Here is a 57417-nt window from a genome sequence, read left to right on the forward strand (position 1 = left end):
TTGGTGATTGCCTCCATAGCGTACTCTTGCCGGGGAGGCGGGGGCGACCATCCCATTAACACAGTCCTATGCCTACCCGTTAGTTTAAGCGGGAGACTGTGTCCGGCGATTCAGGGGGCCGCTCCAAAATCCCCACCAACACATTGTGAGCGAAACCTTAATAAACCCAGCACGTTAACCGACCGCAAAAAAATTCTCCCAGGCTCCGCGACTCTGTCCGCTTGCGCTCCCAAGGGTTATCGATTCCGCAGCCCATTGATCCGTAAACGAACTTCGAAGTTATCCACAGCGAACAGCCCCGCTTGTTAACTATTACTACGTATACATATACAAAGAATATAAAAACCAGAACCCGCGTTAACGACCCGCACAACGTATACGCACACAACACCGGCAGCAACGAAGGAACTCAAAAGCAATCACAACGCGGCCGGTTAACCTAACGGCAAACAAATCTCCGTCACCAACTCCGCGGGCGCAGTCCCCTTTGGACTATTCAAATACTCCTCAAACGCCGGCGCATCCGCCGCCGCCCTACCAGATTGCACGAGCCACGTCCCATACAACCACTCATAAGTCGCCCGCATATCGCTATACGGCCCGACATGCCGCAACACCGCATACTCTCCACCACGTATACGCGTCACCGAAACTCCATCACTCATAGCAACAGACGCGGCAACTTCGGTTATCACCGGCCCCGGCAACAACACTCCCGCCTTCGACAGCAGCTTCTGTTCCTCGACCACGCCCGGGTCATCGAAGAAAAGCCCGACCATCCGCATCTCTCCCGCAAGCAGATTGTGTTTCCCAAGCCAGCCGAACAAAGCATCAAAAGCCTTGCCGATCTGCATTAAGGCCCGACATGATCGACCGACAGAATCTCCATCGGCTCTACACTACGAATTACGACCTCACGCTTCATCGTCATTTGATCGTCTCCTTGCGAATTTCACGCGGGCCGCGCGAAGCGGAACGCGGATTAAGCACTTGCTGATTGCACCACGTTTTCGAATCGTGGCAGCGGTAGTCGTAGCCCGTAAACAAACGTCAAAGCCTCAACCAAACAGCCTACGTAAACGAAAGCCGGAAAGCCACATCAACAAGCAGCACCAACAATCAACCCCCGTAAACCGCATCGACGAACAGCACAGCAGCCCCAAACCCAAACCTGCAAACGTGACGCTGCCTTCATTTGGCGCTATCGTGTAACGAGAGCACCACCAGAAGCACGCAGCATGCCACCGCCGTTCCCATTCCCGCCCGCGTTCGCGCGAAGCGATGGAGCCGCAAACATGAGCTACACCGAGTCGATCGGCAGTCGCACGTACCGTTTCGCCGACCTGAAGACCCTGCTCGCCAAAGCAAGTCCGCAGCGCTCGGGCGACCAGCTCGCGGGTATCGCGGCCGCGAGCGAGGAAGAGCGGGTCGCCGCCAAAATGGCGCTGGCCCAGGTGCCGCTGCGCACGTTCCTGAACGAACCGCTGATCCCCTACGAAACCGACGAGGTCACGCGCCTGATCGTCGACGATCACTCGCCTCAAGCCTTCACCGACATCTCTCATCTGACAGTCGGCGACTTCCGCAACTGGCTGCTCAGCACCACCACCGATACCGACGCACTGACCCGCATCACCGAAGGCCTCACCCCGGAAATGCTCGCCGCAGTCTCGAAGCTGATGCGCAACCAGGACCTCATCGCTGTCGCTCGTAAACGCCCTGTCGTCACGCGCTTTCGCAATACCGTCGGCTTACCGGGCCATCTGTCCGTACGCCTGCAACCGAACCACCCGACCGACGACGTCAAAGGCATCGCCGCCTCGATGCTCGATGGCCTGATGTACGGCTGCGGAGACGCGCTGATCGGCATCAACCCCGCGAGCGACAACCTCGCGGCGATCACGACGCTGCTGCTGATGATCGACGATTTCCGCCAGCGCTATCAGGTGCCGACGCAATCGTGCGTACTCACGCACGTAACGAGTACGATTGCCGCGATCGAACAAGGCGCGCCGGTCGATCTCGTGTTCCAGTCGATCGCGGGCACCGAGAAAGCGAACGCGAGCTTCGGCATTTCGCTTGCGCTGCTGCGGGAAGCGTACGAGGCGGGGTTGTCGCTCAAACGCGGCACGGTCGGTAGCAATTTGATGTACTTCGAAACGGGGCAGGGCAGCGCGTTGTCGGCGGATGCGCATTTCGGCGTCGATCAGCAGACCTGCGAGGCGCGCGCGTATGCGGTGGCGTGCAAGTTCGAGCCGTTTCTGGTGAACACGGTGGTCGGCTTCATCGGCCCGGAGTATCTGTACGACGGCAAGCAGATCACGCGCGCGGGTCTCGAAGATCACTTCTGCGGCAAGCTGCTCGGTGTGCCGATGGGTTGCGACATCTGCTACACGAATCACGCCGAAGCGGATCAGGACGACATGGACAATCTGCTGACGCTGCTCGGTGTTGCGGGCGTCAATTTCATCATGGGCGTGCCGGGCGCGGACGACGTGATGCTCAACTATCAGAGCACGTCTTTCCACGATGCGCTGTACGTGCGCGACGTGCTCGGTTTGCGGCGCGCGCCTGAATTCGAGGCATGGCTGGAGTCGATGCTGATTATCGACGCACACGGCGCATTGCTCGGCGCATCGGCGCGGCAGCCGCTGCTCGAAGGCGCGCGCGACTGGATGGGGATCACATGAGCGAGAACGGGAGCGGGAACGAAAGCGACGCACTCGACAGGGACCCGTGGAGCGTACTGCGCCAGTTTACGCAGGCACGCATCGCGTTAGGCCGCGCGGGCAACGGCGTGCCGACCGCGCCGCTGCTCGCGTTCAATCTCGCGCATGCGCAGGCGCGCGACGCCGTGCATCATCCGCTCGACGTCAACGCGCTGCACGAAACACTACAAGCGCTAGGATTCGACACGCTGGACGTGCATAGCGCCGCGCCGGATCGCGAGCATTATTTGCGGCGTCCCGATCTCGGGCGGCGTCTGTCGGACGAGAGCCGCGCGGCGCTTGCGCAACGGCCGGCACAAACGAGCGATGTGCTGTTCGTGATCGGCGATGGTCTATCGGCATTTGCCGCGTCGAAGCAGGCTGTGCCGCTGCTGCAAGCCGTGCGCCCCAAATTCGCGGACTGGCGCATCGGCCCTGTGGTGATCGCGCGTCAGGCGCGCGTCGCGCTTGGCGACGAGATCGGCGCATTGCTCGGCGCGAAGATCGTCGTGATGTTGATCGGCGAGCGGCCCGGTTTGAGTTCGCCGGATAGTCTCGGCATCTACATCACGTACGCGCCGCAAACGGGCTGCACCGACGCGCAACGCAACTGCATTTCGAACGTGCGCCCCGAAGGGCTCGACTATCCGCAAGCGGCGCACAAGCTGCACTATCTGCTCACGCAGGCGAGGAAGCTCGGGCTGACGGGCGTCGGTTTGAAAGACGAGAGCGAGGCGTTGCCGGCGAGCGTGCCCGCAACGCCCGGAGCCGTGAGCCGCGATTCGGGTTCGGGTTCGGGGTCAACCTCAATCTCAAGCTGAACCGCGTGGTCAACGCGAATCGCATAGCCGACACGCGGCAAAACATCAGCGCGCAGGCGACCGGACACCACACTGCTCCCGATACCCGCCGTATACGCCGCTCCCAGCCAGTCCCCCGAGCGCGTTTACTTCCGCAACAACCTCAACCCATTCCCCACCACCAGCAAGCTCGCGCCGACATCGGCGAACACTGCCATCCACATCGTGCCGAGGCCCATCAGCGTCAGCACGAGAAACACGCTCTTGATGCCCAGCGCGAGCGCGATGTTCTGTACCAGCACCGCATGCGTTGCCTTCGACAGCCGGATAAACGCCGGAATCTTGCGCAGGTCGTCGTCCATCAGCGCGACGTCGGCGGTTTCGATCGCGGTGTCGGTGCCCATTGCGCCCATCGCGAAGCCGATGTCGGCGCGCGCGAGCGCGGGCGCATCGTTGATGCCGTCGCCGACCATGCCGACCGTCGCACCCGCGGCCGACCATTGCGCGACCGCGTCGAGCTTGTCTTCGGGCAACTGGTCGCCGCGCGCTTCGTCGACGCCGACCTGCTGCGCGATCGCCGCGGCCGTGTGGCGGTTGTCGCCGGTCAGCATCGCGGTGCCGACGCCGAGCCGCCGCAATTCGGCGACGGCGGCGCGGCTCGTGTCCTTCACCGTGTCCGCGACCGCGAACAGCGCGAGCACGCGTTGGGCGTCGGCGAGCATCACGACGGTTTGGCCTTGCGCTTCGAGTGCTTCGAGGCGCGCTTCGAGTGGCGGCGAGCAGCGGCCCAACGCTTCGATCAGGCGATGATTGCCGAGCCAGTACGTTGCACCATCGATCTCGCCGCGCACGCCGCGTCCGGCGAGCGCTTCGAAGGTATCGACGGGCAGGTGGGCGATGCCGTCGTCGTGCGCGGCCCTGGCAATGGCCATCGACACGGGATGATCGGAGCGGCCCGCGAGGCTGGCCGCGAGCGTGCGGTATTGAGTCGCGCGGGCATCGGCATGAGCGTCACCGGCGCCCACATCGCCAACACCCGCGCCAACACCAACTTCATCCCCCACCACCTCGAACCCGGTCAACACCGGCTTGCCATGGGTCAGCGTCCCGGTCTTGTCCAGCGCCAGCCGGCTCAGCTTGCGCCCCTGTTCGAGATACACCCCGCCCTTGATGAGAATCCCCTTGCGCGCCGCGGCCGCGAGCCCGCTGACGATCGTCACCGGCGTCGAGATCACGAGCGCGCACGGACACGCGATCACGAGCAGCACCAGTGCCTTGTAGGTCCACGCATGCCAGGCCCCGCCGAACAGCAACGGCGGCACGACCGCCACGGCGAGCGCGATCGCGAACACGATCGGCGTATAGACGCGCGCGAATTGATCGACGAAACGCTGCGTCGGCGCCTTCGTGCCCTGTGCTTCTTCGACCGCATGGATGATGCGCGCGAGCGTCGTGTTGCCGGCCGCCGCCGTCACGCGATAGTCGAACGAGCCCGCCTGGTTGATCGTGCCGGCGAATACGGCGTCGCCGGTGGTCTTGTCGACCGGCAGGCTCTCGCCGGTGATCGGCGCCTGATCGACGCTCGAGCGGCCCGCGACGATCTCGCCGTCGAGCGCGATCCGCTCGCCCGGCTTCACGCGCACCAGCGCGCCGGGCGCGATCGCGTCGACGCGCATGGGCTGCCACGCGCCGTCGGGCTGCTGCACGCTGGCTTCTTCGGGCGCGAGCCGCATGAGTCCCTCGATCGCATTGCGCGCGCGGTCGAGCGAGCGCGCTTCGATCAGCTCGGCGATCGTGAACAGCACCATCACCATCGCGGCCTCGGGCCATTGACCGAGCAGTGCCGCGCCGGTCACGGCGATGCTCATCAGCGCGTTGATGTTCAGATTGCCGTTGCGCAGCGCGAGCCAGCCCTTGCGATACGTCGTGAGCCCGCAGGAGACGATCGCGACGAGTGCGAGGCCCGCCACCATCCAGACGGGCGCGCCAAGCCAGCCAGCGGCCTCTGAGCCGGCCGCGACGACTCCGGCGAGCACGAGGGGCCACCAGGGCTTCGGCGTAGCGCTGCCGGGGGCCGTGGGGGTTGCGTTGGGGTTGTCGCCCGCGAGTTCGGGGGTGAAATCGAGCGAGCGCAGCGCGGCGAGGATCGGTTCGAGTGCATCCGGCGCGTGGACGACCGTCAGCACGCGCTGGATCAGGTTGAAGTCCATGCTGCGAACGGCCGGCAGACGGCCGAGTTTCTTGCGGATCAGCGCTTCCTCGGTCGGGCAGTCCATCTGCATGATGCGGATGGCGGTGCGCAGGTCGTCGCCGACAGCTTCGGAACGCGGCAGGCGCAGTGGCGTCGGCGCGAGCGCGGCGGGGGCGCAGCAGGCGCCGTCGGCGTGATCGTGGGAGTGAGCCGAGGCCTGGCCGCGCTTGCGGTCGTGCCCGTCCGCGTGATCGTGGCCATGCTCATGGCCGTCGCGGTGAGTGTGCCCCTCATGCCGTTCAGCGCGGTTTCCATGCGGGTGCTGGGCGTGCGCATGCGCGTGGCCATGTCCATGAGCATCATGCCCACAGCCGCCGCCCGCGCCGCTTTCGTGACCGCTTTCATGACCATGAGCGTGGCCGTACTGCTGCGTGTCCGCCTGCCCGTGGCGCCCATGCGCACAGGCCTCGTCCGTTTCAGGACGATCGGCGGCAAAACGGCTGATTTCAGGCATGGTGGCTTCCTCGTGCGATTTGTGGTCTAGTAAACACCTTGAAGCCACTACAAGGTCAAGGCCGCGTAGCAGGAGGGTCCATGAAAATCGGCGAACTGGCGAAAATCGCCCATTGCACGACGGAAACGATCCGTTTCTACGAAAAGGAGCGCCTGCTGCCCGAGGCGGAGCGCACCGAAGCCAATTACCGCAGTTACACGGCGAAGCACGTCGAGCGTCTGCGTTTCATCCGCAACTGCCGCGCGCTCGACATGACCCATGACGAAATCCGCGCCTTGCTGCGTCTGACCGACGCGCCGGCCGGCGGCTGCGGCAGCATGCATACGCTGATCGACGAGCACGTCGCGCACGTCGACACCCGTATCGAAGAGCTCCAGCAGCTGAAGGCGCAATTGGCCACGCTGCGCGAGCAGTGCCATGGCGAGCATCCGGTCGAGGACTGCGGCATCGTGCATGGCCTGACCGAAATGGACGTGAGCGTGCCGCGCACGCGGCATACGCATCTGGGCTGACGTGCTGAATCTGAACTGAAGTGCACCGGCTGGCACGTCGCGTGCCGGCGCATTGCCGTGGCAAGCAATCCCATGCAAGGCCAGGCCGTTCGCGCGGCCTGGCCGACCGATCATCGAAACATCGAATCCAGTTGGAGAATCAACGTGTTTACCTGTAGAAACCAGTCCTGCGGCGCGCAGTGGGAGCAGTCCGACGTCGTTATCAAGAACGAGGGGCAGGGGCTGCTGTTCCGCTGCCCGCTGTGCGGCGCGCGCAATTACGTCGAGCGTTTCGACGGCGACGACGGCAAAGTGCTGTATGAACAACTGCCGGGCCGTCCCGATCCGGGGCCGATGGCCGAGTAATCGCGCGTCGTTCGCCCTGTCGTTAGCGTCAGTCCCAGCTTCAGCCCAATCCAGGACCTTATGAACCGTCCCACTCCCGCCGGTGCCGCATTCAGCGAATTGCCGCTGCCGCCCGCGACGCTCGCGAACCTCACGCAACTCGGCTACGTCGAAATGACGCCGATCCAGGCCGCGAGCCTGCCGATCGCGCTCGCCGGCCACGATCTGATCGCCCAGGCCAAAACCGGCAGCGGCAAGACCGCGGCGTTTTCGCTCGCGCTGCTCGCGCGGCTCGACGCGCGCCAGTTCGACACGCAGGCGATGGTGCTCTGCCCGACCCGCGAACTTGCCGATCAGGTCACGCAGGAAATCCGCCGCCTCGCACGCGCGGAAGAAAACATCAAGGTGCTGACCTTGTGCGGCGGCACGCCGATGCGTCCGCAGACGGCGAGCCTCGAACACGGTGCGCACATCGTGGTCGGCACGCCGGGCCGCATCATGGATCACCTCGAACGCGGCAGCCTCGCGTTGCAGTCGCTCAACACGCTCGTGCTCGACGAGGCCGACCGCATGCTCGACATGGGCTTCTTCGACGACATCGCGAAGGTCGCCAGACAATGCCCGAAAGAGCGTCAAACGCTGCTGTTTTCGGCGACGTACCCCGAGGGCATCGCGAAGCTGAGCCAGCAATTCCTGCGCAATCCGAAGGAAGTCAAGCTCGCCGAGCGGCACGACGACAGCAAGATCCGTCAGCGCTTCTATGAAGTGACCGAGGACGAGCGTCTGCACTCGGTCGGGCTGCTCCTGAACCACTATCGCCCGGTCAGCACGATCGCGTTCTGCAACACCAAGCAGCAGTGCCGCGATCTGCTCGACGTGCTGCGCGCACAGGGCTTTCATGCGCTCGCGCTGCATGGCGAGCTCGATCAGCGCGAGCGCGATCAGGTGCTGATCCAGTTCGCGAACCGTAGCTGCTCGGTGCTGGTCGCAACCGACGTCGCCGCGCGCGGGCTCGACATCGCGCAGCTCGAAGCGGTGATCAACGTCGACGTGACGCCGGACCCTGAAGTGCACACGCACCGCATCGGCCGCACGGGCCGCGCCGATCAGGACGGCTGGGCGTTGAGTCTCGCGAGCATGGACGAGATGGGGCGCGTCGGCGGTATCGAGCAGGCGCAAAAGCGCGACGTCGAATGGCACAAGCTGGCGGACCTGAAGCCGGCTGGCGACGGGCCGCTGCTGCCGCCGATGGAAACGCTGCAGATTCTCGGCGGCCGCAAGGAAAAGATTCGTCCCGGCGACGTGCTCGGCGCGCTGACCGGCGAGGCCGGTTTCGAAGGCTCGCAGATCGGCAAGATCAACGTGACCGATATGTCGACCTATGTCGCGGTGGAGCGCAGCATCGCGCGCGAGGCGGTGCGCCGGCTCAGCGCGGGCAAGCTGAAGGGGCGCAAGGTGAGGGTCCGGTTGATGGACGGCGAGTGACGGTATCGGCTCCGGGGCCGCAATCGAGCGATTCCCTTTGCGGCTCCCGCTAGCGAACCAGGAATCACGCCACCTCGTGGACGCCGAGCGAGGTAACGAGCGAAGGGTAAAAATCCGGCATCATGCTCGCGTTGAACACGTCGAATTTTGCCGCGCCGTAAAGCGTGTGGCCGGCCGGACCGACGTATTCGTCGGTGCCGTTCGACATCGCCCGCGCGCTTTGCATGAAGCTCAGGAAGCCGACGGCGTTGCCGGTGTTCTGCGTCAGGTCGATTTTTGCGCCGTTCGGGGCGTAGTAGGCGCCATCATTGAACATCCCTTTCGCGCCTGCGGTGCCGAGCTGATGGAATAGCTGCATGAAGCTCACCATGCCGTCCGCTTTTTTGCTGACGGCCTGGGATTGCGCATCGGTCAGCGGCGTGCCGTCCGCTTCCGCCCAGGCCGCGTAGCCGCCTACTGCATCGCTGTGAAAGGTGTTGACGGCCTGCACCAGCGCACTGTTGCTATTGAGCAGGTTCTGGAGCCAGCTCTTGTCGCTGTCGCTCAGGCTGTCGGACGTGACCTTGATCGAACCGTCGTCGGACTGGAAATCGAATTGGGCGTTGGCGAGATCGGGACGTTGCAGGATCAACGCCTGCATCGATGAAACGAGGGCATTGGCTACGCCTTCGGCATCTTTGCCCGTTCTGAAATTGATGCTCATGGCGTCCAGATATTTGGCGACCCGGGCGCTGGTGACCGGTGGATCGACGGCCGTTATCGAGGTCACCGCGGAAGCCGCGGCATCCGCGGTCGCGGAACGCTGGGTCAATGCCACGGAATTGAGATTCGAATCGGAAGCTTGTACGGGTACGGTCGCCGCGGTTGTCGGCGCGATAGAGAGATCCATGCTTCTGCTCCAGTAACGGATGGCAATATCCGTTGTATCGGCATGGAGTCGCGAAGCTTGAGCGCTGGATGGTTTGATGGCCGGGGCAGAGTCGGCCATGTCCCGTCATTCAGGCCGCCGACGCTTATCCTCAGTCCCGTAGAACCGCATAAAGACGTCGATTCCGTGATCGACTTTTTTGCGCAGTTGAGCCTCGCTGAACGGCGTGCGGGCACCCAGTTTCACTTCAAGATTGGAGAAGCCGATCCAGAGTCCGGCGAGGTCATCGGCCGCCTGGGTCGCGTCGCAATCCCTCAACGTTCCCTTTTCTATCGCCGCCTGAATCAACGAGGCGAGAATCGCTTGCCCGCGTCCGGGGCCACTCGAGAAAAACCGCTTCGGAAGCTCCGGGCTTCTTTTCGCCGCTGTCGCGATGAGCCGATCCCATCCGGCCAACTCGCGCTCGTTGATGAACCGTGTAAAGCGAATGCCGAACTTGCGAAGCGCCGGCACGATATCCATCGCCAGGCCTTCGGCGAGCTCGGCGTCCGTCGCCGTGCGGTCGGACTCGCGGCGTATCACCGCATCGATCAATTCGTCCTTGTCGCTGAAATGCGCAAACAGGGTCGCTTTCGCCACGCCCGCGCGTGCGGCGATGGCGCTGGTCGTCACGTCCGCACCGTGCTCCAGAAGCAGGTCGCGTGCGGCATCGAGAAGCGCTTGCTGCTTCACCAGGTCCTTGGGCCGGCCACGTGGAAGTGAGGTCATGTGAAATACGATCATCTCAGGGTCAAAATCGCGGCCATCAGCATACCTCCCGCGACCGAAATATGCTCCAGCGCAATGTGAAGTTCTTCCGTTCGACGCGGTTCGGGGAAAGTCCAGAACGCGTGCCCGTAGGGAATCGTGAGTAGCGTGAACAGGCCGAGCGCGCCCGCGCCCAACCATCCCAGGCCGTTGAAATTCCCGATCAGCAGCACGGAGCCCATCAGCTGAATGGCGATGGTCGCCACCGCGAAGCCCACGGGCGCCGGCAGGTTGACCGCCTTCATCTCCGAGACGATCACGGAAAAGTTAAACAGTCCGAAGATACCCGCGCTCCAGAAGAGCGTCGTCAGCAGTATCCGGCCGAACACCAGCGTAATCGGACTTTCCAGAACCAGAGCGATAAATGAGGGCATGCCGTGCCTCGGTGGTTGACTTGGGCGCAGTATATATTGAACTCATCAGTCTGGTAAATGGATGGCCACACGCTTCGTGCGGTTGCCGGGGCGCAGCGCTCATCAGGCGAAGAGGAAGGAATGCGGGAACCCGGATGGGTTCTCGCAGGGAGAGGCCGTGCACTACTCGCGGGCGTTTGCAGTGCAGTGCCGGGACGGAAGGACCGAGGCAGTGCCCCGGCTCACGCTTTTCAGGCCGAGCCGCTGCGCAGGCGCCTGACCTCGGGGCATGGAGCGAGCGCCTGTACTTCTTCGACAATGCCGTTGCGCAGCGCTAGCGCGGCCGGGCTGGGCGACTTGTCCTCGGGTTCCACGATGCCGACCAGTCGCTCCACGCGTGGAGATTCGAGCGGGATGAACCTGAGCGACTCGCCGTTGTGCTGGTTCGAGAGGAAGGGCAGGACCGTAACGCCGACGCCGTTCTCCACCGCAGCAAGCAGCGTCGTGGTATTGGGGATGAACAGCGATTCCGGCTGGCCGATCGCCGCCCGGACATCGGGCGACAGCGCCTGCATGATGCCGTTGCCGATGATCCGGCTGGCGGCCAGCTGTGGCCACTTCAGCTTTTTTCTTTTGAACAGCGGGTGACCCGCCGGGACGACCGCGCAGAGTGCATCCGCGAGGAGCGGCGAAAACCTGAGGCCGGAGCTGCTGTCCGGTTCGCTCGCGATGCCGAAGTCGACCGTTCCCGATTTCACCCGCTCATGCACGTAGATCGTCGAGCCGTCTTCGACATGCAGATTGACGGTCGGATACGAGCGTACGAAGCGGCTGATGGCGCGGGGCAGGATTTCGTGCGCAATGGACGGCACGGCGGCGATCTTGACCCGCCCGAGGCGAACCTGGGCAACGTCGATCGCCGCCTGGATGGCCCGGTCGTAGTGTTCGACGAGCGATTTCGCTTCCCGATAGAACAGCGTGCCGAACGCGGTGAGCATCACCCGGTTGCCGCGTTCGAGCAGCCGGGCGCCCAAGGTGGTTTCGAGCTCGCGGATCGAAAGCGAGAGCGCCGGCTGGCTGCGAAATACCGCGGCGGCGGCGGCCTTGAATCCGCCATGCTCCACGACCGAGACGAAGTGCCGGATCTGCGTCATCTTGACATCGGGAAGTTGCTCGGCCATATAAGTAAAGTAAATCGAAAGATTAAAAAATTAAACTTTTTTTATTCTACTCCGCACCTTACGATCATCCCAATTTCTCTGTATGGGAACGCTGGGGATGGAGAGGGCCGCGTGGCCGGAGCCGGCCAGGGATATCCCTCGCACAGGAGCGTGGTGCATTGCGCGCCGCAACGGTGCCTGTAGAACACGCTGCAGCCGATGAGTCCGGTCGCGGCACCCGCAATCTCGCAGTGAGCAGTGGAAGTGTACGGAACGAGCCGACGGATGCGCGGGCTTTGTTCGTCGTAGGAATCAACAGGGAATCAACCAATCCAGGTCCTGCAATCCATGTCGATAATGTCCCCAAGATCAACCAAACATCCTACCTATGACGCCATCGTGATCGGCGGCGGCCATAACGGCCTCGTCAGTGCTTTCTATCTGGCGCGCGCGGGACGGCGCGTGCTGGTTCTGGAGCGTCGTCGCGCGCTCGGCGGCCCGTGCGGCACGGTCGAGTACTTTCCGGGGCATCGTTCTTCGATTACCAATTCGACGGGCTCGCTCGAACAGACGATTGCCGCCGACATGCAGCTGGAGCGTCATGGGCTCCGCTTCATTTCCACCGACCCCACGTTGTTCACGCGGTTCGACACGGGACGTTACTTTGTCGGCTGGCGCGATCAGAACCGCGTGCGGGAGCAGCTTGCCAGCTTTGCGAAAGGAGACGAGGAGCGCTTCTTCGGTCTGCTGGCGTACGTCGACCGGTTCGCCCAGGCACTCGGCGTCTCGCCGTTCGAGCCGCCGCCTTCGTTGCGCGACATGCTGGCAAAGATCGATTCGCCGGAACTGGAGGACGCGTTCGGCAAGTTTTTCTTCGGCAGTATCCGGGACCTCGCGGAAGAGTGGCTGCAGTCGGAAGAGGCGAGGGCACTGATCGCGATCCGCGGCTGCGTGGCCGTTCAGGCGGGGCCAAGTACGCCGGGCACCGCGGTCCCCATGCTGATCCGCCCGCTTTCGCTCGCGGCACGTAAGCCGACCTCGCCCGACGATCCACGGCTGATGCCGCTGCGGGGTTCGACCGGTTTTCCGAAGGGCGGCATGGGCGCGATCATCGCGGCGATGGCTCGCGCGGTCGTCGAGGCCGGCGGGGAGATCCGGACCGACGTCGCGGTGCGGCGGATTCTCGTCGAGAACGGCGCGGCCGTTGGCGTGGAAACGGCGAGTGGCGAGTGCTTCCGGGCTCCCGTCGTCGTCTCGAATGCCAATCCCAAGACCACGCTGCTCGATCTGCTGCCCGCCGGTGCGATTCGCGCCAACACGCTGGAGCGCGTGCGCCGGATTCCGATGAAAGGGTCCGCGTTCAAGATCGCGCTGTCGCTCGATCGACCGCCGCATGTCGCCGATGGCGCGACGGACGAGGAAACCCGCCAGATCGCCAGTTGCCAGTTCCGGATTGCGCCCAGCGTCGAATACATGGACCGCGCCTTCGACCAGGCGAAGCATGGCGTGCCGTCCGAGCGGCCGCTCATGTGGGGGCTCTGTCCGTCGATGATCGATCCCGACCTCGCGCCCCCGGGGCGCCATCTGCTCAGTATCAACGTTTGGCACGCGCCCTATGCACTGAAGGACGGCGTATGGGATGCCGCCACTCGCGACGCGTTCGGCGACCGGTGCATCAAGGTGCTCGACGAATACATGCCGGGCATCAAGGACAGCATCGTCGATCACCGCTACATGAGCCCGCTCGATCTCGAGAACGAGTACGGGCTGCTGGAAGGCAACGTGATCCAGGGCGACAACCTGGCCGGGCAGATGTTCTCGTTGCGGCCGATGGCCGGCATGTCCGATTACCGCGCGCCGGTCGACGGACTCTACTTCTGCGGCACCGGCACCTGGCCGGCCGGATTCGTCTCGGGCATTCCGGGGCACAACGCCGCGCACCAGATTCTCAGCGATACCGCGAGACGTAACGCGGACTGCGAGATGACCACCGAAAGCGAACTATCGAGGCAGGCAGGCTGACATGACAGATCAACACGAGATTCCCACACCCTTGAGCGCGGCACGGCTTGTCGAGGTTCTGCGACAGGCGCGTATTTCGCACGTGGTCATCGTACCCGACACGTATCAGGAAACCTTCATCGCGGCGATCGAAGCCGCGCCCGACCTGCAGACCGTCTATGCATGCAGCGAGGACGAAGCGATCGGCATCAATGCCGGGCTGTATGCGATGGGCCACAGGCCGCTGCTGACGATTCAGAACAACGGCTTCTATGCGTGCCTCAACACGATTCGCGGCATCTCGCTCGACGCCGGCGTGCCGACCGTCATGCTGATCGGCCAGTACGGCAACAAGGCGGCGACGCCGATGGAGCAGCACCCGCAGCGCATGGTGCGGCTGCTCGAACCGACGCTCGACATGTGGGGCGTGCCGTCGCTGCGGCTGTGGCATGACGCCGATCTCGGGAAGATTCCCGACGTGTACGAGCAGGCATTGCAGCAGCAGTCCCCCTGGGCACTCGTTGTCCCCATTCCTACCGGAGTCTGAGCATATGTTGCGAGAGGAAGTCATCCGGATTCTGGCGGACGTGTGCCGCAAGAACCAGTATCTGTCGGTTGCCACCATGCAGGCCACGCCTGTATGGCATGCGCTCGATCCCGAGGCACCGTTGCATATCGACATGCTCGGCTGCATGGGCAGCGCCTCGTCGCTGGGTCTCGGCATGGCGCTCGGTGCGCCGGACAAACGTGTCGTGACCGTCGACGGCGACGGTTGCGTGACGATGCAACTGGCCACGCTGGTGACGATCGGCGAAGCGCGTGCGCGCAATTACACGCTGATCGTGATGAACAACGGCCTTTACGAAACGTCCGGCAACCAGCCGATTCCCGGTGCCGCCACGGCCGATTTCGTTGCGCTCGCGCAGGCCTCGGGCTTCAGGAACAGCACGCGCATCGACGACGTCGACGATCTGCGCGCGCGCATCGCCACGCTGATCGAGGCCGAAGGACCGAATTTCATTGCACTTAACATAGACAGGGCAAGCGCATGCAAAAGTTGGCCGACATTGTCGATGCGAGACCAGATCCAGGCCATGCGCCGGACGTTCGGCGGCGCTCATGGCGGTTCGGAGCAGTCGGCTGGCGCGTAATGCGTGTCCTGCTGCGACGGGTCGCGTTCGGGATCGGCACGCTCGTGTTCGTCTCGCTGCTCATCTTCGCGGGTACGCATCTGTTGCCGGGAGACGTGGCGGAGGTGGTGCTCGGGCAGGACGCCACGCCGCAGACGCTCACGGCGTTTCGCCATGACGCGGGCCTCGACAGGCCGCTCTACACGCAATATCTGACGTGGGTGTCGGGCGCGCTGCACGGCAATCTCGGCAAGTCCTATGCAAGCGGCCGCAGCGTGTCGGCGCTCATTGCGTCGCGCTTGCCGGCCACGTTGCTGCTCGGTGGCCTGACGGCTCTCGTGGCCCTGCCTTTGGCGGTGGCGCTGGGTCTTTACGCAGCGGCGCGAGCCGGAACCTGGCCCGACCGGCTGATTACGAACACCAGCCTGATTACCGCGTCGGGACCGGAGTTCATGTTCGCCGCGTTTCTGATTCTCGTGTTCTCGGTGCAGTTGGGCTGGTTGCCCGCGACCTCCTACATGTTCGGCGAGGTGACGCTGGGTTCGCATCTGCGGCGCCTCGCGCTGCCGGTGATGACGCTGGTCATTTCGGTCTTTGCGCCGACGACGCGCATGACGCGCAGCTCCATCCTCAACGTGCTCGGCTCGCCGTATGTGGAGATGGCGTTGCTCAAGGGCGTGCCCCGTTCGAGGATTCTCGTGCGCCACGCGTTGCCGAACGCGATCGGGCCGATCGCCAACGTGATCGGTATCAGTCTCGGCTACCTCGTCAGCGGGGTCGTGGTGGTGGAGGTGATCTTCTCCTATGCGGGCATGGGCAAGCTGATGATCGACAGCGTGGCGGTGCGGGATCTTCCTTTGGTACAGGGCTGTGCGATGGTGTTCGGGACGATCTACGTCGGCCTGAACATGGCGACGGATCTGCTGGCACTGGCGGGCAGTCCGAGACTGCGGAGCAGGACATGAATATCGCGCGCATTTTCCATGGCGGACGGACGGGGAGCGTGCCGAAACTGCCGCTGATCGTGATCGTGCTCTGGATACTGGTTGCCCTCGCCGCGCCATGGATCGCACCGTGGTCGCAGCGCGAGATCATCGGGGATCCTTACGGTGTGCCGCAGCATGGGGCGATCCTCGGGATGGACTATTTCGGCCGCGACATGCTTTCGCGGATCATCTTCGGTTCGCGCACGACCATCGTGCTCGCGGTTGCCGCGAACCTGATCGCTTCCGGCGTCGGTATCACGATCGGCTTTTTTTCGGCCTATGCGAAGGGCTGGATCGACGAGGCCATCGGGCGTGTGATGGACGGGCTGATGGCACTGCCGACGATCATGTTTGCGCTGGTTTGCGTCTCCGCGCTCGGGTCGTCCGAAATGGTGCTGGTCTGCACCGTCGGCCTGATCGAATCCGTACGCGTGTATCGCGTGGCCCGGGCCGTGGGGTTGGACAACCTGGCACGCGACTACGTCGATCTCGCGCATTTGCGCGGAGAAAGCGTCTTCTGGATTCTGTTCCGCGAGGCACTCCCGAATGCCTACCCGCCGCTGCTGACCGACTTCGGCGTGCGCTTCGCCGCGACGGTCATGTTGTTGAGTGCCGTCAGCTTCCTGGGATTGGGCGTACAGCCGCCAGCCGCGGACTGGGGAATGATGGTGCGCGAGAACCTGGCCGGATTGCGCCTGGGGTCGATTGCGGCGGTGTTTCCCGCACTCGCGATTTTCTCGGTCACGTTTTCGGCCAACAAACTGGTGGACTGGTTTCTGCGGCGCTCGCAGCGCGATATTTCCACGGAGTTCCTGGCATGAGCGAATTGATGCGTTTCGAAAACCTCAACGTATCGGTGTCGTCGGGTACGCTCGTGAATGACTTCAGCCTGTCGGTACAACAGGGCGAGGTGGTGGCGCTGATCGGCGAATCGGGCGCCGGGAAGTCGACTATTGGGCTCGCGGCGCTAGGCTATGCCCGCGCGGGATGCCGTCTTGCCAGCGGACGGATCATGTTCCGCGGCAGCGATCTTGCACGGATAGGACAGCGAGGGGCACGTCTCGTGCGCGGCGCCAAGGTGGCGTATATCGCGCAGAGCGCGGCCACCGCCTTCAATCCGGCTATCCGGATCGTCGACCAGATCATGGAGGCGACCGCCGTTCACGGCAAGGGCAATCGCAGGGTCGCGTACGGGCGAGCGTTGGAGCTGGCGAGAAGCATGGGACTCGGTGCGGCGGACGAGATGATGCGCCGGTTTCCTCATGAACTGAGCGGCGGTCAGTTGCAGCGCCTGATGACCGTCATGGCGCTGATGTGCCGGCCGGAGTTGCTGGTTCTGGACGAGCCGACGACGGCGATCGACGTGACCACGCAGTTGGGCGTGCTCGCTTCGCTCAAGCGCATCATCCAGCAGGAAAAGGTGGCGTGCCTGTATATCAGCCACGATCTGGCGGTCGTTGCCCAAATGGCAGACCGGATCGTCGTGCTGCGTCATGGCGGGAAGGTCGAGGAAGGCGAGGCGCGGCAACTGCTGACGTCACCGCAGTGCGACTATACGCGCGAGCTGATTGCGGCGGCGAGTGCGGGGCTGTCGAACAGGACAGCCGAGGCGCCGGTGGCTTCCAGTGAGCCCGATGTGCCCGGTGTGCCCGGCGCGCCCGTACTCGAAATCCGCCACGCAGTCGCGAGGTATGGCCGCGGCAAGCCGACGCTGAACGATGTGTCGCTGACCGTTCGCCGGGGTGAATTCGTTGCGATCGTCGGTGAATCGGGGTCCGGCAAAAGTACGCTCGCGAGAGTGGCGACCGGGTTGCTGCCTATCGCGAGCGGCGAGTTGCTGCTGAATGGCAGGCCGCTTGCCCCGTCGCTTCGGCGGCGCGGCATGGAGGAACTGCGAGGCGTGCAACTGGTGCTGCAGCATCCGGACCTTGCATTGAATCCGCGCATTACCGTTGGGGCTGCAATCGGGCGGCCGCTGGAACGGTATTTCGGGTTGAAGGGCGCGGCTCGCGAGAAGCGGGTTGCCGAATTGCTGCGGCTCGTCGAACTGCCCGAGGAGATGGCGCAGCGCCTGCCTTCGCAATTGTCCGGCGGGCAGAAGCAGCGTGCCAACCTGGCGCGCGCGCTGGCGGCCGAGCCTGACCTGCTGGTTTGTGACGAGGTGACGGCGGCACTCGATTCGATCGTCAGCTCGCGCATTCTGGCGTTGTTGTCGACTCTGCGGAGGCAACTCGGCACGGCCTGCATTTTCATTACTCACGATGTTTCGAAAGCCTCGAAACTCGCCGACCAGATCTACGTGATGCATCAGGGGCAGGTGGTGGAGTCCGGTCAGTCGCCGGAGGTGGTCGCGCATCCGCAGCACCCGTACACGCAGGCGCTATTTAACGCGATACCGGAACTCAGGACCGACTGGCTGAAAGAGCGCATGCCGGGCCTGGCGGCATGACGGACGAACGCGAGCCGTCCCGGCCACTATCTCGAACGGAGAACAGAAGACGCATGAACGGCGAATGGGCTCACGATGGAAAAATGTCGCGGCGCGGGTTCCTGGGGGCGGCGGCCGCCGGTGTTGCCGTGGCGCTCGGCGGTGGGCTGACCTATGCCGATGCGGCAGCGGCTTCCGTGCCGCGGCGCGGCGGCCGTCTGCGCATCGCGTGGTCGCAGCAGAGCATCAACGACACCCTCAATCCCTTGAGGATGAACCAGAACCTCGACTTTCTGCGCGTCTATTCGCTGATGAGTCCGCTCGTGAAGTGGGACAGGCAGTTCCAGGCATCGCCCGATCTTGCCGTCGAGTGGAACCCGAATGCCGACATGTCGGTCTGGTCGTTCCGGTTGAGACAAGGCGTGGTGTTCCAGAACGGCAAGCCGCTGGTTCCGGAGGACGTGGTCTATTCGCTCAATCTTCATCGGCAGCCGGGTTCCGTGTCGATGGTGCGCTCGTATTTCTCGGACGTCACCGATATCCGCAAGGACGGAGTGGATCGGGTCGTCGTGACGCTGAAGGCGCCTAACGCCGACTTTCCCGTGCTGCTCGGTGATCCGCATACGGTCATCGTTCCCGAGGGATTTGCCAACTGGGATCGTCCGGTCGGCACCGGCCCGTTCGAACTCGTCGAGTTCAGACCCGGTATCGGCATGGTGGCGCGCCGGTTTGCCAATCACTACAAGGCCGATACCGTTTATGTGGACGAGGTCGAAACGTTCGGCATTTCGGATACCGGCGCCCGCATGGACGCGCTGATTTCGGGGGACGCGCATTACATCAACCGGGTTGACGCACGTACCGCCACGTTGCTCGACCGGAACCCTCGCGCAAAGCTGGTCGATTCCAAGGCATCGCGAAAGCTCTGCATCAACACGATGGCCAATGGCGCGCCGTTCGACGATATCAATCTGCGCACCGCGATCAAGTATGCGGTCGATCGCGCGGAGATGGTCAAGCGCGTACTGAACGGATACGGGCAGGTTGCCAATGATCTTCCGATCGGACCCAGGGACCGATATTACGACCATGATCTGCCGCAACGCGAGTTCGATCTGGACAAGGCCCGGTTCTACTACAGAAAGTCGGGATTTAGCGGGCAGCTCAACCTGTTCACGTCGGACGTCAATTACGGCGCGCCCGCGACGGATTTTGCGCTGGAACTGCAGGAAACCGCGGGCCGGGTCGGGATACCGATCAACCTCACGCGCTTGCCGGCGGAAGGCTATTACGCACAGGTCAGCGGAAAGAAGGCGTTTAACGTGACCAACTGGTTTCCGCGTGCAACGCTGGATCTGGAACTACGCAGTGTCAGCCTGTCGAATTCGCCGCAGCCGGAGACCGGCTACCGGAATCCGAAACTGGATGCCCTGGCGCTGGAGGCACGGCGCACGCCGGATGGACCCAAACGGGCCGAACTGTATGCGCAGGTGCAGAAGATTCTGTGGGACGCGGACGGCAGAACCATTCCGGTATTCGTGGATTTTCTCGACGGACGCGCCGCGAACGTGCAAGGCGTCGTTCCCCATCCTTTTTCGGAAGCCGCCGGGTTGCGACTGTGCGAAGAAGTATGGCTTGCCTAGGAGACCGATGGATTTCCGCCTTTTCCGCATCGCTCTGTAAAGGGCGATGGCCGTACGCACATGAACCTTGGGGATGAGCATGGCCTTTCTTGTCATTGTCGATCATTTCTGTCATCCGGGCCGCGAGGCCGATGCCGTCGAGCGCATCGAGCGCAACGGCAAGTTGATGGCGCAGGTCGATGGATTCCTGTTCCGCTACCGGACATCGGACCCGAAAGATGCGTCGGCGATCACGACGGTGACGGGCTGGGAAACGGAGTCGGCCTATCGGGCCTGGCTTGAGTTGAAGCCCGGCGATGCCGCCACGCCGTCGCCTTACCGGCACTTCGTCAGCCGCGGGCTTTTCGTGGAATCGGCCTGCATCGCCGGGAACGGTCGCAGTACCTGATTCGGCTCGGCATTGCATTCATGCACCTATTTATTTGCGCTCATTAAATCGTATTACTAAATGATTTGGCTGGATGAAATCCGGTCGAACTACAACGATGAGGGGAAGATGAAGAAAATCATGTTCGGAACCGCGCTCGCATGCCTGCTCTCGCAGCATGCTTACGCACAAAGTACCGTCACGCTGTATGGCCTTATCGAAACCGGCATCGATTATGTGAACAACAGTGGTGGCAAATCTCTCGTCGCCATGCGCGACGGCGTGTCGACGGGGATTTCCGGAAGCCGGTGGGGGCTCATCGGCAGCGAGGATCTGGGCGGTGGCCTGAAGACGATCTTCAAGCTGGAAAGCGGATTCAACGTTACCAACGGAACCTTGGGGCAGGGCGGCCTTGCTTTTGGCCGAACCGCCTATGTCGGGATCACCAGCAATCGCTTTGGCACCGTCACGCTCGGGCGACAGTATGATTCGATCGTCGATTACCTGCAGTTCGCCGGCGACGGAAACCAGTGGGGCGGAATGGCGACGCACGGTAGCGGCGACATGGACAATATCGGCAACACGGTACGAACGAATAACAGCATCAAATACGCGAGCGGTGACGTTTATGGATTCAGGTTCGGCGGCGTGTACGGATTCAGTTCGCCCACCGCATATGACCAGGTCGGCACGACAGGCGTTTTGAGCGCGGGCGTGAACTACATTTATGGTCCGCTCAAACTCGGCGTGGCCTACTTCCATGCAAAAGATCCGGCGGACCAGTTCGCCGATGGGCATTACGTTGCCAACACGACGGGTTCGGCCATCGGTGCTACCGGCCCATGGAGCTACGTGGGACATCCGAAAGACGTGCAAACGTATGGGGCCGGTGCGACCTACCAGGTGGGTAATGGTGTCATCGGGGTGCTTTATACGCGCATCCTGTTTAGTCAGGCAAACGGCACCAAAAGCGATGTGAGCTTCGAGTTTTACAACGTGTCGTATACGTACTTCGTCAGGCCCGCGTTGAAGCTGGGCGCGGGGTATCTCTACACGATCGGGCACGTGGATTATTCGGGCGCAGTGCCGAAGTACCATCGCGTCATTGTCGGTGCGGACTACAGTTTGTCGAAGCGCACGGAAGTGTACGGGGTCGTCGCATTGCAGCTGGCGAGCGGCGATGCGAAGGGCGCGGACCTTTATCAGGGCGTGGTCGGCAATATGTCGACTACGAACCGGCAATTAGCTGCGCGTGTGGCGATTATTCATCGATTCTAGGTGGAGGGCGCGTTCGGCTCTACGATATGGCAGGCCGGAGATGGCGGTCAGGGGTGCGAACCGCCGTCGTTTTCCGCACCCGACCGATCCGCCTACCCAACCGTCTGATTTTCCGCAACCACCTTTGATTTCGCGCCCCCCGGTTTCCTGTCGATCCAGTTTGCCAGCCTGTCGAACCAGAGGTGGACGACCGGCGTGGTGAAGAGCGTCAGCATTTGCGAGAATACCAGGCCGCCGACGATCGCAATCCCCAGGGGGACGCGCAATTCGGCACCCGCACCCTGTCCCAGCGCCAGCGGCAAGGCGCCGAACAGGGCCGCCAGCGTCGTCATCATGATGGGGCGAAAACGCTGCACGCAGGCCTGGCGGATCGCGGCCGTGGGCGGCAGGCCTTGTTCCCGCTCGGCCACCAGTGCAAAGTCGATCATCATGATCGCGTTCTTCTTGACGATGCCGATCAGCAAAACGATGCCCACCATCGCCATGATCGAGAGATCCTGGCCGCACAACATCAGCGTGCACAGCGCCCCCACGCCGGCGGACGGCAGCGTCGAGATGATGGTCAAGGGGTGGATCGCGCTTTCGTAAAGTATGCCCAGCACCAGATATACGACAACCAGCGCCCCCAGGATCAGATACGGCTCGCTATGCAGCGATGCCTGGAAAGCCTGGGCCGTCCCCTGGAAGGTTCCGATAACGGCATCGGGCTTGTGCACGGCAACCTCGGCGCGGCGGATGGCCGTGATGGCGGCACCCAGAGCCTGCCCGGGCGCCAGATTGAACGAAATGGTCACTGCCGGGGACAAGCCTTGATGGTTCACGGAAACAGGCGATACGCCGTTGGCGAGCGTCACCAGTGTGTTCAACGGCACCAGTTGGCTGGTCAGGGGCGAGCGCACGTAAAGGTGGGCCAGCGCTTCCGTCGTCAACTGGAATTTCGGGTCGACTTCCTCGATGACGTGATACTGGTCCGATTGCGTATAGAGCGTCGCAATCTGGCGCTGGCCGAACGCGTCGTACAGCGTATCGTCGATGGCCTGCGCGGTAATGCCGAAGCGCGAGGCCGTGTCACGATCGATGACCAGCGTGGCACTGGTGGCCGAAGCCTGTTGATCGGACGTGACGTCGGCCAGTTCCGGCAGGGTGGAGAGGCGCTGGGTCAGCACCTGCGACCAGTGGTTCAATTCATTGACGTCGGGACATTGCAAGGTGTACTGATATTGTGCCGCGCTTGCGCGGGCGCCAACCTGAATGTCTTGCCGAACCCGCATCGTGACCGAAACACCGATCACCGTCGCGAGTTTGGGCTTGAGCCGGCGCAGCACCTGGGCGGCGGTGACCGTGCGCTGATTGACGGGTTTCAGGTTGATCATCATGTGGCCTTCGCTCACCGTAGGATCCGCCGAGATCCAGTAGTAGACGTTATCGACCGCCGGGTCGGCTTCGATGATATGGCCGAGTTGCTGGATCTTGACGGCCATCGCCTGCGGCGAGATGTCCGTCGCGGCTTCCGGTGTCGCCTGGATCAGGCCCGAATCTTCCTCGGGAAAGAACCCCTTCGGGATCAGCACGAACAACGCCCCGGTCGCGATCACGGTCGCAATCGTCACGCCGAGCATCGTTTTCTGGTGCCGCAAGACCCAGTCGAGTCCGCGCTCATAGCGCCGCTCCATCGCGACGAAGGCGATTTCCAGCCCCCGCACGAGCCGGCTCTCGCGAAGCCGATCGCCGTTGGGCTTGCGAATCAGCCAGCCGCACAACATGGGGGTGACGGTGAGCGATACGAAGCACGACATGACGACCGCGGCACTGATCGTAATCGCGAATTCGCGGAACAGACGCCCGACGATGCCGCCCATCAGCAGAATCGGGATGAATACCGCAATCAGCGAAATGGTCATCGAGATGACGGTAAAGCGCACCTCGCGCACCCCGAGCAGCGCGGCACGCATGCGCGGCACGCCGGCTTCGATATGCCGCATTACGTTCTCGATCACCACGATCGCATCGTCGACCACAAAGCCCACGGCAATCGTGAGCCCCATCAGCGACAGGTTGTTCAGGCTAAAGCCCAGCAGATACATCAAGGCAAAGGTGGCAACCAGCGACAGCGGAATCGTCAGGCTCGGAATCACGGTCGCCCACAGATTGCGCACGAACGCGAAAATCACCATGACGACCAGGGCGACCGTCAACATCAGCGTGAATTGCACGTCGTGCAGCGAGGTCGTGATCGTCTGCGTGCGGTCCCCGACGACATGGACATGGGCCGCCGTGGGGAGCGAGGCTTCCAGCGCCGGCAAATGAGACTCGATGTTGCGGATGGTGTCGACGACGTTGTAGCCGGGCTGCTTATGGATATCGATGATGATGGCGCGCTCGTGCTGCAACCACGCGGCCTGGTGCGTGTCCTCGGAGGCGTCGATCACGGTGCCGAGGTCCTCGAGGCGCACGGGCGCGCCGTTCTTGTAGGCGACGACGAGGCCGCGATACTCGGCCGCCGTCGTGAGCTGATCGGTGGCGTTGAACACGACCGAGCGGTCCGGGCCGTTCAGGCTGCCTTTGGGCGCGTTGACGGTTTGCACGCCGACAATCGAGCGCACGTCCTCGAGCGTCAGGCCGCGTGCGGCGAGCTTGTCGGGATCGACACGGATGCGCACCGCGGGGCGTTGTTGTCCGTTGAAATCGACGAGACCGACACCCGGCATCTGCGAGATTTGCTGGGCAAGAAAGTCTTCCGCGTAGCGGTCGAGTTCGGTGAGCGGGAGCGACGGCGAGGTCACCGCCAGCGAGAGCAGCGTGAAATTGGCGGGATTGACCTTCTCGTAAGTCGGCGGGTTGGGCAGGTTCTTGGGCAGTACGCCGCCCGCTGCATTGATGGCGGTTTGCACGTCCTGCGCGGCACCGTCGATATTGCGCGACAGGTCGAACTGGACCGTGATCGACGTCGTCCCCAGCGAACTGGACGAGGTCATTTCGGTGATGCCCGCAATATTCGACAATTGCCATTCGAGCGGCGAGGCGACCGAACTCGCCATGGTCTCCGCGCTCGCGCCGGGCAGTTGGGCGGAAATCTGGATCGTCGGAAAATCGATCTGGGGCAGTGACGCGACAGGCAGCAGCCAATAGGCGACGACGCCCGCCAGCAGCACGCCGAGCGCCAGGAAGCCGGTGGCGATGCGCCGTTGGATGAAAAATTCGAGCAGGCTCATGAGGCGCTGTCTTATTGAATGGAGGTGACAGAGGGGACGGCTGCGGGCTGCGCAGTCGTCGCGACGATGTTGGCAGCCGCCTGCGTGCCGGGATCGAGCCGGCTTTGTCCGTCGAACACGATCAGATCGGCGGTGTCGATACCGGCGTCGATCTCGGTCATGCCGTCGACGCTGTTGCCGGTTTTCACCGGTCTCAGTTGCGCCCGGCCGTTCTTATCGAGGACATAAAGCTGCGTGCCGGACTGACTGTTGACGATCGCGCGGTCCGGTACCGCAACACGCTGGCGGTCGGTGTGCAACAGGATCTGTGCATTCACCAGTTCGCCGGGCCACAGCTTGCGGTCCTGGTTGGTGAACGATGCCTTCAGCCTGATCTGGCCCGTCGTCGGATCGACGTGGCTGTCGATGAAGACCAGCGAGCCTTGCGCCAGAACGGCGTCGCCGGTACGCGGCGTGACGTTGACCGGCAACGCGCTGCCGGCCTGTTTCGCGAGCAGCTCGGGAAGCACGTCCTGCGGGACCGAGAACGCCACCGTGATCGGTTCCATCTGGGTGACCGTCGCAATGCCGTTGGCATCGGTCGGATGGACCACCTGGCCGATGTCGGCTTCGCGCACACCGACACGCCCCGCGAACGGTGCGCGCAGCGTCGTGAAACCGAGCTGCAGCTGGTCGCTTTGCACCAGCGCCGCGTCGGCCGCGACCGTCGCGGCGAGCGATTCGACCTGGGCACGCGCGGTATCGACGCCTTGCGAGGTCGCCGCACCCATGCCGACAAGCTTGCTGTAGCGTTCGAGGTCGAGCCGCGCATTGTTCAGGCTCGCCTGGTCTTTGCGCTGCGCCGCTTCGGCCTGGTGGAGTTGCGCCGTCAGCGGCCCCTGGTCGAGTTGTGCGAGAAGCTGGCCGGCGCGGACGTCCTGGCCTTCGTTAAAGGCAATGCGCTGCACCTGCCCGTCGACACGGACCTTGACATCGACCGTGTTGAGCGCCTCGACCGTACCGACCGATGCGACCCTGATCGGGAAATCCATCAGCACCGCATGGCCGGCATCGACGGGCACCGCCGCAGCCGCGGCACTGGCCGCGTGTTTCGGCCACACCCACCAGGCCAGTACCAGCGCCAGCGCGACGCCACCGGTCCAGGCGAACAAAGGGCGGCGCGTGCGCCGCTGCGGCGACGCCAAGAAATCTTCCCGGAGGTTCATTAGGGGTTCGAAATTCAATGAGAGATGGAGGATGAAATTGCAGCCACAGGCGTGGGCGTATCGGTGGTCATTCCGGCACCGCCGCCGAAGGCCCGAAATACGCTCACCGATGCCTGCAAACGTTGCAGGAGTGCCTGCGCGAGCGCGTCCTGGGCTTGATAACGGGTCCGTTGTGCATCGAGCACGCTCAGGAAGTCGATCGTGCCGCCCCGGAATTGCGCCTCGGCGAGTGCCGCCGCTTGGGTCGCCGCGTCGGCGGCGGCGCGTTCCGCCGTTTCCGCCAAGGCGCCTTGCTGCTGCGCCGTCAGAGAATCCTCGACATCCTGCAAGGCGGAGACGACGGTCTGACGATAGTCGGCGGTCGCTTTCGCGAACCCGGCCTGATTCGCGTGCAACTGCCCGCGCAATGCGCCGCCATCCAGAAGCGGTGCAGCGAGCGTTGCCGCGAGACTGCTGAACGGGCTCGAGAGAAAACGCGTGAGCGTATTGCTGCTCAGGCCACCGTCCGCGGTCAGCACCAGATTCGGCAGGAAGGCCGCGCGCGCCGCGCCCACGCTGTAGTTTTGCGACTGCAACTGGGCTTCCTTCGAGCGGATATCCGGGCGCGTTTCGAGCAAGGTCGCCGGCAAATTCGGGAGCGGCTGCGGAATCGGAATATCGTCGATCTGTGCCGCGCCGAGCATGAACTGCTCGGGTGCCACGCCTTCCAGCGTGGCAAGCAGATGCATGCTTTGCTCGAGTTGCTGCAGCAGCGCGGGTATCGCGGCCTGGAACGTCGCCAGCGCATTGCGCTGCTGCTCGACCTGAAGTTGCGTTGCGACGCCGGCCTGCTGTTGGGCCAGCAGCAAGTCGAGAATATGCCTGGCATTACTCTCGATGGCATGCGCCAGGCTCAGCCGCTGCCGCAAGCTCTGGATCTGGAAATAGGTATCGGTAACCGACGCGGTCAACGTCAATGCCACGGTGTCGCGATCAAATTCGGAGGCCCGCGCGAGCAGCCGTGCGGCGTCGGCATTGGCCGAATTGAGTCCCCAGAAGTCGATCTCGTAGCTGGCTTCGGCAAACAGGCTCTGGCCATTGTTCGACGAATTCGGACTGGTGGGGCCGGAGGCGTTGGTGCGCTGGTGAGTACGAGCGAACGTGCCGCCTGCCGAGAGGGTCGGGTAGAGCGGCGCACCGGCCCTCTCGGCGTTGGCGCGGGCCAGGTTCACGCTCGCCACGGCCGAGGCGAGCGAAAAATTGTTCTGCAGGCTGCGTTCGACCAACTCGTTGAGTTGCGGGTCCTGATAGTTTCGCCACCATGCGCTCCTGACCGTGACCGCATCGGCAAGCGATGACCGGGCCGCGCCGTCCCAGCTTTGCGCCATCGGCGTGTCGGGACGCCGATAGGTCGGCACGAGCGTGCAAGCCGTCAGCAAACCCAGCAACAGCGGCGCCAAGGCATAGGCGGAAGACGCACGAATCCATCCCGGAAGGGAGCGGCGATGGGTACCACCAATGGGCACAACGGGGTGTTGCTCGGACATATCGATGCGTCTTCTGCTAACTGAATGTCGCGCGCGGAGTGAGCCGGTTCTGGCTGGTCTTTTGCGCAATGATAAAAATAGCCGCGGCGCCAGCGATGTGATGGCGAATATGAGCACGCAGTGGATTGACTACGCTGCGATCAAGGCTCAACTCGAATGGCAGGGGCGAGCTTTCGTTCGCTCATGTGAGCGGCAACAGATAGTGAGCCTGGGATGTGAATCTGTCGGGACTCGAAAATTACAAGATTGACAGAGCCGTTCTTCTGGAACAGGGGAGCAGTGAACGATCTGGTTAGTATGAAGAAAGCACTGAAGAAAGCGATGTGTCTGATCTTAACCACATAGGGCTTCTGATTAATTAGTTAGCCTGAAATTTCCTCTTTTTGGTTCCGGATCCCCATGCGAGCCACCGCGCCTGAAGTGTGGCGCGATGACCGGCGGCCGCCGTCATCCGGCGTCGGGGCACGGCACCCTTGCCCCGGTCTTTGCAAAAGAGTTCCGTCGAACTTGTAATTTTCGAGTCCCGACAGATTCACATGCAAAGCTCATGATCTGCCACGGTTATGTGAACGGACGGAAGTCGGCTCCTGGCGATTGCGTTGCGCTGCCGAACGCCTCATCGGTATTTAAAGCCGATCCAGAGCACTTCACGACGGGCACATTTTCAATCGGGATGCGGATACCGCGACAGGGCATGCCACGTCGGGATCCGTAAAACATTGCGCCGCGGCAGTCGACGATTCTGTCGCCCGTTGTGCGGCAGACAGATACGTTGCGAGATTAGTAAATTGAAACTCAATCAGGCTCTCAGTGGCACCGCAGTCGCGCTTACCTTCTTGTTGGGACCGGCAGTCCATGCCGCGACGCCTGACGAGCCGGTCAAGCTGATCAAGACTATTCCGCTGCCCGACATCAACGACGGCGATTTCGACCATTTTGCCGTCGACCTCAAGCGCAACCGCCTCTACGTCTCGGTGGAAAACCACCATTCGATCGACGTGTTCAACCTCAAGACCGGTGAGCATCTGATGAGCGGCGGCCCGGTCACCACGCCTCATTCGCTCGCTCTTAACGTCGAGAAAAACGAGCTGTTCGTGGCCGACGGCGGTGACAAGGCGGTCAAGGTTCTCGACGGGTCGGATCTGCACCTGATCAAGCGGATCGATATCGACGGCACACCGGATTCCGCCGGCTATGACCCGAAGACCCGGGATTTCTATCTCGTTGCCAGCGAGCCGGGCGAGCACCCTACTCATTCGACGATTCACATTATCTCGACCGAAGACCTCAAGACCAAGGGTGAGATCCCCATCGAGTCGGGCAGTCTCCATTCGCTGACGATCGACCAGGCCACCCGCCGCATGTTCGTGAATATCCGCGACAAGTCCACGATCGGCATCATCGATATGAACAGGAATGCCCTCGTGCAAACCTGGTCGGTACCGGGCCTCACGCTGAACACGCCGATGGCATTCGACGCCAAAAACCACCGGTTGTTCGTGGCCGACAAGAAGCCGGGCAAGCTGTTCGTTCTCAACTCCGACACCGGCGCGACGATCGCGACCTACGGCTGCGCGGAAGGGGGCGACGACATGACTTACGACGCACGGACAAAGCGCATCTATGTGAGCGCGGCCCAAGGCCTGACGGCCTATCAGCAGGACGACGCCGACCACTACCACGAAATTGCGCGGATCGATACGCATGGCGGCAAGACCTCGGTTCTCGTCCCGAGCCTGGATCAGCTTTATGTTCCGCATACCCGGACCTCGGCTCCCGAGGCCGGTCTCGAGATATACAAAGTCAAGGGTTGATCTCCCGTAACGCCTCAGTGCATCAAAGAGGCAGAAGGCGGGGGGGGGTTCCTCCCGCCGATCAGGATAGCTAAATTCATACGAATACCTGTCACCTGCGAATAATGCGTGGTTTTTAACATGGCACCCTCAATCAATTTCGGACCCCGATTCAGTACTGGAAAGCAAGGGCATAACAAGATGCAACAGCTACTTTCGCCGTTCCGCATGAAACCGTTGACGCAGTGCGTTCTGGCCGCACTGTGCATGTCCGGTATCCAGTTCGCTCATGCGCAGGAGGCGGGCGATCTCGGCTCCGTGCAGAGCACCGCCACATCGTCGTCGCCGGCCAATGCGCCGACCGGCTCGAAAAACGTGCAGACCGCGCCCGCGCAAGCGCCGACGCAAGGCTCGCTCACGGCCACCGAGCCGCAGTCGACGATCAGCCATCACTACATCCAGAACAGCACCGCGCCGACCGAGAACTACAGCGACATCATGAACATCGCGCCGAGCGTCTCGAGCATCTCGCCGAACGGTCCCGGCTTGATGGAGTCGCCCACCATGTCTATCCGCGGTTTTCAGGACGGGCAGTACAACGTGACGTTCGACGGGATACCGTTTGGCGATGCGAACAACTTCACGCATCACTCGACGTCGTTTTTCTCGTCGCAGGCGATTAACCGCCTCACCGTCGATCGTGGCCCGGGCGACGCTTCGCAAATCGGCTTCGCCACGTTCGGCGGCACGATCGCGATGGAGTCGTTGATCCCGTCGATGACCCCGTCGGCCGCTCTGCTCGGCACGTATGGCAGCTACAACACCTGGCTCGCCGGCGCCGAGCTCAACACGGGCGATCTGCAGCAGCTGGGCGACGCGCGCGCGACGTTCGGCTACACGCAAAGCAGCAGCGACGGTTATCTGACCGGCGCCTCCCAGCGTCGCGAGAACGCCTACTTCAAATTCGAGAAGCCGCTTGGCGACTCGACGGTGCTCACCCTGTTCGGCACCTATAACAAGATTCATCAGAACACGCCGTATGGCTCCTCCGCGGCCCAGATTGCGGAGTTCGGCCCTAACTATGGCCTCTCCAGCAACCCGCTGAGCCAGGCGTATTCGGGCTATAACTACGACCTGGTCAATACGGACTTCGAGTACATCGGCGTCCAGACGAAGGTCGCGCAGTGGGCGATCGACAACAAGCTTTATACCTACGGGTACTACCACACCGGCTTCCAGGGTGTGTCGCCGAACAGCAGCTTGCCGTACAACGCATTTTCGACGAAGGGCCCGTACCTCCCCGCCGGCAACGTTGCCGGCCAGGAGCAGGAAAGCGACTACCGGGCCTGGGGCGACGTGGTGCGCGCGCAAAGAGACATCGGCCCCGGTTCGCTCGAGTTCGGCGCCTGGTTCGCTTACCAGACCAACTTCCGCGACCGGGTCGAAGCCAACGCCACCCAGAACTTCGCGTTCGTGGCGCCGATGTTTTCGATGACCAACACGCTGACCACTTTCCAGCCGTACATCCAGTACGCCTGGAAGCTGCCGTACGGCTTCACGGTCACCCCCGGCGTGAAATACGCGCTGTTCCGCCGCGACCTCTATTCGGCCATGAACCAGGGCTCGGGCCTGCCGGCCGACTACGGCCAGACCTGGACGAAGGTGCTGCCCTCGCTGCAGATCCACGAGAAGATCAATTCGAACTGGAGCGCCTACGCCCAGTATGCACAAGGCTTTCTCGCGCCCAATCTGAATACGTTCAACATTCCTAACCTGACGGCCAACAGCCAGCCTGACCCCCAGCGAACGGACAACTATCAGATCGGCACCACCTATAAGACCGACCGCCTGACGGCTTCCGTCGACCTGTACTACATCAAGTTCGCCAATGAAATCACGAGCGTGAACATCGGCGGCAACACGTTCTACTCGAATGCCGGCGCGGCGACCTACAAGGGCATCGAAACGGAAGCGACGTACTACGCGGGGCTCGGCTTCAGCCTGTACGGAAACCTGACGTTCAACTCGGCGAAGCAGCACAGCGACAACTCCTGGATGCCGTTCACGCCGAACAGGACGGCCGCAGCAGGCCTGCTCTATGAACGCGGACCGCTGACCGGCTCGTTGATCACGAAGTTCATCGGCCGGCAGTACGGCACCACGGGCAACCAGATCCCGATCGGCGGCTTTGCCCAGACCGATCTCTCCGTGGGCTACACGTTCAAGCCCGCCACATCGATGGTCCACGACGTGCGCGTGGGCCTGCAACTCGACAACCTCTTTAACCGCACGGGTATCAACGGGTTCTTCGGTTTCGGCGCAGACGCTGCCAAGACCCCGCTCTACTGGACGCAGGCCGGACGCTCGGTGTTCGGCACGGTTCAGGTCGATTTCTAATTTCAGGCGAACATATCCATGAACATCACTCAATTCACTCACTTCGCGAACGATTCGGGCGGCGTACTTTACGTCATCGTCTTCATGTTGTTCGTTGCACTGACCGTCATCATCGAGCGGCTGTCGTTCCTGCACCGCGCGATGGGCAGCACCCGGGCGGCGCTCGAGCGCATCGACACCCTGGGCGCGCTCGATACGTCGAAGCTCACGACTTGCGCGGCGCAATTCTCCGGTCTGCCGGTCGAACGCGTGCTGACTACCGCGGCCCACCTCGCGAACCGTGCGTCGCGCGAAGACCTCGACGCGTCACTCGAAGAGACGATCATGCGCGAAGCACCGCGCGTCGACCGCTTCCTGTGGGTGCTCGACACCGTCGTCACGCTGGCGCCGCTGCTCGGCCTGTTCGGCACCATCGTCGGCATGTTCAACGCGTTCCAGGTGCTGTCGAACCCGGGCAATGCGCCGACCCAGGTCACGGGCGGCGTCGCCGAGGCGTTGGTGGCGACGGCTTCGGGCCTGTTCGTGGCGATGATCGGCCTGGTGTTCTTCAATGGTCTGGAGAAACGCGTGCGCACGCTGATGCATCAACTCGAAACGCTGAAGGCCGCGCTGGTTAACCGGCTTACAGGCGTGCCGCGCGAGGTGCAGAAGGAAGTGCGCGAAGTGCCGGATGCCGGTGTCGTTAAACTCGCACCCCAAAGGACGTGATGATGAAGTACTTCGAAGCCCGCAAGGCGCGCATCGAGATCATCCCGATGATCGACATCATGTTCTTTCTACTGGTGTTCTTCATCATGATTACGCTGCACATGATTCCGAACGCAGGGCTGCGCACGCAGTTACCCGCAAGTTCGAGCACGCAGGAACTGCCGCCGGCGAAAGTGACGGTGACGTTGGCCGAAGACGGCACGCTATCGGTCGATGGCCGCGCGATGGCGCTGGGCGAACTGACCGCCATGCTGCAGGCACGCCCCGATGCAGCGCACACGGCCGTGACGATCGTCGGTGCGAAGGGTGCCCGGATTCAGCAGCTCGTTTCGTTGATGGATGCCTGCCGCGCGGCCGGCATCTCGCAGATTTCCATGGCCACGCAACCCGCGTCGAAGTGATATGGCGACCGTACCCGAACTGAGCGTAACGTCGAGCAAGGCGCCTCGTGCGCACCTCAACCTCCATCGCGCCGCCCCCCTCGCGCTCCTCGTCGAGGCGTTAGTGCTGGCAGGCGCATTCGGACTGCTTGCGAAAAAGGCTCCACCACCGCCGCCGCCGCCCGCCGTCACGTTGCTGGCGCTCGCGCCGGTAGCGGCACCGGTGGCGCCGCCCGCGCCGGCACCCAAGCCGCCCGAGCCCGTGCCTGTCGCGAAGCCGATTGCGCCTCCACGGCACTCGCCCGTGCCCGTGCATCACGCTGCCCCGTTGCAGCCGGCGACTCCGGCTACCCCGCCGGCCCCGCCGCCGACTGCTCAGCCCAGCGAACCGGCTACCGATCCGGCTCCTCCAGCGCCGCCGCCACCACCGCCCGCACCGTCCGCGGGCGCGGTGAATCCGAGCTTCGATGCCGCGTTGCGGGCCGCGGTCCAATCCGCGTTGCGCTACCCGGAGTCTGCTCGCATGGCCGGCGTGAGCGGCCGCACGCGCGTGGCTTTTACCTATCGCGATGGAGCGGTGTCGGATGTGCGGGTCGTCGTATCGAGCGGCGTCGGCCAGCTCGACCGCGCCGCGCTCGCGGCGGTACACGACGCCGCGTACCCCAAACCCGCACCTGAGCTCGCCGGCAAGACACTGTCGAAGCAACTGTGGGTGACGTTCGCTCTGGACGACGCGCAGTGAAATTGACTTGTTCGGTCGTTAGAATCACCCGGACATTTGCCCACGATTGTGACGAAAGCGGGCATCCGCGACGGTACGCCTTTCATGAATCCTGCTGCCAATAACCTATCTGGCCCCCATGTGCACGCGTCGCACATACTTGTTATCGAAGACGACAAGCCGACTTCCGACCAGATTACGCGCGCGCTCGAAGACTACGGCTTCTCGGTCGAACAGGCACTGACCGGCTGGCAAGGTCTGTCGCGGGCGCTCGCGCGGCGCTTCGATGCCATCGTGCTCGACATCATGCTGCCGGAAGTCGATGGTTTTTCCGTGTTGTCGACCTTGCGCAACCTCGGCCAACGTGTCCCGATCCTGCTGTTGAGCGCACTCGACGCGGTCGACACACGCGTGAAGGGTCTGCATGCCGGCGCGGACGATTATCTCGTGAAGCCATTTTATTTCGACGAACTGACGGCGCGTCTCAACGTGCTGCTACGCGGCCAGGCGGGCGGGCGCGACGACTCGACCCTGACGTTCGGCGACCTGACGCTCGATACGTTGACGGGCCACGCAACGCGGCGCGGCACCGTCATCAACCTCAAGCCGCGTGAAAGCAAGCTGCTCGCCTTTCTGATCCGGAATGCAGGCAACGTCGTCACGCGCAACATGCTGTTCGAGGCGGGCTGGAATTATCACGCGGATGTACAGAGCGACGTGATCGCCATCCATCTGACGCGCTTGCGTCGCAAGATCAGCCTCGACGGAAAGTTGCCGCAGCTGATTCACAACGTGCACGGCGCCGGGTGGGTTCTGCATGTATAAGCTGCGTTTGCTGTTTCGCCAGCCTTCGCCCTGGCTGTTGTTCTGCCTGCAGGTCGTGATTGCGATCGGCCTCTTTTCGCTCCTGTGCTGGGTCACCATTCGGCATTCGATTGGCGAGATCGATGAGCATCTCTTTCTGAAAGTGGAGCAAATCCAGCATTTGCCGACGAACGAGATCCCGGCGCGTATTGCGATGTACACGTCGGAAGACCCGGAGAACAGACGGCCATTCGGCTATTTCGGCCCACACGGCGAGCATCTCGTCGGCGCCTTCGAGACGTTGCCGGGCGAGGTCGACGGCAAGCCGTTCGATTACATTGCGACCCTCGGGCACCATGCCGGCGCGGTGCAACGCCACTATCGCGGCGTCGTGGTGCGTTTGCCGTCCGGCGGCATTTTTGTCACCGCACGATCGACTGATGGAGAGCGGCACTTCGACAAGGTGTTGCTGCTGATCGCGGGGGGCAGTCTTGTCTTTACACTCGTCATCGGCATGGTCAGCGGTACGCTTCTGAACGCCGTGGCAGCCCGCCGCTTGCGCGATGTACGCCGGGCGACCCAGCGGATCGCGTCGGGCCGGCTCGATCATCGCCTGCCGCTGTCAGGCAGTGGGGACGACATCGACAAGATTACGGCCGTAGTGAATTCGATGCTCGACGAAGTCGAACGTCTGATTAGAGACATACAAGGCATCTGCGCCGGTATCGCACACGAAGTGCGCACGCCGATGACGCGCATGCGAGGCACTCTCGAAAGCACGCGCCGGCGCATCATGAGCGTCACCGAATACGAGCAGGTGATCGACACCGCACTCCAGCAGTCCGACATTGTCATGACGCGCTTCTCCGCTCTCCTGCGAATGGCGCAGATAGGCGAAGCAGCGGGCCTTGCCAGGAAGGGCCCGCTGAACTTGCAAGATGTCCTGAATGATGTCATCGACTTCTACGAAGCTCCCGCCGAGGACCTTTCAATTACGCTTGAGCTGTTGCCGTGCGTGCCGGTGATCGTCAACGGCGAGGCAGACCTGCTGTTTAGCGCATTCGGCAACCTGGTCGAGAACGCGCTGAAATTCACGCCGCCGGGCGGAGCTATCACCGTGGCGCTGCATCAGCGAGATGGCAAGGTAACCATCGAAGTCAGGGATACGGGCCCCGGCATTCCGGTTGCCGAACGAGACCTGGTGTTCCAGCCGTTCTATCGCGCTGAGCACCAGACCGGTACGACAACCGCCGGCAGTGGGATCGGACTGAGCCTCGTTGCGGCGATTGCGCGGCTGCATAACGCGCACGTCAGCGTTCGCGAGGGCGGCCCTGGGTGTTGTATCGCGATAGTGTTTGAGTCTGAGATGCCTGTTCGTCCGACGGGCGCATCGCGTGAGCAGGTCGATTCCGTGAAGCCGCGCTTCGCGTGACTTGGCAGGTCGCGTTCATTCGCGGACGTTGGTGGGGTGATGGAGGAGAGGGTGGCGCGAGAGCGGGCGATGGACGCCTGACGGATGGCGAAATTCAGTCTGCGCTAATCCACAATATCTCGCGGCAAATACCCATGAAGAAATGAAAAAGCCCGGTCAGCTTTCGCTGACCGGGCTTCGTAATTCTTGGTGGGGCGTGAGTGACTCGAACACTCGACCTACGGATTAAGAGTCCGAGCGACATCATATTCCTTCATGTGGATTGATATCCGTGTAGGCACTCTGGATCCTTTGTGGGTAAGGGTTTTGGCGATATTCTACGGATTTTTTTGTTGACTCATGCAGACTGATTTCCCTAGTATTTGCCTACATGGTGCCTACACGGGGAATGAGTGAGCAAACAGAACTTCACTGCGGCTCGGGTCGATAGCCGTCGGCGAACGACTGATTGTGCGGCGTGCTCATGCGAGGATTGCCCCTCACGCCACCGCTGCAAAGGACGAGGCGGGAGCCGCACCACCTGACCAGTCGGCGCTCAAGATGGCGGGCTCGGAGCGGCCAACGCGCACATGACAACGGGGCCTCGCGGCCCGTTTCTGTGTTGCTCTAAGCGTTCGCTAACCCGGCGAGCCACCGTCGTATCCGAACCTGTTCGACGGCACGGGCTCGGGCAGTCCCATGGCCTTCCGAAGCCGCAAGAGGTTGGCGGCGACCGCCGCTTTACTGCTACCGACAGTCGGTGTTTTGTGCAGCTCGCGCCATTTTTCGGTCACCTGGTCGGACGGCACGTCGAAGCGCTTCAGCCAAGCTTCGGTCGCCACCGTGGTGTTCAGTAGCGGGGCGGTACTGTCGAGCGTTCCGCGCTGGAGAATGTCCATGTCCTCAGCGATGATCGGGCGCAGCGCTGCGTTGAGCAGGACGTACGCGGGTGGCGGCAGCGGCGACTTGCCAGGTCCGTCCGAAATGCCGGATTGGGGCGCGGCACCTGCTTGGATGATCAAACCATCAGTGCCCAACGGTTGACGAACGAACCAGTCGGGAGGCAACGTCCATGAGGTCGGTCCGCCGGCCGCGCGCACGAGGTCCGCATTCAGGGCAACAATCCAATCCACGGTTTTGATCTTGCTGACCAATCTCACCGTGCTGTAACCCATGGGATCGCCGACGTCGATTCCCGGGCCGTACCGACGAGCGAAGAAATACTCCGTCGCCTCGTTTGCTTCCTGCTCCATTGGCGGCAGGTTCACCCCAAAACCGGCATGCCCGTAAACCGTCGGGAGGGCTTCACAGAACGCAGCAAACAACGCTTGGAATACCCCCGGCCGATGCTCGAGGAAAGCCCGGGGGAAAGTGAAGTCAAGCACGTCCAGATTGCCGGAGAGAGTGGCTTTCCAATCAGCTACCGTGAACACGCCGAAATCGTAGAAACCCGTCGCAAGCTTGTGGTCGGCGCTCGTCATTTGCACGACCAACGCCTCGTCCGCGGGCACTGTCGTCGCCAGGGTGTCCAGTCTCGGAGCCTTGTCGATCGGCATCGGCTGCTCGCCTTCCGAATAGAACCAGCGCAGCGGGCCATCATTCGGCGGCTTTTCCTGGAGAGCACGGGCCAGCGCTTGGGTGTATTCGGTGATTGTTGCGTTGTACTGCTCAAAGCACTTCACGACCGCAGCACGCACGGCAGGCGTGTGTCCTTCGCGAAAGTAGACGACGCCGCGCACCACGAGCGCCGCGCCGGTGATTCCCTTGCGATAGGCCGGTTCGTAAAAGCCGAACGGCAGCGTATCAGCGCGATTCGGATCGGCGACCCAGGCTTTCATCTGCTCTTCATTCATGTCTCATCGTTCCATCACGCCGTCAGGGCAACATGCTAGGAGGGAGCCTTCCCAGGGGCGGTAGCGGAAGACTGCCGCCACTTGGGCGGGAGCTGCCGCCGTTTCCGCCGTTTCCGCCGCTTTGGCCGGCAAGGTCGTCCAGGTCGGACGTCGATGACTTTGACCGACGCTGGGTCGATTCTTGACCATCCTGGTCGTCATCACCGCATCCGCACTCTGCAGGACCAAGTCTCATGAACTTCGAATCTGAACCCGCTATGTCGATGTAGTCTTGCCGCTGACCGCGAGAGAAATCGTCCGGTGGAAACTTATACTCGACCACCATTTTAATATTGGCTTGGACAGGCGGCTGCGTGGGGTCGTTGACAATCACAACATCAGGCCGGCGAAGGTTGCCGTCCCCCGCTTTGTATTTCTTGCGACCACCCGGCCAGAAGTCCTCGATCCATTGGCGAATGTCCGAGTGAGGTCGCAACGGATCGTCCGGGTCCGTCACCGGCTCCGGTGGGGCCGTTTTCATGTTGTATGTCTGCTCAGGGCGGTATTCCGTCGGCGCACCGGTCTCAATCCGCGACATCTCGTTCGCGAAATCCAACCGCTGCTGAACGCATCGTTGGCGCTGGATTCGACCATTTCGGGTGGCCACGCCGATGTTTTTGCACTTGCAGAGCACAGAACACAGCACCGCGCGGTCTTTCGGCGAAAGACGACCGCTGACCCCTACTGGGGTCGTTTGACCTTCGGGCGAGACCCCACCGGTCATGGAGCCCGGACCGTAGCCGCTCATGCTCCCTCGCTCCCGGGATGGCTGAACATCAGCGACGAAGCGTCATGCCCCTCAAGCCATTCTGTGAACCCGTTCCCGTCCGTTTTGCCTTGGATCACGCGACCGTCCGACGACCTGACCGTGTACGGGTGTCCCGCGACGGGCTTGCGCGTGATGTCATCGAGTACCTGAAAGCGCCCGCGATAAGGCATTTGCGGGTTCGTCTCGGATAGGACGCTTTTCCCGCCGCCTATCGAACCACCGCTAGTTGGTTCGGCCGTTGTATTGTTTTGCGAGGCGATGAGCGTGGCCCCACATGCTGTCGTGTCGCCTTCGGAGGCGACGGGCCGACCGTCGAACGTCACGCCGAGATTCTTGACCCCGACGATCGGATAGACCCCACCACACTTTGGACACGACACCTTGTCGCCCAAGAGCGCGAGGGCGACGCCGTCCGATTTGTTCTCCGGCGAACACACAAGCACGCGACCGCCGTGCGAGGTCGTGTCGCCCTCGCGAATGAACGCAAAACCCATAATGCATGCCCTCTCTCTTTTTGTCGGAGGAATGTAGCACATCGGGTTTTCCCGGGGCCACCCTGTCAACGTTGGCAGTTTCAACATGCCGCATCCGGGGGGGGGGGGCGCTGCGCTTGACGGAATTGTGGAAGGTGCCAGGTCGAAGGCGCTCAAACGGCGCGAGACACTATGCAAGCGTGATGGTGGTGGTCCAGGCAACCGCCAAAGTGGCGGGACGCATTGCGTGAGTGCGGCGCGCACCTCGCGACAGGAAGGAACGCAGCGTTTGCCCCATGAGCGCCTAGGTAGAGGACTGCTCAGCCTGCACCATGCCGAGGCCGGAGCAATGCGAGGAGGATTCCAGCGTCAATACGAGACCACTGCCTCGACCCGTCGAGGTGGATCGATGACTGATGTGGGCCCAAAATGCCTACACGGACCCAGAAAGCAAAAAGCCCAGCCGATTAAGGCTGGGCTAAGTGCTTGATATCTTTGGTGGGGCGTGAGTGACTCGAACACTCGACCTACGGATTAAGAGTCCGCTGCTCTACCAACTGAGCTAACGCCCCAAACAGAAGCGAGATTATGCAGTAACTTTTTGAGATTGCCAAGCCCTTTTCGCAAATTTATTAAGAAATCACATCGCGTGGGCTGGAGTCTTCCCTCGACAAAGCCGCTGCCTTGAAAACATCGTGGCGTCGGGTCGTCCCGGTATCATGTCGCGGACACCTCGCCGCGCGATGCGTCGTGCGGCTTTCGACCGGGGATTGCCATGAATGAGAAAGAGATTGCCGAGCTGCTCGACCGGGTCCTCGCGCCTTGGGTCCGCGCGCTGACGCTGACGCCAGTCAAGGCCGACGAGGAAAGTGCGACGCTGCGTCTGCCGTTTTCCGGTGAATGGCGTCACTCGGGCGGCATTATCAGCGGCCAGGTGTTCATGGCAGCCGCCGATACCGCGATGATCGTCGCGATTACCGCCGCGCTCGGCGGCTTCAGGCCGATGACCACGGTGTCGCTGAACATCAGCTTCATGCGCGCGGTTCGCAAAGGCGACGTGCTGATCGAGGCGCGCGTGCTTCGTATGGGCCGCAATCTCGTGTTCGGCGAAGTCGAGCTGTTCGACGAAAGCGGCAATATGGCCGTCCACGCGACCACGACTTACGCGTTGCTCGACTGAAAGCCCGGACGAAGCGCGTCACTCCTCGCCGTACATAAACGGGCAGCAGAAATAGCAGAAACAGCAAGGAAAAGCAGGATGTTCGATCAGGTCGTATTCGCCGGCGGCGGCAACCGCTGCTGGTGGCAGGCGGGTTTCTGGGATGTCGTGCAGCCGCAGTTCGACATTCGTCCGCGCGTGATCGCCGGCATTTCGGCCGGCGCCGCCACCGCCTGCATGCTTTACACGCGCGACGATTCCGAGTGGGTCATGCGCTATTACGAAGACGCGCTGCGCCACAACACGCGCAATGCGCACTGGGGCAATCTGCTGCGCGGCGAGTCGGTGTTTCCGCATTACCGCATCTACCGCCAGGCGCTGCTCGATATCTGCGGCGAAAAATTTTCGAAGCTCGCGCATGCGCCGGAGATTCGCATCGGCGTGTCGCATCTGCCGCGCTGGCTCGGTGCGAGGAGCGCAGTCGCCGCGGGACTGATCGCGTACAACATCGAGAAATACGTGCGCAAGACCTTGCATCCCACGTTGGGACAGACGCTCGGCTTTCATCCGGAATTCGTGCGCGCGCAGGATTGCGCGAGCGTCGAGGATCTCGCGGATCTGATCCTGCAATCATCGAGTACGCCGCCGTTCACGCCGGTTCTGCGCCGCAACGGCCGGCCGGTGCTGGACGGCGGCATGGTCGACAACGTGCCGGTCGGCGCGCTCGACGCCGATGTGCCGGGCAACGTGCTCGTGATGGTCACGCGTCTTTATCCGCGGCCGCAGATGTTCGTCGTGCCGCATGGCGTGCAGCAGCGGCTCTATGTGCAGCCGTCGCGCAAGGTGCCGATTTCGAGCTGGGATTACACGAGTCCTTCGCAGATGGTCCACGCGTACAACCTCGGGCGCGCCGATGGCGAGGTCTTCCTCGAACGCATGCCTGCCTTGATGGAAGCGGGGGCGCACGAAGTGCGCTGAGCGAGGCGGGCGCCGCGCCCGCAAGTCGCGCGCTTCCGGCCGCGCGCGGCGCATGAGCCGGACGCCGAGCCGTGGCCCGGCATCCGCACTTATACGGCTACCTGCCTCGCTTACCGTCGACGCCCGCCCTGCAGCGCTTCAGGATTCGCCACGTTCGCGGTATCGCCGGAATCGAACGCGAGAATGTTCTTGAACGCGGCGCCGAAATACAGCTCGTAGCTCTCGCGCTCCACATACCCGATGTGCGGCGTGCAGATCACGTTTTCCATGCGCAGCAGGCTGTAGCCCTGCAGGATCGGCTCGCTTTCGTACACGTCGATCGCGACCATGCCCGGACGGTTGTGCGACAGCGCGCTCAGGAGCGCGTTTTCCTCGAGCAGTTCGGCCCGGCTCGTGTTGACGAGCAGCGCGGTCGGCTTCATGCGCATCAGGTCGTCCTGCTTGACGATGCCGCGCGTGTCGTCGTGCAGGCGCAGATGCAGTGACAGCACGTCGCTATTCTCGAACAGCGCCTCGCGGTTTTCGGCGACGCCGTAGCCGTCGGCGCGCGCGGCTTCGCGCGAATGATCGCGGCCCCAGACCAGCACGTTCATGCCGAATGCCTTGCCGTAACCGGCGACCAGCCGGCCGATCTTGCCGTAGCCCCAGATGCCGAGCGTCTGCCCGCGCAGCACCTGACCGAGACCGAAGTTCGGCGGCAGCGCGGACGTCTTCAGCCCCGACTGCTGCCAGGCGCCCTGCTTAAGGTTTGCTACGTATTGCGGAATACGGCGCTGGGCGGCCATGATGAGTGCCCACGTCAGTTCGGCCGGCGCGTACGGCGAGCCGCTGCCCTCGAGTACGGCGATGCCGCGCTCGGTACAGGCCGCGAGGTCGATGTGGCCCGCTACCTTGCCGGTTTGGCTGATCATGCGCAAACGCGGCAATTTGTCGAGCAGTTGCGAGGTGATGCGGGTGCGTTCGCGAATCAGGACGAGCGCGTCGACTTCGGTGAGCCGGCTCGCCAGCTGACCGAGACCGCGTACCGTGTTGTTGAAAACTTTGACTTCGTGATCGGCCAGCAATTGAAAGCAGTCGAGCTTGCGGACGGCGTCCTGATAATCGTCGAGGATGGCAATCTTCATGGTATGTAATTTGCTGCGCACCTCGTTGGTGCGAATGGAGTGTTATGCTGACTGCCCCGGCGTGTGAGTTAGGTCACATGCCGGTCTGGCTGGATGCCTTACCGTAGAAATCGCCGCGAAAAGAACGGCTACGCTACGCGAAGGCGAATTGAGAACGTTTTTACAGTTTGTTGCGTGTTGAGGCAAGCCGCTTTACACAAGGTTGCAGAAGCCTTGTCGGCAAGGTGTCTCCGCCTGGCAAGCTGTGTGGCCCAGGACGATCTGCGCAATCTTGCGCCGGGAGTGCAATCGATACACACCGGCGCGATGAGTTAAATGCCTCTCGCATGCAGCGTCGCCGGGCTTGTACCGTTTTTCTATTGCTTTCAAAACGGAGACAGGTCGATGAATCATCCCTCGTTCGAAGGGCTGCCCACTATCGAGGCACCCACATGGGTCAAGCACCGCAAGCTGATCGACTGGGTTCAGCGGATCGCCGCGCTGACCAAACCCGAGAAGATCGTCTGGTGCGACGGCTCGCAGGAAGAATATGACCGGCTGTGCGCGCAGATGGTCGAAGCCGGCACCCTCAGGAAGCTCAATCCCGCCAAACGTCCCAATTCCTATCTGGCGTGTTCCGATCCGTCCGACGTCGCGCGCGTCGAGGATCGCACCTTCATCTGCTCGCAGCGCGCCGAAGACGCCGGCCCCACCAACAACTGGATTGCCCCGGCCGAGATGCGCTCGACGCTCGACGGCCTGTTCGACGGCTCGATGCGCGGCCGTACGATGTACGTGGTGCCGTTCTCGATGGGCCCGCTCGGCTCGCCGATCGCGCACATCGGCGTCGAACTGAGCGACAGCCCATATGTCGTGACCAACATGCGCATCATGACGCGCATGGGCCGCAAGGTGTACGACGTGCTCGGCGAGGACGGCGAGTTCGTGCCGTGCGTGCATTCGGTCGGCGCGCCGCTCGCGACGGGCGGGCAGGACGTGCCGTGGCCGTGCAACAAGACCAAGTACATCGTGCATTTCCCCGAATCGCGCGAAATCTGGAGTTTCGGTTCGGGCTACGGCGGCAACGCGCTGCTCGGCAAGAAGTGCTTCGCGCTGCGCATCGCGTCGACGATGGGCCGCGACGAGGGCTGGCTCGCGGAACACATGCTGATTCTCGGCGTGACGTCGCCGGAAGGGCGCAAGCATCACGTCGCGGCGGCGTTCCCGTCGGCGTGCGGCAAGACCAACTTTGCGATGCTGATTCCGCCGGCTGGCCTGAACGGCTGGAAAATCTCCACGATCGGCGACGATATTGCCTGGATCAAGCCGGGTAAGGACGGCCGTCTCTACGCGATCAACCCGGAAGCCGGCTACTTCGGCGTGGCGCCGGGCACGAGCGAGAAGACCAACTACAACGCGCTCGCCACGCTGAAGGAAAACGTGATCTTCACGAACGTCGCACTGACCGACGACGGCGACGTCTGGTGGGAAGGCATGACCGACGAGCCGCCCGCGCATCTGATCGACTGGCAGGGCAAGGACTGGACGCCGGCCGAGGCGAAGGAAACCGGCCGCAAGGCCGCGCATCCGAACGCGCGCTTCACGGCGCCGGCGTCGCAGTGTCCGTCGATCGATGCCGATTGGGAAAACCCGGCCGGCGTCGCGATCGACGCGTTCATCTTCGGCGGCCGCCGTTCGACCACCGTGCCGCTCGTCACCGAAGCGCGCAACTGGGTCGAGGGCGTCTACATGGCGGCGACGATGGGCTCCGAAACGACCGCCGCCGCGGCCGGCCAGCAGGGCGTGGTGCGGCGCGATCCGTTCGCGATGCTGCCGTTCTGCGGCTACAACATGAGCGACTATTTCGGTCACTGGCTGAAGACCGGCGAGCGTTTGCAGCAGTTGAGCGCGAAGCTGCCGAAAATCTTCTGCGTGAACTGGTTCCGCAAAGGTGCGGACGGCAAGTTCGTCTGGCCGGGCTTCGGCGAGAACATGCGCGTGCTGAGCTGGATGGTCGGCCGCATCGAAGGCACGGCGCAGGGTGAGGAGCACGCGTTCGGCGTGTCGCCGCACTACGAGGACATCGACTGGAGCGGTCTGAACTTCAGCCGCGAACAGTTCGAACAGGTGATTTCCGTCGACGACGCAGCCTGGCGCGACGAACTCGCACTGCATGCCGAGCTCTTTGACACGCTGCAGCAAGGTCTGCCGCCGGCTCTGGCGGAAGCCAAGCGCGCACTCGAAGAAAAGCTCACCACCTGATCATGTGAGTGTTCACTTCGCATGGAAGGCCGCCTTCGGGCGGCTTTTCTTTTTTGGGGCGCCCTTATCTCCATATTTTCGAATTCAGCAATGCCGGGATGACCTTTGCGTCTGTTCGAACAAAAAAGACAGTGCAAGCTGCGGCGCAGCAGATTGTTTCAGTTTTCAGAATAGTTTGCGACCGAGCCCTGCTTTAGAGGGTATGGTCGTACCAAAATTGACAATATTTCGAGTTCCGACAGCAACTTCTGCACGAATTTGCGAGTCGTAGGAGAATTCCAAGTTCGCTTCACTGGTTTTCACTAATTGTCAGGAAGCAGTAACACGGTAGGAGTTGTCTTATGGACCATTTGCAGTCGATGCGAGTTTTCGTCAAGGTGGCGGATCTCGGCAGTTTTGCCCGCGCTGCGAGCGCAATGGATATTTCCAACGCGGTCGCCACCCGTCACGTTGCCGACCTCGAAGGCCGGCTCGGTACACGGCTGCTCAATCGCACAACCCGCAGCTTGTCGCTGACCGAATCCGGTCAGGTCTATCTCGAGCGCGCCCGTCAGATCCTCGACGAACTGGAAGACGTCGAACAGATGGTGGTGGCGCGCAATCACGAACCCGTCGGCACGCTACGCATCGTCGCGCCGGTCGTGTTCGGGCTGCATAACCTCGCGCCCGTGCTGCAAACGTACGCGGAGCGCTACCCGAAAGTGATTCCCGATGTCACGCTGGTCGACCGTCAGGTCGATCTCGTCGAAGAAGGCTTCGACGTCGGCGTCGTGATCGCGCGGCAGATGCGCAGCGCGAGCATCGTCACGCGGCGCCTCACCACGGGCTGTATGACCGTCTGCGCGACGCCGGCCTATCTGGAGAAACACGGCATGCCGACGCGGCCCGAGCATCTGCTCGAGCATCCGTGCCTGAGCTTGCCGTCCGAATATTGGGGCGACGAACGCGTGTTTACCGGACCGGACGGTGAGGTCCGCGTGCGCCCGTCCAACGTGATCGTCGCGAACAACACGGAAATGCTGCGGCAGTTTGCGCTGCTCGGCATGGGCATCGCGATTCTGCCGAGCTATCTGATCGGCCGCGACATGACGCGCGGCAGGCTCGTGCGTCTGCTCGGAGACTACCGCCTGCCGCAGGTCGAAATCAACATTGCGTATCCGAGCCGCCGCCATTTGCCGGCCAAGGTGCGTACGTTCATCGACCATCTGGTCGAGCATTTCAGCCAGACGCCGAATAGCGTGCTCGGCGAGCAGTGGATCAAGGATGGCCAGGAGCAGCCTGCGACATCGGCAATGTTCGATTCCACCGAGCCTCGCGCACCGGAAGCATTTGATGGTGCCGAGCCGCTTTCGCGGCTGCTCGATAGCGAGTTGTCGCCGGTGGCAAAAACGCTGACGAAGACGACCAGCCGAGCCCGGCCGACGGCATTGTCGCCGCTGTAAGCAGAAGTTAGCGGCAACGCGGGCCGCGCATTAAAAAGGCGCAGTCACTTTACGTGACTGCGCCTTTTTTTATCGACGGCGGCGGATGAAGCCGATGCTGGCAAGCGATGCGCCATCCTGCTGCGAATGACACCTGCCAGCCAGGCTGGGCCTGCCTTACGAGCCGGTTTTCCGCGCTGCGGCCTTCTTTGCCGGCGCTTTCTTTGCCGCCGCGGTCCTGGTGGCCGGAGTCTTTCTGGCCGCCACCTTCTTCGCCGCCGGCTCTGCCTTCACGACCACGGCCGTATCGCCTTCGTCCGCTTCCGGTGCCGCTTTCGCCGCCGACCTGGCCGCCGTGGTCTTGGCCGCCGCGGTTTTCCCTGCAGCCGGTTCCTTCTTCTCGAATTCGAAGCCGATCTTGCCGTCGCTCTGCTTGACGAGGAACGCCTTGAAGTTACGGCCCGTACGCGACGACTTGAAGTTCGTCAGCAGGTCCGTGCGACCTTCTTCGAGGAGCTTGGCCATCTGCTCGCGGGCAATTTCCTGTTGCAGGATGACCTTGCCGGAGCGGAAATCGCACGTTTTCGGATTGGCGACCGAGTTCTCGCAGACGTAGCTCATACCGTGTTCGAACACGCGCCCGCTGCACTTCGGACACGCGCCGACCGACTGCTGATCGGAGAAGTCAGGCGGTTCGCCGTCTTCGCCGGCCGCATCCTGGCCGAAATCGAATTCGAGCTTGTAGTTCTTGATCTCGTCGTCGAGTGTCAGTTTCAGGATTGCCGAGAACGGCCGGCCCATCTTGCTGCGGAAACCCGACAGCGGCCCGATCGTCTTGTTCTGCAGCAACTCCTCGACTTCCACGATTTCGAACTGGCGCCCACCCGGAATCTTCGAGATCGAGAACTCGCACTTCGAGCACGCGAAACGCCGGTAGTTTTCCTTCACCAGGCCGCCGCAATTCGGGCAAGGTGTCTGCAACGTCGCGTAATCACCCGGGATCGTGTCGGAATCGTATTCCTTCGCGCGCTTGACGATGGTTTGCGTCATGCGCGCGATTTCCTGCATGAACGCGTCGCGCGGCAGGTTGCCGCGCTCCATTTGCGAGAGCTTGTATTCCCATTCGCCGGTCAGTTCCGGCGCGGTCAGTTCCTTCACACCGAGGCCACGCAGCAGCGTCATCAGCTGGAAGGCCTTGGCGGCCGGAATCAGATCGCGGCCTTCGCGGATCAGGTATTTCTCGGTCAGTAGACCTTCGATGATCGCCGCGCGCGTCGCCGGCGTGCCGAGACCCTTGGCCGCCATCGCTTCGCGCAGTTCGTCGTCTTCGACGAGCTTGCCCGCGCCTTCCATCGCCGAGAGCAGCGTCGCTTCGTTGTAGCGTGCGGGCGGCTTCGTGACCAGTTGCTGCGCGGCGATCTTGTCGGTCTTGACCTTCTCGTCCTTTTGCACCGGCACGAGGTTCGCGTCGTCGCCGCTGGTTTCACGGCCGTAGATTTGCAGCCAGCCCGGCTCGACGAGCACCTTGCCTTCGGTCTTGAAATGATGACCGACCACTTCGGTGATACGCGTCGTGACCCGATACTCGGCGGCCGGGAAGAACACGGAGAGGAAGCGCTTCACGACGAGGTCGTAGAGCTTCTGCTCCGGCTCGGACAGGTTCTTCGGTGCCTGCAGCGTCGGGATGATGGCGAAGTGATCGCTGATCTTCGAGTTGTCGAAGATGCGCTTGTTCGGCTTCACCCAGCCCTTGTCGAGCACCTGTTTTGCGAACGGCAGGTAGTTGTTGCCCTCCTTGAGCATGCCGAGCGTCTGCTTGACCGTATCCAGATAGTCTTCCGGCAGCGCGCGCGCGTCGGTTCGCGGGTAGGTCAGCACCTTGTGCTTTTCGTACAGCGCCTGAGCGAGCCCCAGCGTGTTCTTTGCCGAAAAGCCGAAACGGCCGTTGGCTTCGCGCTGCAGGCTGGTCAGGTCGAAGAGGGCGGGCGAGAGCTGGGTGGACGGCTTCGACTCCTCGGTCACCGTGCCGAGCTGGCCGCGACAGGCCGCGACGATCGTCTCGGCCGCGGGCAGCGCCCAGAGGCGCGAATCGCGCTTTTCGGGGTCGAATTCGTCGCGCTTGAATTTCGGATCGAACCAGCGGCCTTCGTAGAAGCCGGCCGCGCAGACGAACTCCGCCTTCACTTCCCAGTAATCGCGCGGCACGAAGCGGCGAATCTTCTCTTCGCGCTCGACCACGATCGACAGCGTCGGCGTCTGCACGCGCCCGACCGTGGTCAGGAAGAAGCCGCCGCCCTTGCTGTTGAACGCGGTCATCGCGCGCGTGCCGTTGATGCCGACGAGCCAGTCCGCCTCCGAGCGGCAACGCGCGGCGTCGGCGAGCGGCTGCATCTCTTCGTCGCTGCGCAGACGCGCGAAGCCGTCGCGAATCGAGCCGGCCGTCATCGATTGCAGCCACAGCCGTTGCACCGGCTGCCTGGCTTTCGCGTGTTGCGCGATCAGGCGGAAAATCAGCTCGCCCTCGCGCCCCGCGTCGCATGCGTTGATCAGACGGTCGACGTCCTTGCGCTTCATCAGCTTGGTCAGCACCTTCAGGCGCGATTCGCTTTTTGCGATCGGATTCAGATCGAAATGCGGGGGAATGACGGGCAGATTGGCGAAACTCCACTTGCCGCGCTTGACCTCGTATTCGTCGGGCGCGGCGATTTCCAGCAGGTGGCCCACTGCCGAGGAAAGGACGTAGTCGTCGCTTTCGTAGTACTCGTCATGCTTGGTAAAGCCGCCCAAAGCGCGCGCGATGTCGTTCGCGACAGAAGGTTTTTCGGCGATGATCAGTGCTTTGGACATGACTCGATGTGAGGTTGGTAGATCCGGGTTGGTGGCCTTGAGCGCGCCAAATTAGCGCGCGACGCTCGTCTGTGCCCTTTTGCGACCCATTAACGACCGCTTTATAGCACAAGGCGCGAACCCGGCGTGTCAAGTGCCATGAAAGCGCGCCATCATAATTGCGCGCCTTGCGATTGGGCAAGCCGCGGCGAACGCCGGGTGTTCACTGCGGCTGCGGCGCGTCGGCGGCGCGGCGCAACGCCCGCGCCATCGGTTTTGGCGGCCTTTGCGCCGCCCTGTCGCGCGGCGCAAAACTGCTCAGGCGACTGCCAGCGCGGGCCGCAGCTTGGGGGCGCCGGTCACGCCGGGCAGCGCCGTCAGGTCCGACAGCATCCGCTCGACGATCGATACCTGTGGCAAAACCGTACCGAAGAAGCGCGTCGTAACCGAGTCTTCGATCAGAATGGTCGGAAAATTTTCGACGTCCAGATCGTCGAAGCGATCCGCATGGGTTTCGATGTCGATCCAGGCGAAACAGACTTCCGGGTGCCGCTCGGCCAACTGGTTGAAAGCGTCCCGGTACTCGCGACACGTTCCGCACCACTCCGCGCAGAGGCAGGCAACGAACAGCGTGTCGGGTTCGTTGACGCGCTCGGCAATCCGGTCCTGGTCGGTGTCGAGGTTCAGCGCGGGCATGAGGTGGTTTCCTTGGCGTTAGATCGGGTGCTTTGGCGCGAATGTAGCATGGCCGCTCCCAAAGGGTGGGCCGCGCCGCTCGGCGCAAGGCCTGTTGCGGGTCAGCCACGATGGGCACGCATGAAGCGGCCGCCGGGCAGCAGCGTTACCTCGCCGGCGAGTTCGAGTTGCAACAGGGTGGTTTGCAAGGCGGCGTCTCCCATCTCGGTGCGGGCGGCAAGAATTTCAAGCGTGGTCGGCGCATGGCCGAGCGCGGCGAGCAGGCGTTGGGCTTCGGGGGCGAGCGGCTTCGGCGAGGGAGCGGGCGCAAGCGGGTTCGCAAAGGCGACCGTGGCGGATGCGGTCGTGCCCGCCGGTTTGGCCGTTACGGATTCCTGCGGGAGTTTGACGGCAGAGGCTGTCTCAGCGGATATCGTCGCCGCCGCATGGCCTTGCGTCGTTGCGAGCGCGCGCCGACTATCGCGTTCGCCTGCGTAAGCAGACTCCGGCGCTGATGAAACGCACGAACCGGCATCGCGGTCGAGCGAAACGGTTTGCCTCGCTGGCCGGCCAGCCCGCACTTCCGGGCGCCGGACAAACCCCAGTTCCTCCAGCACTTCGTCCGGCGTTTCGACCAGCCTCGCGCCCTGCTTGATGATCCGGTGACAGCCGCGCGACAGCGGCGCGTGAATCGATCCGGGCAACGCGAAGATGTCGCGTCCCATTTCATTGGCGAGCCGCGCGGTGATCAACGAACCGGAGCGCATCGCCGCCTCGACGATCACGACCCCGCTGACGAGCCCCGCGATCAGGCGATTGCGTTGCGGAAAGTTAGCGGCGCGCGCCGGCGTGCCGAGCGGCCATTCCGAAACGATCACGCCCTGCACCGCAATCTGGCGCGCGAGCGCATGGTGTGCGGCCGGATACACGAGGTCCGCTCCGGTGCCGATCACCGCGACCGTTCCGCCGATGCCTTCGAGGCCGCCCCGATGCGCGGCGCCATCGATGCCGAGCGCGAGTCCCGACACGACGGTCACGCCCGCCGCCGAGAGTTCGCGCGCGAACCGCTGCGCATCCTCGACACCCTGCGGCGTCGCGCTGCGGCTACCCACCAGCGCCACCGCTCTCGTATGCAGCAGATCGAGCCGGCCCTTTATATATAGCAGCGGCGGCGGATCGGGCATCGTCAGCAGCGCGGGCGGATAGGCGGGGTCGTCGAGTGTCACGATCTGATTGCCGGGCGACTCACGCCATGCGAGCAGTGCGTCGAGTTGCGCCTCGAAGGCCGGTGCCGGCGGCGCCAGCACGGCACGCGCCGCGGCTTCACCGGCGACTTCGGCGAGCGCTTCCGACGACTGGGCGAAAATCGCTTCAGGCAGCCCGAAAGCGCCCAGCATGAGGCGCAAAGCGTCGGGCTTCAACCCCGGCGCGAGCGATAGCCGCAGCCACGCGGCAAGTTCCATACGGCTGGCGGACAAAGTGTGCATGCAGGGGCGTTCCTTTCGCTGGGCCTGCGGGTAGGCGGGCGCCATGCTAAAATTTTCATCATCCGAAATAAACCGCGAATAATCGCGGCGCCGCGCCCACCCGCGCGGGTTCGTCGTCCGGCGCACGGGGCGTGTTGAATCGAGCCGGTTCGACACCATCATCCTCTGCGTATTGCGACGTGCTCACAACCTGGCCGAATGGCCAATGCGGGCGTCCCAATGGTTGGCGGCGTCTGAAATCACACTCGAAATCATGGCTTTACTGAACATCCTCAATTACCCGGACAAACGGCTGCACAAGGTTGCGAAGCCGGTCGCGGAAGTCAACGAGCGCATTCGCCGTCTCGTCGCGGACATGGCCGAAACCATGTATGCCGCACCCGGCGTCGGGCTCGCCGCCACCCAGGTGGACGTGCACGAACGCGTGATCGTGATCGACGTCTCGGAAACGCACGACGAACTGCTCGCGTTCATCAACCCGGAAATCGTCTGGTCGAGCGATGAGCGGAAGCTCTCGGAAGAGGGCTGCCTGTCCGTGCCGGGCATTTACGACAACGTCGAGCGCGCCGAGAAAGTGCGCGTGCGCGCGCTGAACGAGAAGGGCGAGACCTTCGAGCTCGATTGCGAGGGGCTGCTGGCCGTTTGCATCCAGCATGAAATGGATCACCTGATGGGCCGCGTGTTCGTCGAATACCTGTCGTCGCTGAAGCAGACGCGCATCAAGAGCAAGATGAAGAAGCTCGCCCACGCGATGTAACGCGCGTTCACTTCGCCCACGTCCATCCATGAGCCATTCGTTGCGCGTCATCTTTGCCGGTACGCCGGAATTCGCCGCGGCCGCGCTGGCCGCGATCCATCGCGCCGGGTTTCTGGTGCCGCTCGTGCTGACGCAGCCCGACCGGCCTGCCGGACGCGGCATGAAACTGCAGGCGAGCCCGGTCAAGCGCTACGCGCAGGAGCACGGGCTGGCCGTGGCGCAGCCCACCTCGCTGCGCCGCGCCGGCAAATATCCGCAGGAAGCCGCCGCCGCGATCGACCAGTTGCGCGCCACGCCGCACGACGTGATGGTGGTCGCCGCGTACGGTCTGATCCTGCCGCAGGAAGTGCTCGAGATTCCGCGCTTCGGCTGCATCAACATTCACGCGTCGCTGTTGCCGCGCTGGCGCGGCGCGGCGCCGATTCACCGCGCGATCGAAGCGGGCGACGCACAGACCGGCATCACGCTGATGCAGATGGACGTCGGCCTCGACACCGGCGCGATGATCTCCGAAACGCGCACAGCCATTACCGCCGACGACACCACGGCCACCCTGCACGACCGTCTCGCGGAAGACGGCGCGAAGCTGATCGTCGAAGCGCTGATCGAACTCGAGCGCGGCGGCAAGCTCGCCTCGACGCCGCAACCGGCGGACGGCGTAACCTATGCCGAAAAAATCGCCAAGCATGAAGCGGCGCTCGACTGGCGCCGCCCGGCTCAAGCGCTCGCGCGCCAGGTACGCGCGTTCGATCCCTTTCCCGGCGGCGCGGGTACGCTCGAAGACGGCAGCGTCGTCAAGATCTGGGCCGCGGTTGCCGAGCCGGCCGAGGCCGAGGGCGGCAAAAACGGCAAGGCGCCTGGCGCCATCGTCGACGTCTCGCCCGAGGGCGTGGTGGTCGCGTGCGGCGAAGGCGTGCTGCGTCTCACGCAATTGCAGAAACCCGGCGGCAAGCGCCTGCCGGTGCGCGAATTCCTGGCCGGTTCGGCACTCGCTACGGGACAGCGCTTTCAACTTCCACAGGCAGAATAGCTGCCTTCGCATGACCTGAACATCGTCCGTTCGGCTGATGTTCAGGGGCGCCGCCGCGAGCCTGCCGCGCGTTAGAATCCTCCATGCAGCAGGCAAAATTTCGAGGTTTCATATGTTCGGCATCGTCCATTTCGAGTTTTTCGTCGTCGCGGTTTTTCTTCTGAATGTCACGCCGGGGCCGGATACGGCTTATATCGTCGGGCGCAGCGTCGCGCAGGGCCGCGGCGCGGGTCTGATGTCGGCGCTCGGCATTTCGGCCGGCTGCTGCATTCATTCGCTGGCGTGCGCGTTTGGCTTGACCGCGTTGCTTGCCGCGTCGGCCACGGCGTTCACCGTCGTCAAATTCATCGGCGCCATCTACCTGATTTATCTCGGTGCGCGCCTGATTTTCGCGAAACCGGCGCCGGATGCGCCTGTCAACGACACGCGCTCGCCGTCCGCGCCGAAGTCGCTGCGCCAATTGTTCCTGCAAGGCTTCTGGACCAACGTGCTGAATCCGAAGGTCGTGCTGTTCTTCGTGTCGTTTTTCCCGCAATTCGTGGCGACGGGCAGCGAGCACAAGACGTTCGCGTTCCTCGCGCTCGGCGCGGTGTTCGTCGTCATGAGCATGATCTGGAACAGCTTTGTCGCGTGGATCGCCGGCAGCGTGACGCAGCGCTTCTCCGGCAAGCCGGCGGTGAAGCGCTGGCTCGATCGTGGGGTCGGCAGCGCGTTCGTCGGCCTTGGCATCAAGCTCGCGACCACCTCACGATGATTGAATTTTCCTGCGCCGCCCATATCTAACATTTCGCTTACAATCCGGCGCCGCAATCGCGCGGCCTGGAGACGAAGCCCACGCTTAGGGCAAGGAGTTGCAGACATGTTCAATTGGGTTAAAACCGCGATGCTGATGGCCGCCATCACGGCCCTTTTCATCGTGATCGGCGGAATGATCGGCGGTTCGCGCGGCATGATGCTCGCGCTCGTGATCGCCCTCGGGATGAATTTCTTCTCGTACTGGTTTTCGGACAAGATGGTCCTGCGCATGTACAACGCGCAGGAAGTCGACGAAAACAGCGCGCCGCAGTTTTATCGCATGGTGCGCGAGCTTGCCACGCGCGCGAACCTGCCGATGCCGCGCGTGTATCTGATCAACGAAGACGCGCCGAACGCGTTTGCCACCGGCCGCAATCCGGAGAACGCGGCGGTCGCGGCCACCACGGGCATTCTGCGCGTGCTGTCGGAGCGTGAAATGCGCGGCGTGATGGCGCACGAACTCGCGCACGTGAAGCACCGCGACATCCTGATCTCGACGGTCTCGGCAACGATGGCCGGTGCGATTTCCGCATTGGCGAACTTCGCGATGTTCTTCGGCGGCCGCGATGAAAACGGCCGTCCCGCGAACCCGATCGCCGGTATCGCGGTTGCGCTGCTTGCGCCGATCGCCGGTGCGCTGATCCAGATGGCGATTTCGCGTGCCCGTGAATTCGAAGCCGACCGTGGCGGCGCGCAGATTTCGGGCGACCCGCAGGCGCTTGCTTCGGCGCTCGACAAGATTCACCGCTACGCGAGCGGCATTCCGTTTCCGACTGCCGAAGCCCATCCGGCCACGGCACAGATGATGATCATGAACCCGCTGTCGGGCGGCGGCATCGCGAATCTGTTCTCTACGCACCCGGCTACCGAAGAGCGCATCGCGCGTTTGACGGAAATGGCGCGCACGGGGCGCTTCGACTGAGTCGCAGGGGGATTGGTCGGCGCGTAAGCGTGAAGCGTGAAATACCGCAAAGCGGGCCCGCGAGGCCCGCTTTTTTTGCGCCCTTCCCTGCCATTGTGCGATTGCCCGGCCGCCATCGTCCGCCCCCACGGCTGTCCCCGCCTGGCGCCACGCTACAATGTGCGCTGACTGCGCCGCGCGCACCGTGCGGCTCGCCTTTGCTCCCTTCATGACATCAAAGCCTTCTTCGCGTTCTGCTTCTTCGCTGGCGCGTTCGCGCGAATCCCGTTTGTCGGCGCTGCATCTGTCGCCCGAATCGCTCGGATTCGCGCTCGACTGCGCGGCTCAGGCTGTCGGTGCCGTGCGTCTCGGCGCGGCCCTGCCCGCGGCGCTGCAAGCCGTTCTCGTGTCCGTGCCTGAAGGCAGCGCCGCGGCGGCACGCGGCGCGGTGCAGGACATCGCCTACCGCACGATGCGGCGCCTCGCGAGCGCCGAGTGGCTGATCGCGAAGCTCGTCAGGAAAGCGCCGCCGCCGCACGTTGCCCACGTGCTCGCCTGCGCTTTCGCGCTGCTCGTCGACGACGAAGCGAGCGCCGCCTACACGCCGTTCACGGTGGTCGACCAGGCGGTGAGCGCGATCGGCGCGCGTCGCGAATTCGTCTTCGCGAAGGGGCTCGTCAACGCGGTGCTGCGCAGTTTCCTGCGCGAACGCGAGACGCTTCTCGCCGCCATGCAAGCCGACGAAGTGGCGCGCTGGAACTATCCGGCCTGGTGGATCGACGCGGTGAAGCGCGCGTGGCCTGACGCATGGCAGTCCGTGCTGGCGGCCGGCAATACGCACGGTCCGCTCACGTTGCGCGTGAACGCGCGCCATTCGACCGTCGACGCGTACCTGCAAGTGCTGCAGCGTGATCACATCGCCGCGCGCAAGGTGGGCGAGCATGCAGTTCGGCTTGACACGCCGATGCCCGTCGAGCGCATTCCCGGCTTCGGCGAAGGTACCGTGTCGGTGCAGGATGCCGGCGCGCAACTCGCCGCGCAACTGCTCGGCGCGCGCGACGGTATGCGCGTGCTCGACGCCTGCGCGGCGCCCGGCGGCAAGACCGGCCATCTGCTCGAACTCGCCAGGCTGCAACTCGTTGCGCTCGAAAGCGACGCGTCGCGCGCGCGCCGCATCGGCGAAAACCTGCGGCGGCTGAAGCTCGAAGCAGAAGTGCGCATCGGCGACGCGGGCAACCCCGCGCAATGGCACGACGACCTCGACCAGCCGTTCGACCGCATCCTCGCCGACGTGCCGTGCTCGGCCTCGGGCATCGTGCGGCGCCATCCGGACATTCGCTGGCTGCGTCGCGAATCCGACATCGCCGCGCTCGCCGCCGAGCAGCGCCGCATTCTCGGCGCGCTCTGGCCGCTCGTGAAACCAGGCGGCGAGTTGCTCTACGTTACGTGTTCGATCTTCCCCGAAGAAGGCGAGTTGCAGGCACAGTGGTTTGGAAACCAGCATCAGGATGCGGTACGATTGGACGCGCCGGGGCAGCTTTTACCCTCAGTGGCCCGCGCGCCCGCCGACTCATCGGCCGGTTCTCATGCCGGACAGCCTGCTGAAGAGAGCGCCGGCGCGAACTCAGACCACGACGGATTTTTCTACGCGCGCTTTCAGAAACGGTGACCATCAAACGCTTCTTCCCGCTTCGGCTCGCTGCCGTGTTCTGGATCGCGCTGGCCGTATGGCTGGCAGCGCCAGGCGCTGCGCACGCTGATTCGATCGCGGTGCAGCGGGCGTCGCTGCAGGCCGACAACGGCGGCTGGAGTCTCGACGCGCACTTCGACTTCGAGTTGAACAGCAATCTCGAAGACGCGGTCAACAAGGGCATTCCGCTTTATTTCACGACCGATTTCGAACTGAGCCGGCCGCGCTGGTACTGGTTCGACGAGCAGCCAGTGAGCGTATCGCAGAGCCTGCGCCTGTCGTTCCAGCCGCTCACGCGCGAGTATCGCGTGTCGAGTGTATCGTCGGGCGGGTTGCAGCTTGGCTTTTCCTCGCTCAAGGATGCGCTCGCGGTCATCAAGCACATCACGTCGTGGCACGTGATCGACCGCAACCAGGTGCATGCCGACGAAACCTATACCGCGTCGGTGCGCATGCAGCTCGACATCGCACTGATGCCCAAGCCGTTCCAGATCGACGCGGTGAACAACCGCGACTGGAACCTCGCCTCCGACTGGAAGCGTTTCACTTTCACGGCGACAGAACGTGCTAAATAAAGTGCGCTCATCTCCTACCAGTGTCAGCAGCATCGTCGTGCGCGTGCTGGTGTCGACGGTCGCGGTCACGGCCGTGCTGCTGCTCGTGCTACTGGCCGCCGCGAGCGCGAATACCGAATTCTTCGACCGCTACTACCAGTGGCTCTACGCGGCCAACGTCGCGGTCGCGATGATCTTTCTGCTGGTGGTGGCGGCGCTCGTCGTCATCATCATCGTGCGATTGCGAACGGGCAAATTCGGCACGCGGCTGCTCGCGAAGCTGGCGTTCTTCATGGCGCTGGTCGGCGTCGTGCCGGGCGGCATCATCTACATCGTGTCGTATCAGTTCGTCTCGCGCAGCATCGAATCGTGGTTCGACGTGAACGTCGAAACCGCGCTCTCGGCCGGCCTCAATCTCGGGCGCGGCATGCTCGACGCGTCGCTGTCCGATCTGCAGACGAAGGCGCGTCTGATGTCCGAGCAACTGGCCAGCGCCGATGCCGCCGGCACCACGCTGACGTTGCTGCGTTTGCGCGATCAGTTCGGCGTGCAGGACGCGACGATCGTCGAGCCGACCCGCAGCATGTCGGGCGCGACGCCGGACATGCACGTGGTCGCGCAGGCGTCCGGCAACTACGCGATGCTGCTGCCGAGCGATCTGCCGACCCCGTTGATGATCGACCAGGCGCGCGGTCGCGGCTATGCGGCGATCGAAGGCGAAGTGGACGGCGATCCGCATGCGCACGGCGGCAAGGGCGCGCTGCGTTTGCGCGTCGTGCAGCGCATTCCCGATTCGAACGCGTCGCTCCTGCAGCCAGCCGAACGCTTCCTGCAACTGACGCAGCCGGTCTCGACCACGCTCGCGCGCAATGCCGATTCGGTGCAGCGCGCCTATCGCGAGTATCAGGAGAAGGCGCTCGGCCGTACTGGCCT

49 protein-coding genes and 1 tRNA gene (1 of these 50 only partly in view) are annotated in these 57417 nt (G+C 63.1%); 33 read left to right on the forward strand and 17 right to left on the reverse strand.

Annotated elements, in window-relative coordinates:
• Positions 1–434: 434 nt before the first annotated feature.
• Positions 435–854: a GyrI-like domain-containing protein gene (locus F3J20_RS21935; RefSeq protein ID WP_240162861.1), complete on the reverse strand. Its 420-nt coding sequence runs from the start codon at positions 852–854 to the stop codon at positions 435–437.
• Positions 855–1295: 441 nt separating this feature from the next.
• Here F3J20_RS21935 and F3J20_RS21940 point away from each other — a divergent pair, with 441 nt between their 5' ends.
• Positions 1296–2690 carry an ethanolamine ammonia-lyase subunit EutB gene (locus tag F3J20_RS21940; protein ID WP_167284485.1) on the forward strand — a complete coding sequence of 465 codons (1395 nt, stop codon included), beginning with the start codon at positions 1296–1298 and terminating at the stop codon, positions 2688–2690.
• A complete protein-coding gene (gene eutC, locus F3J20_RS21945; protein WP_167284486.1) occupies positions 2687–3529 on the forward strand; it encodes an ethanolamine ammonia-lyase subunit EutC in 843 nt (280 codons plus the stop codon). Before F3J20_RS21940 ends, eutC begins: the two co-directional genes overlap by 4 nt.
• A gap of 125 nt (positions 3530–3654) precedes the next feature.
• Here the strand turns inward: eutC and F3J20_RS21950 are convergent, their stop codons facing one another.
• The gene (locus F3J20_RS21950) at positions 3655–5784 is read right to left on the reverse strand and encodes a heavy metal translocating P-type ATPase (RefSeq protein WP_240162864.1); all 2130 of its coding nucleotides are present in this window, start codon (positions 5782–5784) and stop codon (positions 3655–3657) included.
• Between F3J20_RS21950 and F3J20_RS32190 the strand changes: the two genes are divergently transcribed.
• The 4 genes from F3J20_RS32190 to dbpA all read left to right on the forward strand — a co-directional run bounded on the left by F3J20_RS32190 (position 5677) and on the right by dbpA (position 8534).
• A complete protein-coding gene (locus F3J20_RS32190) occupies positions 5677–6243 on the forward strand; it encodes a hypothetical protein (protein ID WP_240162867.1) in 567 nt (188 codons plus the stop codon). The genes F3J20_RS21950 and F3J20_RS32190 overlap by 108 nt on opposite strands.
• A gap of 50 nt (positions 6244–6293) precedes the next feature.
• Positions 6294–6725, forward strand: coding sequence for a Cd(II)/Pb(II)-responsive transcriptional regulator (gene cadR, locus F3J20_RS21955; protein WP_167042042.1), 432 nt, complete (start codon positions 6294–6296; stop codon positions 6723–6725).
• 144 nt (positions 6726–6869) lie between these two features.
• Entirely contained in the window at positions 6870–7070 is a 201-nt protein-coding gene (locus F3J20_RS21960) for a hypothetical protein (RefSeq protein WP_167042044.1), read from the forward strand.
• A 60-nt stretch (positions 7071–7130) separates the two neighbouring features.
• Positions 7131–8534, forward strand: a complete 1404-nt coding sequence (gene dbpA, locus F3J20_RS21965; protein WP_167284488.1) for an ATP-dependent RNA helicase DbpA — start codon at positions 7131–7133, stop codon at positions 8532–8534.
• Between the two features lie 64 nt (positions 8535–8598).
• On the opposite strand, the gene F3J20_RS21970 is transcribed toward dbpA, so the two are convergent.
• The 4 genes from F3J20_RS21970 to F3J20_RS21985 all read right to left on the reverse strand — a co-directional run bounded on the left by F3J20_RS21970 (position 8599) and on the right by F3J20_RS21985 (position 11743).
• Positions 8599–9522 carry a hypothetical protein gene (locus F3J20_RS21970; RefSeq protein WP_167284489.1) on the reverse strand — a complete coding sequence of 308 codons (924 nt, stop codon included), beginning with the start codon at positions 9520–9522 and terminating at the stop codon, positions 8599–8601.
• A 6-nt stretch (positions 9523–9528) separates the two neighbouring features.
• Positions 9529–10185, reverse strand: coding sequence for a TetR/AcrR family transcriptional regulator (locus F3J20_RS21975; protein ID WP_240158932.1), 657 nt, complete (start codon positions 10183–10185; stop codon positions 9529–9531).
• Complete coding sequence (locus tag F3J20_RS21980) at positions 10182–10583, reverse strand: DoxX family protein (protein WP_167042050.1); 402 nt, start codon at positions 10581–10583, stop codon at positions 10182–10184. Before F3J20_RS21980 ends, F3J20_RS21975 begins: the two co-directional genes overlap by 4 nt.
• Before the next feature lie 230 nt (positions 10584–10813).
• A complete protein-coding gene (locus tag F3J20_RS21985; protein WP_167042052.1) occupies positions 10814–11743 on the reverse strand; it encodes a LysR substrate-binding domain-containing protein in 930 nt (309 codons plus the stop codon).
• 336 nt (positions 11744–12079) lie between these two features.
• Between F3J20_RS21985 and F3J20_RS21990 the strand changes: the two genes are divergently transcribed.
• The 9 genes from F3J20_RS21990 to F3J20_RS22030 all read left to right on the forward strand — a co-directional run bounded on the left by F3J20_RS21990 (position 12080) and on the right by F3J20_RS22030 (position 21555).
• Positions 12080–13744 carry an NAD(P)/FAD-dependent oxidoreductase gene (locus F3J20_RS21990; protein WP_167284490.1) on the forward strand — a complete coding sequence of 555 codons (1665 nt, stop codon included), beginning with the start codon at positions 12080–12082 and terminating at the stop codon, positions 13742–13744.
• Position 13745: 1 nt separating this feature from the next.
• The gene (locus F3J20_RS21995) at positions 13746–14270 is read left to right on the forward strand and encodes a thiamine pyrophosphate-binding protein (RefSeq protein WP_167042054.1); all 525 of its coding nucleotides are present in this window, start codon (positions 13746–13748) and stop codon (positions 14268–14270) included.
• Between the two features lie 4 nt (positions 14271–14274).
• Complete coding sequence (locus F3J20_RS22000) at positions 14275–14874, forward strand: thiamine pyrophosphate-dependent enzyme (RefSeq protein WP_167042055.1); 600 nt, start codon at positions 14275–14277, stop codon at positions 14872–14874.
• The gene (locus F3J20_RS22005; RefSeq protein WP_167042057.1) at positions 14874–15818 is read left to right on the forward strand and encodes an ABC transporter permease; all 945 of its coding nucleotides are present in this window, start codon (positions 14874–14876) and stop codon (positions 15816–15818) included. Before F3J20_RS22000 ends, F3J20_RS22005 begins: the two co-directional genes overlap by 1 nt.
• Entirely contained in the window at positions 15815–16660 is an 846-nt protein-coding gene (locus F3J20_RS22010; RefSeq protein WP_167042059.1) for an ABC transporter permease, read from the forward strand. The genes F3J20_RS22005 and F3J20_RS22010 overlap by 4 nt, the downstream gene beginning before the upstream one ends.
• The gene (locus F3J20_RS22015) at positions 16657–18288 is read left to right on the forward strand and encodes an ABC transporter ATP-binding protein (protein WP_167284491.1); all 1632 of its coding nucleotides are present in this window, start codon (positions 16657–16659) and stop codon (positions 18286–18288) included. The genes F3J20_RS22010 and F3J20_RS22015 overlap by 4 nt, the downstream gene beginning before the upstream one ends.
• A gap of 53 nt (positions 18289–18341) precedes the next feature.
• Positions 18342–19910: an ABC transporter substrate-binding protein gene (locus F3J20_RS22020; RefSeq protein WP_167284492.1), complete on the forward strand. Its 1569-nt coding sequence runs from the start codon at positions 18342–18344 to the stop codon at positions 19908–19910.
• A gap of 79 nt (positions 19911–19989) precedes the next feature.
• Positions 19990–20298: an antibiotic biosynthesis monooxygenase gene (locus F3J20_RS22025; RefSeq protein ID WP_167042065.1), complete on the forward strand. Its 309-nt coding sequence runs from the start codon at positions 19990–19992 to the stop codon at positions 20296–20298.
• 108 nt (positions 20299–20406) lie between these two features.
• The gene (locus F3J20_RS22030) at positions 20407–21555 is read left to right on the forward strand and encodes a porin (protein ID WP_167284493.1); all 1149 of its coding nucleotides are present in this window, start codon (positions 20407–20409) and stop codon (positions 21553–21555) included.
• 92 nt (positions 21556–21647) lie between these two features.
• On the opposite strand, the gene F3J20_RS22035 is transcribed toward F3J20_RS22030, so the two are convergent.
• Genes F3J20_RS22035 through F3J20_RS22045 form a run of 3 tightly spaced genes read right to left on the reverse strand, consistent with a single transcriptional unit; the run spans position 21648 to position 27411 of the window.
• A complete protein-coding gene (locus F3J20_RS22035; RefSeq protein WP_167284494.1) occupies positions 21648–24767 on the reverse strand; it encodes an efflux RND transporter permease subunit in 3120 nt (1039 codons plus the stop codon).
• Between the two features lie 11 nt (positions 24768–24778).
• Complete coding sequence (locus F3J20_RS22040; RefSeq protein ID WP_167284495.1) at positions 24779–25990, reverse strand: efflux RND transporter periplasmic adaptor subunit; 1212 nt, start codon at positions 25988–25990, stop codon at positions 24779–24781.
• Positions 25987–27411, reverse strand: coding sequence for an efflux transporter outer membrane subunit (locus F3J20_RS22045; RefSeq protein WP_167284496.1), 1425 nt, complete (start codon positions 27409–27411; stop codon positions 25987–25989). The genes F3J20_RS22040 and F3J20_RS22045 overlap by 4 nt, the downstream gene beginning before the upstream one ends.
• Positions 27412–28286: 875 nt before the next feature.
• Between F3J20_RS22045 and F3J20_RS22050 the strand changes: the two genes are divergently transcribed.
• The 7 genes from F3J20_RS22050 (at position 28287) to F3J20_RS22080 (ending at position 35733) form a co-directional block, all read left to right on the forward strand.
• Positions 28287–29312 (forward strand): hypothetical protein, encoded by a 1026-nt coding sequence (locus F3J20_RS22050; protein ID WP_167042075.1) that lies wholly within the window; start codon positions 28287–28289, stop codon positions 29310–29312.
• Positions 29313–29492: 180 nt separating this feature from the next.
• Positions 29493–31688: a TonB-dependent receptor gene (locus F3J20_RS22055; protein WP_167284497.1), complete on the forward strand. Its 2196-nt coding sequence runs from the start codon at positions 29493–29495 to the stop codon at positions 31686–31688.
• 18 nt (positions 31689–31706) lie between these two features.
• Positions 31707–32396 carry a MotA/TolQ/ExbB proton channel family protein gene (locus F3J20_RS22060; RefSeq protein ID WP_167042079.1) on the forward strand — a complete coding sequence of 230 codons (690 nt, stop codon included), beginning with the start codon at positions 31707–31709 and terminating at the stop codon, positions 32394–32396.
• A complete protein-coding gene (locus F3J20_RS22065) occupies positions 32396–32797 on the forward strand; it encodes a biopolymer transporter ExbD (protein WP_240162862.1) in 402 nt (133 codons plus the stop codon). Before F3J20_RS22060 ends, F3J20_RS22065 begins: the two co-directional genes overlap by 1 nt.
• A 430-nt stretch (positions 32798–33227) precedes the next feature.
• Positions 33228–33518, forward strand: a complete 291-nt coding sequence (locus F3J20_RS32565) for a TonB family protein (RefSeq protein WP_167284498.1) — start codon at positions 33228–33230, stop codon at positions 33516–33518.
• An 84-nt stretch (positions 33519–33602) separates the two neighbouring features.
• Complete coding sequence (locus tag F3J20_RS22075) at positions 33603–34322, forward strand: response regulator transcription factor (protein ID WP_167042082.1); 720 nt, start codon at positions 33603–33605, stop codon at positions 34320–34322.
• The gene (locus F3J20_RS22080; RefSeq protein ID WP_167284499.1) at positions 34315–35733 is read left to right on the forward strand and encodes a HAMP domain-containing sensor histidine kinase; all 1419 of its coding nucleotides are present in this window, start codon (positions 34315–34317) and stop codon (positions 35731–35733) included. The genes F3J20_RS22075 and F3J20_RS22080 overlap by 8 nt, the downstream gene beginning before the upstream one ends.
• 617 nt (positions 35734–36350) lie before the next feature.
• Here the strand turns inward: F3J20_RS22080 and F3J20_RS22085 are convergent.
• The 4 genes from F3J20_RS22085 to F3J20_RS22100 all read right to left on the reverse strand — a co-directional run bounded on the left by F3J20_RS22085 (position 36351) and on the right by F3J20_RS22100 (position 39418).
• Positions 36351–37565: a DUF3396 domain-containing protein gene (locus tag F3J20_RS22085; RefSeq protein ID WP_167042086.1), complete on the reverse strand. Its 1215-nt coding sequence runs from the start codon at positions 37563–37565 to the stop codon at positions 36351–36353.
• Between the two features lie 22 nt (positions 37566–37587).
• Positions 37588–38352, reverse strand: a complete 765-nt coding sequence (locus tag F3J20_RS22090) for a VRR-NUC domain-containing protein (RefSeq protein WP_167284500.1) — start codon at positions 38350–38352, stop codon at positions 37588–37590.
• Entirely contained in the window at positions 38349–38867 is a 519-nt protein-coding gene (locus F3J20_RS22095; RefSeq protein ID WP_167284515.1) for a PAAR domain-containing protein, read from the reverse strand. Before F3J20_RS22095 ends, F3J20_RS22090 begins: the two co-directional genes overlap by 4 nt.
• Before the next feature lie 475 nt (positions 38868–39342).
• Positions 39343–39418: transfer RNA gene (locus tag F3J20_RS22100), tRNA-Lys, on the reverse strand.
• A 203-nt stretch (positions 39419–39621) separates the two neighbouring features.
• Here F3J20_RS22100 and F3J20_RS22105 point away from each other — a divergent pair.
• Positions 39622–40026 carry a PaaI family thioesterase gene (locus F3J20_RS22105; protein ID WP_167042090.1) on the forward strand — a complete coding sequence of 135 codons (405 nt, stop codon included), beginning with the start codon at positions 39622–39624 and terminating at the stop codon, positions 40024–40026.
• Between the two features lie 78 nt (positions 40027–40104).
• Positions 40105–40983 (forward strand): patatin-like phospholipase family protein, encoded by an 879-nt coding sequence (locus F3J20_RS22110; RefSeq protein WP_167284501.1) that lies wholly within the window; start codon positions 40105–40107, stop codon positions 40981–40983.
• Between the two features lie 110 nt (positions 40984–41093).
• Here the strand turns inward: F3J20_RS22110 and F3J20_RS22115 are convergent, their stop codons facing one another.
• Entirely contained in the window at positions 41094–42107 is a 1014-nt protein-coding gene (locus tag F3J20_RS22115; protein ID WP_167284502.1) for a D-2-hydroxyacid dehydrogenase family protein, read from the reverse strand.
• Positions 42108–42491: 384 nt separating this feature from the next.
• Here F3J20_RS22115 and F3J20_RS22120 point away from each other — a divergent pair, with 384 nt between their 5' ends.
• Together F3J20_RS22120 and F3J20_RS22125 are read left to right on the forward strand one after the other, a co-directional pair.
• On the forward strand, positions 42492–44348 hold the full coding sequence (locus F3J20_RS22120) for a phosphoenolpyruvate carboxykinase (GTP) (protein ID WP_167284503.1): 1857 nt from the start codon (positions 42492–42494) through the stop codon (positions 44346–44348).
• A 341-nt stretch (positions 44349–44689) separates the two neighbouring features.
• Positions 44690–45790, forward strand: coding sequence for a LysR family transcriptional regulator (locus F3J20_RS22125; protein ID WP_167042098.1), 1101 nt, complete (start codon positions 44690–44692; stop codon positions 45788–45790).
• A gap of 156 nt (positions 45791–45946) precedes the next feature.
• Here F3J20_RS22125 and F3J20_RS22130 read toward each other — a convergent pair whose 3' ends face one another.
• From F3J20_RS22130 to dprA, 3 genes are all read right to left on the reverse strand, one after another.
• Entirely contained in the window at positions 45947–48616 is a 2670-nt protein-coding gene (locus F3J20_RS22130) for a DNA topoisomerase III (RefSeq protein ID WP_167284504.1), read from the reverse strand.
• Positions 48617–48913: 297 nt separating this feature from the next.
• Positions 48914–49291 (reverse strand): thioredoxin family protein, encoded by a 378-nt coding sequence (locus F3J20_RS22135; protein WP_167042102.1) that lies wholly within the window; start codon positions 49289–49291, stop codon positions 48914–48916.
• Between the two features lie 101 nt (positions 49292–49392).
• The gene (gene dprA, locus F3J20_RS22140; RefSeq protein WP_167284505.1) at positions 49393–50757 is read right to left on the reverse strand and encodes a DNA-processing protein DprA; all 1365 of its coding nucleotides are present in this window, start codon (positions 50755–50757) and stop codon (positions 49393–49395) included.
• Positions 50758–51010: 253 nt separating this feature from the next.
• Here dprA and def point away from each other — a divergent pair, with 253 nt between their 5' ends.
• The 7 genes from def to F3J20_RS22175 all read left to right on the forward strand — a co-directional run.
• The gene (gene def, locus F3J20_RS22145; protein ID WP_167042106.1) at positions 51011–51514 is read left to right on the forward strand and encodes a peptide deformylase; all 504 of its coding nucleotides are present in this window, start codon (positions 51011–51013) and stop codon (positions 51512–51514) included.
• A 28-nt stretch (positions 51515–51542) separates the two neighbouring features.
• Positions 51543–52544 (forward strand): methionyl-tRNA formyltransferase, encoded by a 1002-nt coding sequence (fmt, locus tag F3J20_RS22150; RefSeq protein WP_167284506.1) that lies wholly within the window; start codon positions 51543–51545, stop codon positions 52542–52544.
• A 112-nt stretch (positions 52545–52656) separates the two neighbouring features.
• Positions 52657–53298: a LysE family translocator gene (locus F3J20_RS22155; protein WP_167284507.1), complete on the forward strand. Its 642-nt coding sequence runs from the start codon at positions 52657–52659 to the stop codon at positions 53296–53298.
• Positions 53299–53403: 105 nt separating this feature from the next.
• Positions 53404–54261 (forward strand): zinc metalloprotease HtpX, encoded by an 858-nt coding sequence (gene htpX, locus F3J20_RS22160; RefSeq protein WP_167042112.1) that lies wholly within the window; start codon positions 53404–53406, stop codon positions 54259–54261.
• A gap of 208 nt (positions 54262–54469) precedes the next feature.
• The gene (rsmB, locus tag F3J20_RS22165) at positions 54470–55909 is read left to right on the forward strand and encodes a 16S rRNA (cytosine(967)-C(5))-methyltransferase RsmB (RefSeq protein ID WP_167284508.1); all 1440 of its coding nucleotides are present in this window, start codon (positions 54470–54472) and stop codon (positions 55907–55909) included.
• Positions 55906–56505, forward strand: coding sequence for a DUF4390 domain-containing protein (locus F3J20_RS22170; RefSeq protein WP_167042116.1), 600 nt, complete (start codon positions 55906–55908; stop codon positions 56503–56505). The genes rsmB and F3J20_RS22170 overlap by 4 nt, the downstream gene beginning before the upstream one ends.
• A protein-coding gene (locus F3J20_RS22175; RefSeq protein WP_167042118.1) for a PAS domain-containing sensor histidine kinase crosses the window boundary here: on the forward strand, positions 56495–57417 show its 5' end (the start). The gene runs 1504 nt beyond the window's last position; the window shows 923 of its 2427 coding nt (coding positions 1–923); its start codon is at positions 56495–56497; its stop codon lies off the right edge, out of view. The genes F3J20_RS22170 and F3J20_RS22175 overlap by 11 nt, the downstream gene beginning before the upstream one ends.

It is taken from the genome of Paraburkholderia sp. Cy-641, from assembly GCF_011752945.1.
Classification (GTDB): Bacteria; Pseudomonadota; Gammaproteobacteria; order Burkholderiales; family Burkholderiaceae; genus Paraburkholderia.

What these genes read in the sequence shown, in the direction of transcription:
- F3J20_RS21935 (WP_240162861.1), bottom strand. Translation starts at nt 854, where the DNA reads ATGCAGATCGGCAAGGCTTTTGATGCTTTGTTCGGCTGGCTTGGGAAA.
- F3J20_RS21940 (WP_167284485.1), top strand. Translation starts at nt 1,296, where the DNA reads ATGAGCTACACCGAGTCGATCGGCAGTCGCACGTACCGTTTCGCCGAC.
- eutC (WP_167284486.1), top strand. Translation starts at nt 2,687, where the DNA reads ATGAGCGAGAACGGGAGCGGGAACGAAAGCGACGCACTCGACAGGGAC.
- F3J20_RS21950 (WP_240162864.1), bottom strand. Translation starts at nt 5,784, where the DNA reads ATGGACTGCCCGACCGAGGAAGCGCTGATCCGCAAGAAACTCGGCCGT.
- cadR (WP_167042042.1), top strand. Translation starts at nt 6,294, where the DNA reads ATGAAAATCGGCGAACTGGCGAAAATCGCCCATTGCACGACGGAAACG.
- dbpA (WP_167284488.1), top strand. Translation starts at nt 7,131, where the DNA reads ATGAACCGTCCCACTCCCGCCGGTGCCGCATTCAGCGAATTGCCGCTG.
- F3J20_RS21970 (WP_167284489.1), bottom strand. Translation starts at nt 9,522, where the DNA reads ATGGCCGACTCTGCCCCGGCCATCAAACCATCCAGCGCTCAAGCTTCG.
- F3J20_RS21975 (WP_240158932.1), bottom strand. Translation starts at nt 10,185, where the DNA reads ATGATCGTATTTCACATGACCTCACTTCCACGTGGCCGGCCCAAGGAC.
- F3J20_RS21980 (WP_167042050.1), bottom strand. Translation starts at nt 10,583, where the DNA reads ATGCCCTCATTTATCGCTCTGGTTCTGGAAAGTCCGATTACGCTGGTG.
- F3J20_RS21985 (WP_167042052.1), bottom strand. Translation starts at nt 11,743, where the DNA reads ATGGCCGAGCAACTTCCCGATGTCAAGATGACGCAGATCCGGCACTTC.
- F3J20_RS21990 (WP_167284490.1), top strand. Translation starts at nt 12,080, where the DNA reads ATGTCCCCAAGATCAACCAAACATCCTACCTATGACGCCATCGTGATC.
- F3J20_RS21995 (WP_167042054.1), top strand. Translation starts at nt 13,746, where the DNA reads ATGACAGATCAACACGAGATTCCCACACCCTTGAGCGCGGCACGGCTT.
- F3J20_RS22000 (WP_167042055.1), top strand. Translation starts at nt 14,275, where the DNA reads ATGTTGCGAGAGGAAGTCATCCGGATTCTGGCGGACGTGTGCCGCAAG.
- F3J20_RS22005 (WP_167042057.1), top strand. Translation starts at nt 14,874, where the DNA reads ATGCGTGTCCTGCTGCGACGGGTCGCGTTCGGGATCGGCACGCTCGTG.
- F3J20_RS22010 (WP_167042059.1), top strand. Translation starts at nt 15,815, where the DNA reads ATGAATATCGCGCGCATTTTCCATGGCGGACGGACGGGGAGCGTGCCG.
- F3J20_RS22015 (WP_167284491.1), top strand. Translation starts at nt 16,657, where the DNA reads ATGAGCGAATTGATGCGTTTCGAAAACCTCAACGTATCGGTGTCGTCG.
- F3J20_RS22020 (WP_167284492.1), top strand. Translation starts at nt 18,342, where the DNA reads ATGAACGGCGAATGGGCTCACGATGGAAAAATGTCGCGGCGCGGGTTC.
- F3J20_RS22025 (WP_167042065.1), top strand. Translation starts at nt 19,990, where the DNA reads ATGGCCTTTCTTGTCATTGTCGATCATTTCTGTCATCCGGGCCGCGAG.
- F3J20_RS22030 (WP_167284493.1), top strand. Translation starts at nt 20,407, where the DNA reads ATGAAGAAAATCATGTTCGGAACCGCGCTCGCATGCCTGCTCTCGCAG.
- F3J20_RS22035 (WP_167284494.1), bottom strand. Translation starts at nt 24,767, where the DNA reads ATGAGCCTGCTCGAATTTTTCATCCAACGGCGCATCGCCACCGGCTTC.
- F3J20_RS22055 (WP_167284497.1), top strand. Translation starts at nt 29,493, where the DNA reads ATGCAACAGCTACTTTCGCCGTTCCGCATGAAACCGTTGACGCAGTGC.
- F3J20_RS22060 (WP_167042079.1), top strand. Translation starts at nt 31,707, where the DNA reads ATGAACATCACTCAATTCACTCACTTCGCGAACGATTCGGGCGGCGTA.
- F3J20_RS22065 (WP_240162862.1), top strand. Translation starts at nt 32,396, where the DNA reads ATGATGAAGTACTTCGAAGCCCGCAAGGCGCGCATCGAGATCATCCCG.
- F3J20_RS22075 (WP_167042082.1), top strand. Translation starts at nt 33,603, where the DNA reads ATGAATCCTGCTGCCAATAACCTATCTGGCCCCCATGTGCACGCGTCG.
- F3J20_RS22080 (WP_167284499.1), top strand. Translation starts at nt 34,315, where the DNA reads ATGTATAAGCTGCGTTTGCTGTTTCGCCAGCCTTCGCCCTGGCTGTTG.
- F3J20_RS22085 (WP_167042086.1), bottom strand. Translation starts at nt 37,565, where the DNA reads ATGAATGAAGAGCAGATGAAAGCCTGGGTCGCCGATCCGAATCGCGCT.
- F3J20_RS22090 (WP_167284500.1), bottom strand. Translation starts at nt 38,352, where the DNA reads ATGAGCGGCTACGGTCCGGGCTCCATGACCGGTGGGGTCTCGCCCGAA.
- F3J20_RS22095 (WP_167284515.1), bottom strand. Translation starts at nt 38,867, where the DNA reads ATGGGTTTTGCGTTCATTCGCGAGGGCGACACGACCTCGCACGGCGGT.
- F3J20_RS22105 (WP_167042090.1), top strand. Translation starts at nt 39,622, where the DNA reads ATGAATGAGAAAGAGATTGCCGAGCTGCTCGACCGGGTCCTCGCGCCT.
- F3J20_RS22110 (WP_167284501.1), top strand. Translation starts at nt 40,105, where the DNA reads ATGTTCGATCAGGTCGTATTCGCCGGCGGCGGCAACCGCTGCTGGTGG.
- F3J20_RS22115 (WP_167284502.1), bottom strand. Translation starts at nt 42,107, where the DNA reads ATGAAGATTGCCATCCTCGACGATTATCAGGACGCCGTCCGCAAGCTC.
- F3J20_RS22120 (WP_167284503.1), top strand. Translation starts at nt 42,492, where the DNA reads ATGAATCATCCCTCGTTCGAAGGGCTGCCCACTATCGAGGCACCCACA.
- F3J20_RS22125 (WP_167042098.1), top strand. Translation starts at nt 44,690, where the DNA reads ATGGACCATTTGCAGTCGATGCGAGTTTTCGTCAAGGTGGCGGATCTC.
- F3J20_RS22130 (WP_167284504.1), bottom strand. Translation starts at nt 48,616, where the DNA reads ATGTCCAAAGCACTGATCATCGCCGAAAAACCTTCTGTCGCGAACGAC.
- F3J20_RS22135 (WP_167042102.1), bottom strand. Translation starts at nt 49,291, where the DNA reads ATGCCCGCGCTGAACCTCGACACCGACCAGGACCGGATTGCCGAGCGC.
- dprA (WP_167284505.1), bottom strand. Translation starts at nt 50,757, where the DNA reads ATGCACACTTTGTCCGCCAGCCGTATGGAACTTGCCGCGTGGCTGCGG.
- def (WP_167042106.1), top strand. Translation starts at nt 51,011, where the DNA reads ATGGCTTTACTGAACATCCTCAATTACCCGGACAAACGGCTGCACAAG.
- fmt (WP_167284506.1), top strand. Translation starts at nt 51,543, where the DNA reads ATGAGCCATTCGTTGCGCGTCATCTTTGCCGGTACGCCGGAATTCGCC.
- F3J20_RS22155 (WP_167284507.1), top strand. Translation starts at nt 52,657, where the DNA reads ATGTTCGGCATCGTCCATTTCGAGTTTTTCGTCGTCGCGGTTTTTCTT.
- htpX (WP_167042112.1), top strand. Translation starts at nt 53,404, where the DNA reads ATGTTCAATTGGGTTAAAACCGCGATGCTGATGGCCGCCATCACGGCC.
- rsmB (WP_167284508.1), top strand. Translation starts at nt 54,470, where the DNA reads ATGACATCAAAGCCTTCTTCGCGTTCTGCTTCTTCGCTGGCGCGTTCG.